Raw genomic sequence first — 57,671 nt, 5'->3', positions numbered from 1 at the left:
CGAGGAGACGGGCCGATCCGAGTTCTCGTGCGACACGGACAAGGCGTGGGATCCGATCCTGTGCGCCCTCTCCAGCACGGGGTACGAGCGCGTGTCCGAGAACTGGCCGGCCTACGGCGTGATCCTGGGGGACGAAGACCTCAACACCGACACCGACGACCAACTCGTCACCTACCTGGCACCCGATCGGGTCGCCGAAGTCTCCTCGTACCTGGCGGAAATCACCGAATCCGAGTTCGGCGTGCGCTACGACGCGATGCCGCTCGACGACCGCAACCCGGAGTACGGCTCCGACGAGCGCGGGTACGCCTGGGGCTGGCTTCAGGAAGTGGCGGACTTTTTCCAGCGCGCGGCCCGAGAGCGTCGCCACGTGGTATTCACCGTGCGGTTCTGACGCCCACTACCCAAGCAGTGTGACTCCGAAAACAGTAAAGGCTCTGACCTGGACCGAAGTCCGAGGTCAGAGCCTTTGCTTTGGCGGAAGCGGAGGGATTTGAACCCCCGGTGGGTTTAACGCCACGCTCGCTTTCAAGGCGAGTGCATTCGGCCGCTCTGCCACGCTTCCGTGGGCGATCCTATCGGGTGTTCCCACGGACCGCGAAAACGGCTCCGGAGTCAGCGCTCGCCGATGGCTTTGTCGACCTTCTCGAAGACGTCTGCCAGCACGTCCAGTTCCTGGGGAGTCAGCAGATCGACCAGATTGTTCCGCACTCCGGCCACGTGAGTAGGCGCTGCCTCGGCGAGGCGACGCCTACCCTCTTCCGTGATCCGAGCGAGCACGCCGCGACCATCTTCGACGCAAGTGTCTCGCACGACGATGCCCTGAGATTCCATCCGCCTGATCTGGTGCGTCAGGCGGCTCCGCGAAGACAGCACGCCGTCTGCCAGGTCACTCATCCGCAACGACCCGTCAGCTGACTCCGAGAGCATGACCAAAATGCGGTAATCGGCCAACGACAGGTCGTGTGAATCCTGCAGTTCGCGGTTGAGAACCTCCATGAGGCGCTGATTACCGTCCATGTAGCCGCGCCATGCACGCATCTCGCACGGCGTCAGCCACGGTGTCTCACCGTGCGCCGCCTGCGATGTCTCCTCGGTTGTCGCTTCAGCTGTCACAGGTTCCAAGTTTAGACCTGTGTCCGCCCGTCACAGTAAGACTCACCCTAAAGTCACGAATTGGACATCAGGATCGAACGATCGATTTCGGCGACCGATGCCAGCCCCGCCAGTCCCATGGTGAGATCCAGGTCGGCCAAGAGACTCCGGAGCGCATGACGCACTCCGTCCGCTCCGGCCAATCCCAACCCGTACACCCACGGCCGCCCGTACAGCACTGCATCGGCACCCAAGGCCAGAGCCTTGATTACGTCTGCACCACAACGAATTCCGGAGTCCATCAGGATGTCCACCTCATCCCCCACCGCATCAGCGACGGGACCGAGAGCATCGAGTGCCGAAATCGACCCGTCGACCTGACGCCCACCATGGTTGCTCACGACGATGCCGTTGGCGCCGGCCGCGACGGCCTCACGTGCGTCGTCGGGATGGACAATTCCCTTCACTGCGATCGGAAGTGTCGTCCACTGGCGAAGTTTCGCGATATCCGCGATCCGCACCGCATGGTTACCGAACAACGACACCCACGTGAGAACCGCGATCTGCAGCGCTTCTGCGCTCTCCTCGGGCGGCGTCGCCAGTTTGGCGCGGAACACCGGATCCGACAGATAGTTGGCAATACCCTTCGCCTGCAGGAACGGAAGGTGGCCGAGCTCGAGATCCCTTGGACGCCAACCCATACCGGGAGTGTCGGCAGTCAGGACGATAGCCTTCGCGCCCGCCGTCTCCGCTCGGCGGACAAACGACTCCGCAAGTTCGTCGTCGGCCGGCCAGTACAGCTGGTACCACCAGTTCTCGCCGGAGGCCGCCGCTACGTCTTCGATGGTCGAGGATGCCGCCGTCGAGAGAATCGATCCGATCCCCAACTCGGCAGTGACCGAACCGACCGCAACCTCGGCGTCGTCGTGGACCAAGCCGAGCACGCCCACCGGAGCCGTCAGGATCGGTGCAGCCAACCGCGTCCCCAACACCTCGACGCTCAGATCACGCGCGTCGGGCGCCGCAGTCCCCCGCAACATCCGCGGCACGATCGCATGCTTGTCGAACGCCCGCAGATTCGACACCGCGGTTCGTTCGGTCGACGCGCTACCGGCGATGTACCCGAAGGCCTCCGGTGAGAGTTGCTCGCGCGCGGCATCTTCCAAGCCTGCCGCAGTCATCGGCAAAGCCGGCTTCGCGCCGCTCAGTCCCGTCAGATAGATCTCGTTCTGCATGTTCCCGAAGTAAGTCACGTCCGCGACGGTAGCGGCAAAACACCCGTCAGCGGGGAGATTCGCTAGCGTCGTATCCATGTACGCCATAACGATCGATCAGCCCGGCGGTCCCGAGGTCATGAAATGGGCGCAGCAGCCCGATCCTGAACTACCTCGCGGGCACGTACTCGTCGAGGTCGCCGCGACCGCAGTCAACCGCGCCGACCTGCTCCAACGTCAAGGCTTCTACCCGCCGCCGCCCGGCGCGAGTGACATTCTCGGCCTCGAATGCTCGGGTGTGATCACCGAACTCGGCGAAGACGTCACCGGTTGGTCCGTCGGCGACGAAGTCTGCGCACTGCTGGCCGGCGGTGGCTATGCCGAGAAGGTTGCGGTCCCGGCAACACAACTTCTCCCCGTTCCCGCTGGCGTCGATCTCCGTGTCGCAGCGTCACTGCCGGAAGTTGCGTGCACAGTGTGGTCCAACGTCGTGATGCGCGGCGGACTACGACGCGGACAGGTACTCCTCGTCCATGGCGGTGGCGGCGGAATCGGCACCCACGCCATCCAGGTCGGCAAAGCCCTCGGCGCCCGCGTCGCAGTTACCGCGGGTTCGGAGGACAAATTGAACCGCTGCCGCGAATTGGGCGCGGATATTCTCATCAACTATCGCGACAGCGACTTCGTAGCATCACTCGCCGAAGCCACCGACAACCACGGCGCCGACGTGGTTCTGGACAACATGGGAGCGTCGTACCTCGGGCGCAACGTCGACGCACTCGCCATGGACGGCCACGTCGTGATCATCGGAATGCAGGGTGGCCGCAAGGGCGAGGTCGACATCGCCAAGCTGATGGGAAAGCGCGGAAACATCACGTCGACGGGCCTGCGTGGGCGTCCGCTCACCGGCCCCGGCGGTAAAGCGGACATCGTCGCCGACGTCCGCGCGAAATTGTGGCCGTTGATCGCAGACGGATCGGTTCAACCGATCGTGTCGACCGAACTTCCGATCACCGAGGCGCCATTAGCCCATCAGTTGCTGGATTCGCCGGAAACCGTAGGCAAGGTCATCCTCACCGTGAAGTGAGCCGAGCGGGATCGATCAGCCCAGGGCGCCGAGTTCGGCGACCAGCTGATTGATCTCGTACCGCGTCGTGTACGGCGCAAGGCCGACGGTGACCGCGCCGCCTTCGTCGTTGACACCGAGGGCGTCGAGCAGCCTGGAACCGCCGTGCGTACCGCTGACCGTCGCGATGCGCTTGTCGGCCAGATGCGCGGCGACCTTGTCTGCCGCCATGCCCTCGAGCGTGAAGCTGAGCGTCGGCACCCGCGTAGGTGCGCCGCCGATCACCATCACGTTGGGTAGGGCTGCGAGAGAACGCATGAGGTGATCGAACAGACCGTCCTGGTAGTCCTGCAGCGAGCTGATCGAGGTTTCGAGGCGCTCACGCCTGGTTCCCGTTGCCGATTCGTCCAAGCCCGCCAGGAAATCGATCGACGACGTGAGACCGGACAGCAGCGCGAACTGATGACCGCCCACCTCGAGTCGCTCGGCGCCACGCGCGTACGGGTTGAGCGACACGGCCGGAATTCGGTCGAGCAGTCCGGGATCGCGGAAGACGAGTGCGCCCACCTGCGGACCGCCCCACGACGGCGCGCTGACGGCAACGATGTCCGCCCCGAGATCAGCCATGTCCACATGCGCATATGGCGCTGCACCGACGGCGTCGACCACCATCAGTCCGCCGAATTCGTGCAGACGATCAGCTGCGGCGCGGACGTTCGGAGCCGAACCGACGACCGGTGATGCGGCCGTCAAGGCCACCAATCGAGTGGTCGAGGTGATGAGATCGTTGAACTGCCAACTCGGGAGCTCACACGTTTCGATTTCGACCTCTGCCCATCGCACCTGAGCGCCGTAGCGACTGGCCACACGAAGCCAGGGCGCGACGTTCGCCTCTTCGTCGAGGCGCGAGAGTACGAGACCGGTTCCGAGGCCCAACCGCGAACTGAGCGACTCGGCGAGCCAAGCCAACAACACCGCTCGGTCTGATCCGAGAACGACTCCCGCAGGATCTCCGCCGACCAGATCGGCGACCGCGGTGCGCGCACTCTCGAGAATGGCAGCACTACGACGGTTCGAGACGTGGCGACCGGAGGAAGAAGATGCAGAGGCACGGAACGCGGTGGAGACCGTCCGCGAGACGGCGTCCGGGATCTGCATTCCGGCCTGCGGATCGAGGTGGATCCAGCCGTCACCGAGTGAGGGAATCAACCCCCGTACGCGGGCAACGTCGTAAGCCATGCTCGACACTCTAGGTGCAGACGCCCGCTTAGTCGAAGGCAGTCACCCAATTACCCGTCAGTACAGTTATTCGATAGCTAACTTTTTGGGGGTTACGCGGCGTTTGTCGCCCACACACGACAAGATGGAAGCATGACGAACCCCGACAAAGAGCAGGTACTCGTTATCGGACCCGACGGTCGACCCGTCGCGATGCCGGCGGCCGAGGCAGAGGCCTCCACCTCCGGCACCACCGAAGGCGCGGAATCCGAAGCCGAGTCCGTCGCCGAGATGGTCGAGCAGCCGGCCAAGGTCATGCGAATCGGCACGATGATCAAACAACTCTTGGAAGAAGTGCGCGCCGCGCCGCTCGACGACGCCAGCCGCAAGCGCCTCAAGGACATCCACACCTCGTCCATCCGAGAACTGGAACAAGGCCTGGCACCCGAACTCCGTGAAGAACTCGAGCGACTGAGCCTCCCGTTCACCGACGACTCCATTCCCTCCGACGCCGAACTGCGAATCGCGCAGGCCCAACTCGTCGGCTGGCTCGAAGGACTGTTCCACGGAATTCAAACCGCACTGTTCGCGCAACAGATGGCAGCGCGCGCTCAGCTCGAACAAATGCGTCAGGGCGCACTGCCTCCCGGCATGAGCATCGGGGCTCCGCATTCGCCTGCACATCCGGACCAACAGAGCCCAGGAACCGGCCAGTATCTGTAACTCGGACCACCGCTAGGTCCGAGGGAAATCCGGCGCCGACGCCAGGCCGGTAGGCTCGACCTCCGTGTCAGCATCCGCAATCGAATCCGAGACGCCGGACGCACCTGCGCCCGTGTCCGACTCCCAGACGTTCCGTCGTGCGTTCAAAGACCTTCGCGACGGTCTGAATCAGCGTGAGTTGTGGCTCAGCCTCGGCTGGCAGGACATCAAACAGCGCTACCGCCGGTCGGTGATCGGACCGTTCTGGATCACGATCGCCACCGGCGTGCAGGCCGGCGCGATGGGTCTTCTGTACTCCGCGTTGCTGAACATTCCGCTCAAGGAGTTCCTGCCGTACGTCACGGTCGGCCTGATCGTGTGGAACCTGATCAGTGCAGGCATCCTCGAAGGCTCCGAGGTCTTCATCGCCAACGAGGGCCTGATCAAGCAGTTGCCGTCGGCGTTGAGCGTGCACGTATATCGCCTGGTTTGGCGTCAGGTGCTGTTCTTCGCGCACAACTTTGCGATCTACATAGTTCTGCTGTTCGCGTTCAGCATCTGGCAGAACATGAGCTGGACTGCGCTGGCGGCGATACCGGCATTCCTGCTGATCGTGGCGAACACGCTGTGGGTCTCGATCGTCTTCGGCATCTTCTCCACCCGATACCGCGACATCGCCCCCATCCTGGGCAGCATGACGCTCCTGCTGTTCGTGCTGACGCCGATCATGTGGACAACTCAGGCCCTCAAGGACCAGGGCGGGCAAGCCAGCGAGCGAGTCCGGCTTGCCGAGCTCAACCCCCTGTACCACTACCTCGAGATCATCCGAGCACCACTCATCGGGGCCGACCAGCAGGCATACCACTGGTACATCGTCATCGCCTTCACCGTCGTCGGCTGGGCCGTCGCGATTCTGGCACTCCGCAAGTACCGGGCACGCGTGCCCTACTGGGTCTAGAGGAAACACATGAGTCAGCCAGTCAGCATCCACACACAGAACGCGTGCGTCGACTTCCCGATCTTCGACGCGAAATCCCGCTCGCTCAAGAAGGCCTTCCTCGGCAAGGCCGGAGGATCCATCGGCCGCAACGACTCCGATGTCGTCGTCGTCGAAGCGCTCCGCGACATCACGATGACGCTCAAGGAAGGCGACCGCATCGGGCTCGTCGGCCACAACGGCGCCGGCAAATCCACCCTGCTGCGCCTGCTCTCCGGAATCTACGAACCGACCCGGGGATCCGCCAGCATTCGCGGACGCGTCGCACCCGTCTTCGACCTCGGTGTCGGCATGGACCCGGAAATCTCCGGGTACGAGAACATCATCATCCGCGGCCTGTTCCTTGGTCAGACCCGCAAGCAGATGCTCGCGAAGATGGACGAGATCGCCGAATTCACCGAACTCGGTGAATACCTCTCCATGCCACTGCGTACCTACTCCACCGGTATGCGCGTTCGCGTTGCCATGGGCGTCGTGACCAGTATCGATCCCGAGATCTTGCTTCTCGACGAGGGCATCGGTGCCGTCGACGCGGAATTCATGAAGAAGGCCCGCATCCGGCTGCAGAAGCTGGTGGAACGCTCCGGCATCCTGGTATTCGCCAGCCACTCCAACGAATTCCTCGCTCAGCTGTGCAACAGTGCGATGTGGATCGACCACGGCCAGATCCGCATGCAAGGCGACATCGAAGACGTCGTGCGCGCCTACGAAGGTGACGACGCCGCCGAACATGTGCGCCACGTGATCAAGGAGATGGAACGGGAGAACACCCCGTGAGCGCACCCGAGAAAATCATCGGGGTCGTCGTCACTCACAAGCGTCGTGAACTGCTGGCCGAATCCTTGAAGGTTCTCAGCACCCAGTCGCGTCCGCTCGATCATCTGGTTGTCGTCGACAATGCCGACGAAGCCGATGTGAAAGAGCTCGTCGACAACGCTCCACTGCCGACCAGTTACATCGGTTCTCAGCACAACCTCGGCGGTGCCGGAGGATTTGCTCTTGGCATTCTCTACGCGCTTTCACTCGGCGCCGACCGCGTCTGGCTCGCCGACGACGACGGCCGCCCGGACGGCCCCGAAGTCCTGGAAACACTGCTCGACTGTGCAATTCGGAACGACCTGGCCGAGGTCTCCCCCGTCGTCTGCGACATCGACAACCCCGACCGCCTCGCCTTCCCACTTCGCCGCGGTACGTCGTGGCGCCGGTTGCGTTCCGAACTCGGCGACGAGGATCTCCTGCCCGGTATCGCGTCCCTCTTCAACGGCGCACTGTTCACCGCCGACGCGATTGATGCCGTCGGAGTTCCGGATCTACGCCTGTTCGTCCGCGGCGACGAGGTCGAGGTACACCGTCGCCTCGTGCGCTCCGGCCTGAAGTTCGGTACCTGCCTGCAAACTGCTTATGTCCACCCCAACGGCGCGGACGAGTTCAAGCCGATCCTCGGCGGACGCATGCACACGCAGTACCCCGACAACGACACGAAGCGCTACTTCACGTACCGCAACCGTGGATACATCCTCTCCCAACCGGGAATGCGGAAACTGCTTCCGCAGGAATGGGTTCGGTTCGGCTGGTACTTCCTGATCACACGCCGCGATCCGGCCGGACTGCGCGAGTGGATGCGATTGCGCAAGCTCGGCCGGGAAGAGAAGTTCGAACGTCCGAGTTAAGTCGGCCGCCCCGAGTTAATTCAGTTGCACAGTCGCGTCTGCGGCTGAGACGATTCTGATCCGACGCATGGTGCGTCCTGAGATTTTCGAGGAGTGAGTATTGATGACTGTCGTGTTCCGCAGTTTCAGCACCGTCAACATTCACACTTCTTCGTACTCGAGGACACACTCACCATGCCGGAAAACAGCACGCCCCTGACCGAATACGGTTGGAACGCAACACTCTCGAACACATTCACTGCCCTGGCCCCACCGGACTCCGCACCCGGGCGCGTTCTTCGCGTCGACCGAGGGCGGTGTGACGTGGCCGTCGCCGAAGGCACAGTTCGCGCACTCAGCGGCAGCGATCCACTCTGTACGGGTGACTGGGTCGCCGTGGCCGAGTTACGGGACTCACGCGAACCCGAGATGCACACGGTCACTTCGATACTCCCTCGATCAAGCAGCATCGTTCGATCCTCGGCATCCGGAAAATCGGAAGGCCAGATTCTGGCTGCGAACGTAGACACAGTCGTCATCGCCACGGCTTCGGACGGCGACGTCGATCTCGGGCGCATCGAGCGGCTACTCGCACTCACCTGGGAGAGCGGCGCAACACCTGTCATCGCACTCACCAAATCCGATGCAGCTCACTATATCTCCGACACTCTCACCCAAGTCTGCGCCATCGCGCCCGGCGCAACCGTGCTTGCTGTGAGTGCCGAGACCAACGAAGGAATGGATGTACTCGATGCAGTTCTGGACGGCACCGTGGCGATACTCGGTCCATCAGGCGCCGGTAAGTCGACGCTCGCGAACGCCCTCCTCGCGGACACCACAGACGCCGATCGACTCGAGACCGGTCGCGTTCGGACCGGTGACGGAAAGGGACGCCACACCACCGTCACCAGAGAGTTGATCTCATTCTCCGGCGGCCGGACACTGATCGACACACCCGGCCTGCGAGGGGTCGGCATGTGGAACGCGGCGGAGGGGATCGACAAGACGTTCCCCGAGATCGAGGAGCTGATTGCAGAGTGCCGGTTCTCCGATTGCGCACACAACTCCGAGCCGGGATGCGCAGTCCTGAGCGCACTCGGGCGTGGCGATATCGATGAGCGGAGGCTCGCGAGCTACCGGAAACTACAGCGAGAGAATGCATGGAACGCCGCGCGAAGCGATGCTCGTCTGCAGGCAGAGAGGACGCGGGAGATCAAGGTGATCTCCCGACAACTCAAGAGTCACTACCGCGGTCGGGACCGGTAGCGAACAAAGCCTGGCAGCATGGGAGTGATCCCGACGAGAGGTTGCCATGTTCGAGCAGTTCCGTTCCAGCGCCAGAACCAAGCTTCAGCGTGCGGTATCCGAGGTGGTCGAGGCCGCCGACCGGCGCAACGCAGATCGCACGCAACAGATCCTCGATGCGCTGACGCTCTCACGTGACGAACTGGCCGGGGCCCGCGGTGACATCGCGGGCCTCCGGTCCAGGATCGACGAACTGGAATTTCGTCAGCGACGGGATCTGGCCTACGCCGTGGACCTGCAAGCGACGGCATCGACCGCAGAATTCATCCTCGAACACCTTCGCGTCGCCGAGACGTTCGGCCACCCACACGACACGCTTCGCCATGCACTGGGATTGATCGAAATACCCGGCATGGCACTCGAATTCGGCGTTGCCAGCGGAACCACACTCAGGATCATCGCGGAGGCATTCACCGAACGCGAGGGAACCGTCGCGGGTTTCGACGTGTTCTCCGGCCTTCCGGAAACCTGGCGGACCGGGTTCCCGGTTGGTGAGTTCGCTCAGGAATCAGTCCCCGAAGTACCTGGAGCGCAACTTGTTCCGGGCCTCTTCGAGGACACCCTGCCCTCGTTCCTGAACGACGAACCCGGCCCCGTTGCGTTCCTGCACCTCGACGCCGATCTCTACTCATCCACCAAGACGGTGCTCGATCTCCTCGGCGACCGCCTGGTACCCGGGTCGATCGTCGTCTTCGACGAATTCTTCAACTATCCCGGGTGGCAGCAGCACGAGTACCGGGCGTGGACGGAGTTCGTCACACGCACCGGCATCTCGTTCGAATACCTCGGGTACACCGTCGACAACGAGCAGGTCATCGCCAAGATAGTGCGCTGAGGCTCACTTTTCGTACAGACGGGCCCAGTTCTCGCGGCTGGTGAGCTGCGGGAACTCGCGAGCGAATGCTTCAGCCACACTTGGCGCTTCGGCGAGGAACCGCTTCATGACGCCGGCGAGGCGGCCGCTCATCTCGGCGGCCTTCTCGCTGTCGAAGCGGCGTTCACGCACGCCTCCCTGCGAAGCATCGGTGACGAAGACGTGATCGAAACGTCCGACGTGCCACCACTGCGCGTCCTCGTACGAAATCGCCACCGGACCTCGCTCGAGGTGATTGCGAGCCTGCATCACAGCGCGTTTCGCCAGAACGAGGTCCGTCCACAAACCGGGTTTCGGGCTGGGCGCAACGCGGCGGATCGGCAGCCTGCCCGGCAACTCCGACGCCGGGCGAGTTACCGTCTCGGGGAAGCGCTTACGCTCCTGGTTGATCGCGGCAAGCGCCTCCTGCCCACCGTCCGCCAAACCTTCCGGCCCCTCGAGGAATCCCTCGATTGCCCGGAGTTGCGTGTGTGCAAGGCCGTACTGCAAACCCACGATCGAATGCGAAATGTCGCGGGAGAGCTGCTTCGCGAGGGTTTTGGGTGCAAACCCTGGGTCAAGCGCAGCGGTGATCAGTCCGTTGCGCGTACTGAAGTAGTGCGCAAAACCGTCGACGTCCTTCCAATAGAAGTCCGCATGCCAGACAGCAGCCGACGGCAACGTGATGGTGGGAATCCCGGCCCGCCCAGCCCGCAAGCTGTACTCGACGTCGTCCCACTGGAAGAAGACCGGCAGTGGCAAGCCGATCCGCTCGATGGCTTCGGCAGGGATCAGGCAAGACCACCAGCCGTTGTATTCGGCATCCACGCGGCGTTCCGGCAGCTTCTCGAGCACACTCCGGTTGCGAACACCGTGCTCATCGGTCGGTACACCACGCTGCAGGGTGCCCAGATCGACGCGTTCACCCGAAGCCAACAGGAAGTCGGGGTTGAACAGAAAGAGCATCTGGGCGCCGATCAAAGCCGGCTCCGTCGTCATGTTCGCGAACGCACTCAGTCGAAGAACCGATTCGGGTTCGCACAGAATGTCGTCGTCCATCAAGATCACGTCGGCGTGCGGCCCGGCCGCCGAAGCCTCGTACAGGCCCCGGGTGAATCCGCCGGCACCACCCAGATTCGCCTGCCGCAGATATTGCAACCGCGAACCGAACTTCTTCGACACTTCCTGGAACAGCTCACGGCTCTCTACCGGATCCGTTCCCTGATCGACGACGTACAGAGCGTCGAGCAACGCGAGTACACGCTCGTCGGACGCGAGGGCCTCGACCGTGCGCGCACAGTCGTCCGCACGATTGAACGTGCAGATCGCCACGGCTACCGGGCGAATCGACTCCGGCGAGACGACGGTCCATTCCACATCGTCGACCACTGCGCCGCCACCCTGCGCTTCGAACTGCAGCCACAGTGCCCCGCCGTCGACGAAAGTATCGAGCGGGGCGGTCATGGACACTCGCTCGTCGCCGGTCACGACGACGTTCGTCACGATACGACGGTGGCCACCGATGTCCGAGGCCTGGATCTGGATGCGGCAAGCGGTATCGGCCACGACATGTGCAGTGACGGTGACCTCGGTGACATTGGTCCAGCGCTGCCAGTAGCTGGCCGGAAAACGACCGAAGAAGGTATTGGTGTGCGCGACCGCGCCCGGCTGAAGCCGCAACTCGAACCGCGATCGCGTCGACATACCGACCTTGGTCACCGCATACAGTTCGTCACTGGCGACGGGCGAAGTTCCGGTGAACAACGTCCGCTGCGCCAGCAGTCGATCCGACGTCGCGCTGCGTTCGATCAACTCGACTCCGGAATCGGACTGGTCATCGGTCGTGTTCACGGTATCCACGCCCCGCAGGGTATCGCGAATCCGCACCTCGGCGCCCCGGGCACCGAGTCACACCAGGTCTACCCGTGATTACTCACTGCAGCGGCGGAGCGCAGCTCGGTCTTTCGCCGACGAAGCGACAACAGACCCTTCGCCATCTGGACCACGTCCTTGGGCGAGATACGGCTCGCGTGCGCCAGATGATCGTCGCTGAGTCGGATCGGGACCTCGACCGGGCGCACCCCAGCCAATTCGAGCGCGTAGTCCAATTCGGTGGTGAAAAGGAATCCACGCTCGGTCAGCGAGGGTGCGATTCGACGCAGCAAAACGCCGTCGACGATGAATGTCCCCTGGGGGTCGCCCGTGCGGGTACCCAGTACCACCCGTCGCAGCGTCGCGAATCCACCCGTCATCACCGAACGCAGCAAGCCACGTTCCACCTCTGAGTCCGAATGAGCCTTTGAACCGATGACCACCGGCGGGACGGACCCTAGATCCGCCATCACGCGGTCGGCGCCTTCGATGTCACCGAAACCGAACGGAAGGTCGTCCGCGGTGAGCAACACGCGTCGTCCACGAGAAGCAAGCGTCCCGGCGCGAAGCGCTGCGCCCATCCCTTTGTCGCTGCTCATCGGCAGGAAGGTCACTCCAGGCCAAGACCAGGAAGCTGCCAGAGCAGCACACACGTCGGCAGTGTTGTCCGTCGAACCGTTCTCCACGACGATGATCTCGACCTGACCGGCGCTCTCGGCCGGGCGGCTGGTGAAGTACTCGGCGAATTGACGCACCGTCGACTCCAGCACCTCGCCTGAGTTGTATGCGGGGATGATCACCGAGAGTTCCGGCGTAGCTGGTTCCCCACGAACGGGTTCCGTTCGCGATGTCGCCACGTCCCGATCTCCTTACTTCCCCGACTGCAGTTCGAACTCGTCGGAATACTACGCTCCGAGAAACAAGGCGCAGCCCAGGCTCCGAGAAAAAGAGCACGACCCAGGCTCCGAACAACAGCCATCGACTCGAAGACGAAAGCACATCGTGAAATCTGACTTACCGCTCGCACAACGCGTGGTGCCGCCAATTCTTCTCGCCGCTCTGGTGTCGATCGTCGCCGCCATCCCACTGATCTCCAATCGGTGGTTCTACTACTGGGACGACAGCGCAGCAGCTTTCACGCCTGGTTGGCACACGATCGGCGAGCGAATCCTGTCCGGGTCATGGCCGACGCTCATCCCCGAATTGTGGGCCGGCGGCAATGTCACAGCCGAAGCCCTTTACGGGACATACAATCCCGTGATCCTTCTGGATTCGGTTGCCATTGCACTCATTCCGAACCTGGGAATCGGAATCACCCTGGTCAAGATGCAATTCATGGCGATTCTCGCGGTAGGCGTTTATCTGGTGGCCCGCCAGTACGGCGCCAATCGGTCGATGGCTTTCATCGCCGGATTTGCCATGCCGTTCGCCGGATACACGCTCTATTTCGACGCCTCCAGTTGGGCGTCCGGGCTGATCGCCTTCGCCTGGATCCCCCACGTCTGGTGGTCTACCCGCGCCAGCGCCCTCGGCCGAGTGAACCCCCTGGTACCGATCGTTTTCGGCTATCTTGCGATGACCACCGGAAACCCGTACGGCGCTGTCGGTGTCGCGGTCGTCTACCTCGCTGTCATAGCGGAATGCATCGCAATCAAACGCGCAGGCAGCATCAAATCACTGATGATCAGCGCGGCAGCGATCATCATGATGTCGCTGATCGTGTATCTACCATTGCTCTTCACCACCGGCGTGTCGGTGCGTACTCAGTCCGGAATCGCGAACGACGGTTCGCTTCGACCCGATCTCGGTGACCTGCTCAACCTCTCCGGCCCGTCGAACCAGCCGTACGTCACCGCTTTCGCTTCGCCTGCCATGACGATTCCACTGGTGTACCTGGCCTGGTTCCTCATACCGCTCGCACCGTGGATTCAATGGAAGTCACTGAAGAAGTTGGGCCGCCACAGCGTCTCGCTGTTCGTCTTCGGCGGAATTTACGTCTTACTACTTCTCGGACCGTCGAATCTGTGGCTTTTCCGTTGGCCCGCGCGACTGCTCGAGTACGGTCAACTGCCCGCCATCGTGGTCACGGCGGTCGCCCTCTCTGCCGGACTGCATCGTGATCGAATCCGGACAAGATCAATCATCACCGCGGGATTGTTGGCACTTCAGTTCTATCTTGCCTGGTCGAATGTCCCGGAAGACATCGGTATTCACTCGGCATCACTGATAATCACCGTGGTTCTCACCGTCTTCGCGTTGGTCGTGGCCTACCGAAAGCCCCGCTACCTCGCCGGTGCACTCGCTGTCGGCATCGTCGTCGTGCTCAGTGCTCAGACCAATTTCTGGTTCACCGGAAACTACAACGTGACACCGTGGAAGTTCCCCAGGCAGGTGGCATTCCTGGAGTCCAAGTTCGAGGACCGTTACCAGGGAACCACTTTCGCGATCGCCGACCCCGTCAACATCCCGCCGGACAACGAAACCGGGCAGTGGGGTGACCTCCTGTTCGGCAACGCCTGGCAGCCCGCCGGAGTCAATGCCGTCAACAGCTACGCCGGAATCAGCTACAACGATTTCGTTCAAGCACTGTGCTTGAACTACTACGGCGGCGTCCAGTGTCCGGACGGCGTCGACCGACTGCTCGCTGAATCGCCGGGAACGGGTGTGTCCTGGCTCGACGCGATGCGAGTCGACACGGTCGTCGTTCAGAATTCCGGACCGTACGGCGGAAAACGCGCCCTCGACGCCCTACCGGAGGGCGAGTGGACCGTATCGCCGGATCGGGTGGTCACGGTCGGCCATCGCACCACCGAGCATCAGTGGCCCGACGGTCGCGTATCGGCAACGACGCCTGGTCTCGACGTGCGTGGCGATGCCGCCGCTACGGACACCAGGGAAACTGTCGAGTACACCGGGTCCGGCACGGTTACATTCGCCCTACTGGCCTGGCCGGGCTGGACGGCGACTGTCGATGGTCAGACGGTCGAGACGAAGGCCAGCCCCGGCGGGGTGTTGCAGGTCGATCTACCGCCGAGTGCCACGTCCGGATCTGCCCTCACCATCGAATTCAGTCCACCCGGAAGCACTTTCGGCTGGACTGTCGCCGGCGTCGGATTGCTCCTGGCACTGTCTCAAGGAGCGTGGGCCTTCCGACGCCGACGCAGCGGTCAGGACGACAACGCTGCAGCCAACGCAGATTCCGTCACCTCGTGAACCGCGCGGTGAGCGGGCAGAATCGACGCTCGCTCACCGTCTGCGTCACCGGTGCCCTGCACCAATCCGAGGAAATGCGTCAGCTGCGCGGCAAGCGGTTCCTCGCTGTAGCGGATCGTCGGAATTTCGATGACCGTCTGCTGCTGGTAGCCGTCCCGATCGGTGGGCATGTTGTCGTCGATGTGCCGGTAGATCGTGATGTCGCGACGCAGGAGATCGATCTCGATGAGTCGATCGGCCTCGAGCAACGACAGCTGGCGAATCTTGCGCTGACTGATCCGGCTCGCGGAAATCGTTGCAACAGCACCTGATCCGAAGCGCAATACGGCGTCGGCGCAATCTTCCGACCGGTTCTGCACGGACGTCGGGTGGAAGTAGCCGAACTCCCCTTTTGCCAAACTGGGTTCCGAGCCGGCAAATCCGATGGCAAGGTCGATATCGTGAATCAGCAGGTCCGTCGCGACACCCGTCGGAATGCGGGAAACGAACGGCGAGTGGCGGATACCGTTCACCTGCCACACATCGCCGGAGAACTCACGGGCGGTGCGGACAGCGGGATTGAACCGTTCGAGCAGTCCACACATCAGGGGAACACCGGACGCGCGTGAACGATCGACCAGGTCGACGCTCTGCTCGTACGTCGCTGCCAACGGCTTCTCCACCAGGACGGGCTTCCCCAGATCGAGAACCCGCCCGGCCAACTCGTAGTGCGCCGGCGTAGCAGCAGCGATCACGACAGCATCGATCTCGTCGAGGGAGTCGAAATCGGCGGCCCAACGCGTATCGAACCGCGCAGCAACAGCTTTGCCCTGCTCCTCGCGCGGCTCGATCAGCAGATCCAACTCGCACAGCGCCGACTGCGCGATGACCCGCGCATGCAGCGAGCCCATCTGACCGGATCCGACAAGAGCGATACGTGGCTTGCTAGCAGTCATTTTTCAGGCCTCCATGGCGCCGCGTACCGCGGCAACGATCTGATCGACGTCGCCGGCGGACAACGCAGCGTGGACGGGGATGCTCAGGCACCGCGACGCAACCGAAGTGGCCACCGGCGTCTCGTCGATGACGACGCGCGGATGTTCGCGGTAGCACTCGTAGTCGTAGACGGCCTTCGGGTAGTAGATGCCGCTACCGATGTCCTTCGCGGCCAGACGCTCACTCAACTGGTCGCGAGTGATCGGTGCGTCTTCGGCCAGCAGCAAGGTGAACTGATGCCAGACATGTCCACGACCGGACAGTTCGCTCGGCAGGATCAGTCCTTCGACGTCCTTCAGGCCGACACGCAAGGCCTCCGCATTCCGGCGGCGCGCCTCGACCTGCTGCATGTACGTCGCCATCTGGGGCAGAGCCAAGCTCGCCTGGAGGTCAGTCATCCGGTAGTTCTGGCCGACCATCTCGTACTGGTAGCGCGCCCGCATGCCCTGGTTGCGCAGGACCCGAAGTCGATCGGCGATCGCGTCGTTGTCGGTCGTGATCATTCCGCCCTCGGCGGTCGTGAGGTTCTTTGTTGCATAGAACGAGAAGCAACCCACACCGAAACTGCCGGCGCCTCGCCCGTCGAACGTCGCTCCGTGGGCCTGAGCGGCGTCCTCGACGACAGTCAGACCGTTCTTCGATGCCAGCGGCATCAAGGCACCCATGTCAGCCGACTGTCCGTACAGATGAACCGGCATCAGAACCTTCGTGCGGTCCCCGATTCGATCGGCAGCGACTGCCGGGTCGATGTTGAAATCGGACTCGGAGATATCGGCGAACCGCGCCGTCGCGCCTGCCTCGAGAATCGCATTGAGCGTGGCCACGAACGTGAACGGCGTGGTCAAAACCTCGTCACCTGGCTGAAGATCCTGGACCTGGAGAGCCGCGATCAACGCCGTAGTGCCGTTGTTCACCGCCACCGCGTGTCGCGTGCCCACCAGCGCCGCGAACTCGTCCTCGAGCCGCTTCACCTTGGGTCCCTGCGCGACGATTCCCGATCGCAGAGTGTCCAGCACCTCGCGCTCGACTTCTTCCCCGAACGAGATACTGGATATCGCGATCACTGAGTTACCTCCGATAGATTCATCCGACCGTCGTCGGAACGAAATACCCCGACAACCCAGGAAGCGTATCGAAACACGATTCGATACTTCGAGAGGATTCCGGAACCTGCATGTCTGAACGAGCCGACTGCCACATCCATCCGACCGCCGTGATCGGCGCCGACGTACTGATCGGGGCGGGAGTCACGATCGGACCGAACGCGGTACTCACGGGCCCACTCGAGATCGGCGACGACTGCTGGATCGGCTCGGGAGCGGTCTTGGGAGCTCCCCCCGAGATCCTCGGCGCGTTACATCCGACGTCCTGGTCCGTCAGCGCCGGTCTGGGAATTCGAATCGGTGCTCGAACGACGATTCGCGAATTGAGCACAGTCCATCAGGGAAGCGAACGCCGCACCGAAATCGGCGAAGACTGCTTCGTGATGAACAGAGTGGGAATCGAGCACGACGTGCAGATCGGTGACCGCTGCGTCGTGTCCTCCGGTACGACGCTTGCCGGGCACGTCAGCGTCGGAGACGGCGTCAACCTGGGCATGCACACTGTCGCGCACCAACGACGCGTCGTCGGCTCCGGATCCATGATCGGCATGGGAACCGTCGTGGTCAAGGACGTCCCGCCCTTCTCCAAGGCCTTCGGCAACCCGGTGTCGTTGCACGGTGTCAACCGGGTCGGAATGAGCCGATCGGGTATCTCGGACGCGGACATTTCCGCAATCGAAGACCTCTACGCCGCCGGCAGCTTCGGCACGTCACCGGCCATTCCGGACTCGCTGTCGGAGGCCTTCACCTGGTGGCGGGAACGCGCCGACAAACCGCTCGTGGTTTAGCGAGACAAATCCTGGTTGGTATCGTCTGCGAAATGACGAACGGGCGGGATGCAGGCGCGTGAGTACCTCTCCCGAATCTGAACAACCGGTCGAAGACGTCGAACCGGCCGCAGAGCCGAACGCTCTACGCGGCCTTCTCGTCAACGGATTCAAGGTCCTCGTCACCCTCGCGATCGTCGTCGCGATCATCTTCGCGGTGAAGTCCCAATGGTCCGAGGTCAAGAACACGATCACCGAGCTGAACTGGTGGACGCTTGCCGCCTCGTCGGTGTTCATCTTCCTCGGTATGGGTGCCGCAGTGCGGGCCTGGCAACACGCACTCGGCGCCCTCGAACAACCGATTCCGGCCTTCGACGCCGCTCGCGCTTATCTGGTCGGCCAACTCGGCAAGTACCTTCCCGGCAGTGTCTGGGCCTTCGTTCTGCAAACGGAACTCGTGAGGCGCGCCGGTGTGTCCCGTGCCGCAGGCTTTGTCGCAGTGCTGGTCACGGTGGGGTTGAGCACAACTTCGGCGCTGGTCGTCGGCCTCTTCGGTCTACCTGCCCTGTTCGAGGTCAGCACGGCGGCAGCGGTCGGCGTGATCATCCTCGTACCGATCGCATTGGTCTGCGCCTACCCGCCGGTGCTCACACGCCTGGTGAACCTCGCACTGAAACTGCTCCGCCGCACGCCGCTGCACAAGCCGCTCACGATGCACAAGATTGCGCTCGCATTGGGCTGGTGCGCAGCAAGCTGGGTGCTCTACGGCATCCAGTTGTGGCTACTCGCGTCCAGTTCGGCCGGCTTCGAAATCCGTGGGCTCGTCCAGTGCATCGGCGCTCTCGCCCTCGGTATGTGCGCGGGCGTCCTCGTGTTCGTCGTCCCGTCCGGAATCGGTGTCCGCGAAGCCGTCATCGTCGCAGCGCTTTCACCGTTCATGGATGCCGGCGTCGCGCTCGGCCTCGCACTGGCGTCGAGGCTGCTGTTCACCCTCTGTGAGGTCTTTGCCGGCGTCGTGGCTGCACTGTCGGGATCACGAGGCCTGCGCAATGCACTCGTGCACGAGCGCTCGCGGGTGCCGGACCCCACCAAAGCCTGACGTTCGGTCAGACCACTTTCTCGGACGCGGAATACTGCGTCTCGACGCCGGCCTTCTGCGGACGCCACCACTGCTCGTTGTCGCGATACCACTCGACGGTGGCTTCCAGTCCGCTTCGAAAATCGCGGTACTGCGGCTTCCACCCAAGTTCCTGCTGCAGTCGCGTCGAATCGATCGCATACCGCAGATCGTGACCAGGGCGGTCGGTGACGAAGTCGAAATCGTCCGGCTTGCGTCCGAAAATTTCGAGCAGGGTCGCAATCACCGTCCGGTTGTCGGTTTCACCGTCGGCGCCGATCAGATACGTCTCGCCGGACTTTCCGCGGTCCAGGATGTCCCAGACGGCGCGGTTGTGGTCCTCGACGTGAATCCAGTCGCGGACGTTGCGGCCTTCCCCGTACAACCGTGGACGCACTCCGTCGAGCAGATTGGTGATCTGGCGTGGGATGAACTTCTCCACATGCTGGTACGGGCCGTAATTGTTGGAGCAGTTCGAGATGGTCGCCGCGATCCCGAACGAGCGCACCCAGGCGCGCACGAACAGATCACTCGACGCCTTGGACGCGGAGTACGGGCTCGACGGGTTGTACGGTGTCGTCTCCGTGAACTTCGCCGGATCATCCAGTTCGAGGTCGCCGTACACCTCGTCGGTCGAAATGTGGTGATAACGGACCCCGTGCGAACGCACTGCCTGCAGGAGCGAGAAGGTTCCCATGACGTTGGTGCGCAAGAACGGTTCGGGGTCGGCGAGGGAATTGTCGTTGTGGCTTTCGGCCGCGAAGTGCACGACTGCGTCGGAGCGCGAGACAAGATCGTCGACCAGCGGCTCGTCGGCCACGTCGCCGTGGACAAACGTGATCCGGTCCTCGACGGACGCCAGGGACTGGCGATTTCCGGCGTAGGTCAGAGCGTCGAGAACCGTGACTTCCACGTCGGGACGCGTCGCCACCGTCTGATGAACGAAATTGGCACCGATGAAGCCGGCACCCCCGGTGACCAGTAGTCGCACGTCATCTCCTCAGGCTCATCGGACGAACCCCACTTTAGCGGCCGGGAGTGTCATGTCCGTTTGCGTCGGCAGGCAGGAGTGCAGGACACTGCACGCATGCGCGGAATCATTCTGGCCGGTGGCACCGGGTCGCGGTTGCACCCGATCACCCTCGGAGTGAGCAAGCAACTCTTGCCCGTCTACGACAAGCCGATGATCTACTACCCGCTCTCCACTCTCATGCTCGCCGACATTCGCGACATCTTGATCATCACGACCCCACACGACGCCGAACAATTCCGCCGGGTTCTCGGCGACGGCTCACAATTCGGCGTCAACCTCACCTATGCAGTGCAACACGAACCGAACGGCCTCGCAACGGCATTCACCCTCGGCGCAGAGCACATCGGATCCGACTCCGTGGCGCTCGTCCTCGGCGACAACATCTTCTACGGCCCCGGCCTCGGAACCCAACTCAGGCGTTTCTCCGACATCGACGGCGGAGCCGTATTCGCTTACTGGGTCTCGAATCCGACCGCCTACGGCGTCGTCGAATTCGACGACTCGGGTCGCGCCGTGTCCATCGAGGAAAAGCCGACGTCACCGAAATCCAATTACGCAGTCCCCGGCCTCTATTTCTACGACAGCGACGTCGTGGACATCGCACGCACTCTGAAGCCCTCTGCGCGTGGCGAATACGAAATCAGCGACATCAATCAGCACTATCTCGAAGCTGGCAAACTTTCTGTCGATGTCCTCCCCCGCGGAACCGCGTGGCTCGACACCGGCACACCCGATTCCCTGCTCGAGGCAGCGAACTACGTGCGGACCATCGAACACCGCCAAGGCCTCAAGATCGGTTCCCCTGAAGAGGTTGCGTGGCGTCAAGGATTCATCAGCTCCAACCAATTACGCACTCAGGCAGAAGCATTGGGCAAATCCGGGTACGGCAACTACCTACTCGAGCTGCTCGAGCACGGCAAGGAATGGTGACGTGGAAATCCGTCCACTGAAGATCGCCGGAGCTTGGGAAATTACACCGAAGCAGTTCGGCGACAACCGCGGTGTCTTTCTCGAATGGTTCAAAAGCTCCGCCTTCACCGCCGCGACGGGCCGCACTCTCGACCTCGCGCAGGCCAACTGCTCGGTCTCCGAAGCCGGTAGCCTCCGCGGGATCCACTTCACCGACAATCCGCCCGGACAGGCGAAGTACATCACCTGCGTGAAAGGTGCCTTCCTCGACGTTGTCGTAGACCTGCGCGTCGGATCACCGACCTTCGGCGAGTGGGATGCAGTGGTGATCGACGACGTCGATCGACGAGCGGTGTTCCTGGCGGAAGGCCTCGGCCACGCGATCCTTTCACTCGAAGACGGATCGACAGTGATGTACCTGTGCAGCATCGAATACTCCCCCCACCTGGACCGCGACCTCGATCCCTTCGATCCGGAACTCGCGATCGAATGGCCGAGAACAGACCGTAAGGGCAACCCTCTGACCTACGAGCTCTCCGCAAAGGACGCTGCCGCGCCGTCCCTGGCGACGCTCCGCGCGGACGGCATGTTGCCCGGTTCTGTGGCCGAAGATTCGCCGAATCGGTAATCTTCAACTTTCACGACTCGATGGCATGACACCGGCGGGACGGACGGCTGGATGACCAAACGTGCGAGCAGACGCGGCCTGTGGACGGCCGTCGTTCTCGCAGCCGGCCTCGGTGGTCTCGCGCTGGTCGCACCGCCCCTGACTCCGGGAACGATCGAGTCCGCACCGGTCACCGTCATCACGACCACCCCACCATCGCCGGTTGTTCCGCTCACCCCGGAGGAGCTCTCGGCCCGAGTGGTCCCCACCATCGTCACCATCACGGCGCCGGCCGGATTCACCACCACTGCTGGGACCGGGATCGTGCTCTCCCCTGACGGAGTGGTGCTCACGAATCACCACGTCATCAGCGGAGCCTCGGACGTCACCGCCGTCAGCATGTCCAACGGGCTGATCTACGACGCCGAGATCCTCGGGTACGACAGCGTCAGCGATCTTGCCGTCCTTCGACTCGCGGGCGCTGACGATCTGCCGGTGGCTGTGGTCGGCAAATCAGCAGAAGCCGCTCGCGGGGACTCCGTCACCGCAATCGGAAATGCGGAAGGCGGCGGAGTACCCGTCCCGGCTCCCGGCGTCATCACCAACCTCGGTGTCACCGTCAACACCCGCAACGTGTCCGACGGATCGCGAAACCAGTTGAAGGGCCTCATCGAGGTCGACGCGGACATCCGGCCTGGCGATTCCGGTGGCCCCCTGGTCAACGCCATTGGCGAGCTGATCGGCGTCAGCAGCGCGGGCAACGCCGTCACCGACCGCACCGAAACCTCACCGGCGCCTCAGTCCTACGCGATACCGATCGACACCGCACTACCGATCGTCGAGCAGGTACTCGGTGGCCGCTCCTCCGAGAACGTGCGTGTGGGACCGACACCCGTACTCGGTGTCGCGGTGAAGGATCACGCGGACATGCCGGCCGGCGCCGAAGTTGTTGCCGTGAGCTTCGATTCGCCGGCCGAGCGGGTGGGGCTGACCAAAGGTGCGGTCATCACCGAGTTCGGTGGCAGCCGGATCGCGTCGTCCGCTGATCTCAACGCGGCGATGAGCTCGCGCCGCCCCGGCGACACCGTCGCGGTGACGTGGGTGGACGCAACCGGGCAACCCGGGACCGGGTCGCTGGTCCTCGACGAGGGGCCACCTCGCTAGTCGTACAGGGCGCCAGCCGTGAAAGCATCGTGGCATGACCACGGTTCTCCTGCTCACCTGTGACGGCGCCGCCCGCGAGGCGGATGTCGAAAGCAAACTCGTCATGGAAGCTCTCACCTCCTACGGCATCGCGTCGACGATGGCGCCGTGGTCGAGCCCGTCCCTCCTCGATATCGACGCCGACCTGGTTCTGATCCGGTCGACCTGGGACTACACCCAGCGCCTCGACGAATTTCTTGCCGTTCTCGATCAGCTGACCGCTCCGATCGCCAATCCACTCTCGATCGTGAAGTGGAACGCACACAAGGGATACCTCACCGAACTTGCCGCGGCCGGCGTACCTATCGTCCCCACCGCTGTGATCGCTGCCGGACAGAGCGAAACACTCACCCTCCCTTCGTTCGAGGGTGCCGACGTCATCGTCAAGCCTGCAGTGTCCGCCGGCGCTGTCGGAGTGGGAAAGTTTGCCTCGGGGTCCGCGCAGGCCCACGCTCACCTCAGCTCGATCCTCGAGAGTGGCAACGACGCGTTGGTCCAGCCATTCGTCTCGGACGTCGTCGACGGTGAGCGCTCGATCATCCACATCGGCGGACGCTACTCGCACGCTGTCCGGAAGATCCCGGCCGCCAACGACTTCCGCGTGCAGGAATTTCACGGTGGAACCAACCACCTCCACGAACCGTCCGCCGCCGAACTCGCGGTGGCCGACGCAGCACTGGCCGCGACCCCATGCGGCCCCGGCGAATTGCTTTATGCGCGTGTGGACGTCGTGGGCCCGGTGGATCAACCACTGCTCATGGAAGTGGAATTGATCGAGCCAGAACTCTTTCTGCCATTCGCCCCTGGATCTGCCGACGCCCTCGCACGGGCAGTTGTCGCGTCACTGCGCACGTGACGCCTGGGGCGGGACCGCATCTAGCCTGGCGCGAATGAACCTGGCAACGTCACGTAGCGCAGCCCGGCTCTCCGGCAAGCCAGGCCAGACGGCGGGAAACGCGTGAACCTGGCCGTTCCAGATCTGCAGCGAGCACGGCACCCCCGCGGCGGCGAGCCGTTGCGCCATCACCTCCGAATCGACTCTGAGCACCTCGGATTCGGCGGCGATCAGCAACGACGGCGGCAGAGCGGCCAGATCGCCGTCGACGGGTGAGTTCGTCTGTCCGCCAAGCTTTCCGATCGCCATCAATGCCGACACCGGGGCGATCACGTCGCGTCGAGCGTTGGCGTGGACTGATTTGGTGGTGCAATCGAGATCGAGGAGAGGTGAGAGCCCGACAAGACCGGCCGGAACCTCGAGCCCCGCGGAAACAGCTGCAAGTGCCGTCGCGAAAACCAGGAAGCCTCCGGCCGAATCGCCAACGAAGACAACCTTTTCCGGCAAGGCTCCCTGTTCGAGGAGCCACCGGTATGCATCGAGACAGTCGTCGACGGACCCGCTGATGCTCGTGCTCGGCAACTGTCGATATGCGATGTGCAGGACCGGAAGGCCGGTTCGCTTGGCGATGCTTGCAACGACCGGCCGATGCGTGTTGAGCCCGCAGCACATGAACCCGCCGCCGTGCAGGTAGAGAACAACCCCGTCGCGCAGATCAGCCGTCGAGCCTGCCGTCCGCACGAGTTCACCGTCGAAACCTGGAAAGCGAATCGCTTCCCGATCGATCCCGGACGGAATGCGTACACCCGCGGCCGAGTCCAGCACTGCGGCGCGGCGCATGGCGCCAGGCGTCAGCGGCGCGATCCCGACCACGGGCCGAAGCATCCATCGACACGCGTTGTAGAGGACCTGCGATTCGATACTCGGCCTGCCGTATCGAGTTCCGGTCCTTCGACTGACTGTCGGCAACAGAGACATCTGTCCAGATTAGAAGCGATCAGGCACCGAAGAGGTCGACTTCGTCGAGATCGTCGACGATCGTGACCTTTCGTTTCCGCCCGCCGATGACCTTGCCCAGACCGCGCAGTCCACCGGACTGAGCTTTCGGGGCGGGTTCGATGCGCTGCGGCGCAACTCTCGTCCGCGCTGCGCGCTGAACAGGCTTGGGGGCGGGGGCTGCTGCAGGTGCCGCGGGTTCGGGAACCTCGGCTGGAACCACCGCTTCCGGCTCCACGAAGCCCTGAGCAACCGGGGCCTCGGGCGCGACCTCAGCGGCTTCCTCGACCTCCGCCACCTGCTCCACCTGCACCGGTCCGTCGATCACCGGGATGTCCGACGCCCAGCGGACCCGATACTCGAGGCCGCGCGACGCCAGTTCACGTGCGAGATCGCCATGCCAGACCCCGTCTTCGCCGTCGCCGTATACCCGTGTGTCGGAACTGACCCAGATCACGTCGACGCCCGGGTTCCGGTCGGCGAGATCGAGCACGGTCAGCCAGTTCAGCGTCGCCGGATATCCGTCTCGCTTCTTCTTGTCGGTATAGGGCCGACGCAGCGAGATCGCCCTCTCGGCCACCTCGAGATGCGACACGTCGACTGGATCGACCACTTCGACGCCGATCGCCACGAGGTCTTCGATCACGTCGTCGACGTAGCCGTCGGCCTTGTCGTGAGCCGCGTCGACAAATCTCGTGAGGTCACGCCGCAACCCCAGTCGGTCGTACATGCGCGCCTGGACGCTCAGAGCCGCGATCATCTCCGCCGATTCCTCGCGGTAGCGGCTTGCAACCTCGAGGACGACCAATCGCGGCACGACGACGCGGTGTCCGAGCGCGCGAGCGTCGGCGACGGCAGTGTCGAACCGTGCACCCCTGGTCAGGGCCGAAGAATCGAGAACGATGATCATGGGCTCGATTCTCTCTCGAGAAACCGGACGAATGCGCTAATCCACCCCGAACCGTTACTTGATCTTGAAGATCACTGCCCGCTGAACGATGAAGTTGATGACCGTCGCGGTGCCCTGCGCGATGACGAAGGCCAGCGGCATGCGCCACCACTCGTCGGCGAGCACATGCACCATCAGCGCGTTGAGCCCGACCTGAACCGCAAAAGTGACCGCGTACAGCACGACAACAGCGATGAAGCGGGCGCGAGAAGGCTCGGCCTTGAACGTCCACCGCCGGTTGATCAGATACGCCGTCGTAGTGCCGGCGATAAAGCTGATCGACTTGGCCACGCTCAGATCGAGGCCGACGACCTTGAACAGGAATGCATACAGCCCGTAGTCCACGACCGCCGACAGCCCACCCGTCGCGACGAACCGGACGATCTGCGTTTTCAGGTCCAACGCGTCGTCGGCGATGTCCGTCGTGACAGGAATCTCGACGGGCAGCGGGACGTGGGGTTCGTGCTGGTGACTTGCAGGTGTTTCGGGCACGACGACGAGAGTAACCACTCGAGTCGGAGCCGTCGGCACTACTCCCAGGTAACCTCTACCTTGATGTCCACGACAGCAGAAGAGACGCCGCAGCCGGCTCTCCACACCCAAGCCCGCACCCTCACCGGTTGGGGACGCACCGCCGCCACCACTGCACAGGTGCTGTCCACCCCCGACGTGGAAGTGATCGCCAACGCGGTCGCCCAGGTTGCGGAACAGAACGATTCCAAGCCCTCGCATCTGCGACGCGGCGTCATCGCGCGCGGCCTCGGCCGCTCGTACGGTGACCCAGCGCAGAACGCCGGCGGCCTGGTCATCGACATGAATGCACTCAGCCGCATTCACCGCATCGATCGCGACACCGCTCTGGTGGACGTCGACGCCGGCGTGAATCTGGATCAGCTGATGAAGGCTGCTCTGCCGTTCGGCCTGTGGGTTCCGGTCCTGCCGGGTACTCGTCAGGTCACGATCGGCGGCGCCATCGGCTCGGATATCCACGGCAAGAACCACCACAGCGCGGGCAGCTTCGGCAACCACGTCGTGTCGTTGGATCTGCTGACGGCCGACGGCAAGGTTCGCACGCTCACCCCCAAGGGCGGGCGCAACGACCCGAAGGCCGCACTGTTCTGGGCCACGATCGGCGGCATGGGCCTGACGGGCATCATCTTGCGGGCAACCATCAAGATGACACCGACGGAGACGGCGTACTTCATCGCCGACGGCGACGTCACCAACAGCCTCGACGAGACCATCGCGCTGCACAGCGACGGCAGTGAGGCCAACTACGAGTATTCGAGCGCGTGGTTCGACGCGATTTCCGCGCCCCCGAAGCTCGGCCGGGCGGCAGTCTCGCGCGGATCTCTGGCGAAGCTCGACCAGCTTCCGGCCAAGCTGCAGAAGAACCCGCTTGCCTTCGATGCGCCGCAGTTGTTGACGTTCCCCGACGTCTTCCCCAACGGTCTGGCCAACAAGTTCAACTTCACCGCGATCGGTGAGGTCTGGTTCCGCAAGTCCGGCAAGTATCGCGGCAAGGTCCAGAATCTGACGCAGTTCTACCACCCGCTCGACATGTTCGGTGAGTGGAACCGCGCGTACGGATCCAACGGATTCCTGCAGTACCAGTTCGTGGTTCCGCCGGAGGCCGTCGACGAGTTCAAGAAGATCATCGTCGACATCCAGCGCAGCGGGCACTACTCGTTCCTCAACGTGTTCAAGCTCTTCGGCGAAGGCAATCAGGCGCCGCTGAGCTTCCCGATCCCGGGCTGGAACATCTGCGTCGACTTCCGCATCAAGCCGGGCCTGAACGAGTTCGTCACCGAACTCGACAAGCGTGTCCTCGAATTCGGCGGACGCCTGTACACGGCCAAGGACTCGCGGACGTCCGCGGAAACCTTCCACGCCATGTACCCGCGCATCGACGAGTGGATCGCGACGCGCCGCAAGTACGACCCCACAGGCGTTTTCGCCTCCGATATGTCCAGAAGGCTGGAACTGTGATCAACGCTGTAGGTAACCCGCAAACCGTTTTGCTTCTCGGTGGAACCTCCGAGATCGGCCTCGCCATCTGTGAGGAATACCTGAAGAAGGCGCCGCTCCGCGTCGTTCTGGCGGCACTCCCTGGCGATCCGGGACGCGAAGCTGCGGTCAAGCAGCTCGAAGCGAAGGGTGCCACCTCGGTGGAGCTCATCGACTTCGACGCCGTTGATTTCGAATCGCACCCGAAGGTGATCGACCAGGCGTTCTCGAACGGTGACGTCGACGTCGCCATCGTCGCCTTCGCACTGGACGGTGACTCCGAAGAGCTGTGGCAGAACCAGCGCAAGGCCGTTCTGGTGGCAAACGTCAACTACACCGCTTCCGTCTCGGTCGGTGTTCTTCTCGGCGAGAAGATGAAGGCTCAGGGCTTCGGCAAGATCATCGCGATGTCGTCGGTTGCCGGCGAGCGCGTCAAGCGTGCCAACTTCGTCTACGGATCCACCAAGGCGGGCCTCGACGGTTTCTACCTCGGACTCGGCGAGGCTCTCGCGGAATTCGGACCGCAGGTCACCGTCGTTCGCCCCGGCATGGTGCGCACGCAGTTCAGTGCCCACGTCAAGGAAGCTCCTCTGACGGTCAACAAGGACATCGTCGCGAAGCTCGCTGTTGCCGCCTCGGACAAGGGCAAGGAAATCGTCTGGACTCCCGGCCCGTGGCGCTTCGTCATGATGGGTCTTCGCCACGTGCCGCGCCCGATCTTCCGGAAGTTGCCGGTTTAAGCTCCTCCCGTGCCAGAAACAACAACTGCTCCGAGTACAGACCTTTCGACCCCGTCGCCGTGGCGTAATGCCGCGGCGACGGTGGTGGAAATGGCCCTCGGAGCGCTGGTCGCCGCTGTTGTAGCCGCTGTCGGGCTCTTTGCTTTCGGCCGAGTGCAGTGGCCGGCGTTCACCTCTTCCAATGTCACGCAGGCAGTCACGACAGTGCTGCAGGTGCTCTGCATCGCAGTGGTCGGTGTTGCGGTTCTGATGTTCCGCGCCCGCAAGGCCGAGCGGGTCGCAAAACTCCTCTCGTGGGCCGGGCTCTCCGGCTTCGTCACCACGACGCTCGGACTTCCCCTGGCCGCGACGAGTCTGTATCTGCACGGCGTCTCGGTCGATCAGCAGTTCCGGACCGAGTACCTGACCCGGCTGACGGATTCTGCTGCGCTGCAGGACATGACGTACGTGGATCTGCCGCCGTTCTACCCGGCCGGCTGGTTCTGGATCGGTGGACGCGTCGCGAACCTGCTGGGAATGGACGGCTGGGAAGCCTTCAAGCCCTACGCGATCGGCTCGTTGGCTGTCGTCGCCGTCGTTGCACTCGTGTTGTGGACCAAGCTGATTCGACGCGATTGGGCCGTCGTCGCGGCATTGGCCGTCACTGCCGTCGTGTTGGCGTACAACTCCCCCGAGGCGTACGGCGCCGTCATCAACCTCCTGATCCCGCCGGTGCTGATCCTCGCGTGGGGTGCATTGGACCGGCCGGGGGCATCTCGATTTGCCGGAGCCGGCGCAATACTCGGGACGGGCCTGTTCCTCGGTTTCGCCGCAACGGTCTACACGCTCTATCTCGGATTCGCCGCGTTCGCAGTGACTCTGATGGCAGTGGTGGCCGCAGTACTTGCCGCACGCGCCCAGAACACGTGGAAAGCCGCACTGGGACCCCTCGTCAGGCTCGCCGTGATCGCGGTGATCTCCGGCCTGGTGGCTCTGACCGTCTGGACGCCGTACCTGCTGAAGGCACTCTCCGGTGCCACCGCAGAGTCCGGCACCGCAATGCACTACCTCCCCGATTCCGGTGCGGTACTGCCCTTCCCGATGCTGAGCTTCACCCTTGTCGGTGGACTGTGCCTACTCGGCACGATCTGGCTGATTTCGCGGTTCCTGTTCTCCCGCCGCGCCCGAGCACTCGGTATCGGTGTCATTGCCGTGTACCTGTGGGCACTGCTGTCCATGACGTTCACCGTCGCCGGCAGTACGCTCCTCGGCTTCCGACTGGAGCCGGTCCTGATCGGACTCCTTGCCGCCGCCGGTGTGTTCGGTTTCTTCGAGTTCGCCGGTTGGATCGTGCTGGCCACCAGCGAAAATCCCCGCGTCAAAGCGGTACTGGTTGCACTCGGTGTCATCGGAGCCATCGCTTTCGCGCAGAACATCCCGCAGGTGCTGGCGCCGGATATCGCTGTGGCATACAGCGATACCGACGGTAACGGCGAGCGCGGCGACAAGCGGCCCCCGGGTGCCGAAGCCAATTACGCCGACATCGACCGGATCATTCGCGAGCAGTTGGGACGCGAACCCCATGACACGGTGGTCCTCACTGCCGACATCGGCTTCCTGAGCTTCTACCCGTACTTCGGCTTTCAAGGACTGACGTCGCACTACGCGAACCCGCTCGCCGATTTCCGTGCGCGCGCTGCGCTGATCGAGCAGTGGTCGGAACTGAAGACGCCTGACGAACTGATAGCTGCGCTGGACTCGGCGCCGTGGCGCAGCCCCGACGCCTTCGTCTTCCGCCAGGGCGCCGACGGGTACACGCTGCGGTTGGCAGAGGACGTCTACCCCAACGACCCGAACGTCCGCCGCTACACGGTCACGTTCCCCAAGGAACTGTTCGACGATCCTCGTTTCACCGTGACCGAGCAGGGGCCGTTTGTGGTCGTTACCCGCTCTGACGCAATCTAACCAGGAGATACGTCACAAAAGGCTTACCGTCGGGGTCGTTGACGCGACCCCGACGCACCCCTAACTTCATACCGTGCCCCGAACCGATGCCCGAGCGGCGATGATCGATGCAGCCGAGCGTCTGGTTGCCGAGCGAGGTCTGGCCGCTCTGACTCTTCGTGATGTTCAGACCGAAGCCGGGCAGGCCAACAAATCGGCTGCGCAGTATCACTTCGGGTCACGTGAAGGTTTGCTGGCGGCCGTCGTCGAGTCCAGAATGCGACCTGCCGGTGAGCGTCGTCGCGAGTTGCTCGACACGATCGATCTCGACGCGAATTCACCGACGATGCGTGCCCTCGTCGAGGCTCTCGTCCTGCCGTTGGCGGAACAGACCATCTACCGCGAGGGCACGTTGTACGCGCGGTTCCTGGTGCAGTCGATCTTCGACCCGGCGATGTCGTCGACTATCCGTGACCACATGCAGGCCGAGAGTTTCCGCGAAGTTCAGCGGCGGATAGTCGCTGCGTCCTCGTTACCGGCAGAGATCGCCGAACTTCGGGCGGGAACTCTGACCGTGCTCACCGTCGTCACTTTTGCCACGTGGGAAGGCCGCGTCGACAGCCGCGAACGTGCTCACGTGATCGTTGCCGACCTGATCGAAAGTTGCCTCGGAGCACTCTCGGCCCCGGCTGCGCAAATCTGACACGCTGTCCGGCGAGTTTGTTTCCGAAACTGCCGGGGTACTCAGCCCCTCCAAGCGCAGTCGAGCAAACGGCCGCATCAACCACCGGCGGGGTAGGTGATGACAGTGAGCGAACTCGTTGCGCAAAGCCGCGAGCTTGTACCGCATCGTGCAGTTCTCGATTCCGCAGAGCATGTTCTGGTCATTGCGCGCGGCAAACCGTTCGGGCGCGAACAGGCTTTCCATGAAGTGTTGAGCGTCGCGATTCGCAATCGCATCGAAGTACTCACTCTGGCAAGGGCTCTCATCGACGTGTCCGAGTCCCGCGACTACCGCGCGATCCCGACCGACACCGCGCACACTGTTGCGGTGCTCGAATGGGGCGAGCTACTCGAGATCCCCACCGAACACCACGAGAAGTCCAGGGCCGAGTCATCCGAGGACGTCGATGAATCGAGTGAACCCGACGATCCGATCGAACCCGAGTATCTGGTCGAGACCGACGTGGGCGGACGGGTCGTCTTCGTCGCCCTCGCGTTCACGATCGGCGGGATAGTCGGATTCTTCGCGCACGACTGGGCACTTCTGCTTCTGATCACCGCCGTGTACCTCGTGTGGATCGCGGCACGGTTGGTCGCGAAACTCGTCAGTGTTTCCCGTAGTGCCCACTGGGCAGACGCTTCGCCGATTCGTGGCGCCGATTCGACCACAAGGAACGCGGAAAACTCCCACCATCACGCTGTTGCAGCGTGACGGCGGGAGCATCCGCTTTCGCTAAAGCCTCTGCGGTACACCGTAAGTGACGACGGTATCGCCATTCGACGTGACAGCCTTCGCGTACGGCCTGATGGTCACCGGACCGATTGCTCCCTGTACATAACCGTGAACTCCGGACAGACGGACAGCGGCTTCGGGACCGTCGAACTCCTGATCTTCGAGCAGTGCGACGTCGGTGATACCGCCCGGCGCCAGGTCGACGTCCAGTTCCTGCGAAGGAATGATGTCACCACCGATGACGAACCCGTTCGATATGTCCAGTCCCAGTTCGAAGTCCGGAACCAGGCCGATCCCGAGGTTGGTTCCACTCTCGACAGCCCAGTCGAGACCAGGACTGTTGAGAACGACCGTCGCGCCGGTTAACGCGATCGGGTAACCGATCTGATAACCGATCGTCAGCTTCGTTCCGGTGAAGCTTGCCGCGTCCGGCCCGTCGATCTTCACGCCGGCAACCCCGTCGTGGAAGAACTCGACACTCAGCGGTGAGCTGTCGAGAGGCGGAAAGACATGGATAGCGGTATCAGCCTGGAAGACTTCTATCCGATTCCCTTTGACGTCGGTGATCGAACTGGTGTTGTCAACGCCTGCCGACGCCGTCCCACCCCCCAGGACAACGGCCAACAAGGCCACTGCTCCTACTGCGCTACTACGAACTGCTGTCTTCGACATGCACAAGCACCATCCCATCCGGTATAGGCCCCGGACGTAGGTTCCAACTCTTCGTCGAGGATGGGATTCGTCGGGGCTGCCTGAACAAACGCGAGCAAGATCCTTGTTGCGATACCCCGGTCACGAACCCGTCAAACGGTGCACGAAAACATTACTTTCCGGACAAGTCGGGCGGACCGGTTTGTCCCGCTGACTGCGCCCGCTCGCGGACGCGAACCGTTTTGTTCGTTACTCTGACAGTGGAAGTTATCGAATCGAGACCTAAGTAGGCCACCCCGAACTTCTGAGATCGCCACTTCAGGGATGGGCGCCAGAACCGAAAGGCACCGACTGCATGACCGAGACCTTGCCCGACGTCCAACTGCTCGAAGAAGCACGTCCAGGGCGAGTCCGTTCAGCAGTGCGGCGCTCGGTCGTCCAGCGCGGTCGTCTGGTCGATTTCGCGATCATGGCGACGTTCACCGTCGCGGCGATCTACGTGATGTCCAACCTGTGGAGCGATCTGCAGTCCGGCTATCTGTTCAACGCGGGCCGCGACCAGGCCATGTGGGAATGGTTCTTCGCCGATACCGCTCACGCCCTCGCCCAGTTCCGCAGCCCACTGTTCAGTGACCTGCAGAATTATCCACTCGGCGTGAACCTGATGGCCAATACCGCGATGTTCGGCATCAGTATCCCGATGGCCCCGATCACGCTGATCTTCGGACCGACCGCCACGTATGCGATCGGGCTGACCGCCGGCCTCGGCGGCACCGCCATCGCTTGGTACTGGGCATTCTCGCGGCACGTACTGACCGGAGTCTCCGTCCGCTCCAAGGTCGCCGCCGCCGTCGGAGCGGGGTTCTGCGGATTTGCGCCCGCCATGATCTCGCATGCCAACGGCCACCCGAACTTCGTCGCGTTCTTCGTACTTCCGTTCATATTCTTGCAGGTAGTGCGCATTTCGAACGGCAAGCGTCCGGTTCGCGACGGTGTCGTGCTCGGCCTACTCGTCGCCTGGCAGATCTTCCTCGGCGAAGAACCGCTCCTCATCTTCACGATGTCAGCCATGGTGTTCGGCGCCGCCTATGCACTGCCCGACCTGGCCAAGTCGCGCCAGGCGATCAAGCGCGCGATGCCCGGCCTCGTGATCGGCGGCGCGGTCACACTCCTGATCACCGCGGTGCCGCTGTGGTCGCAGTTCTTCGGCCCAGCGAGCTACGACGGCGTCTCACACGGTCAGGCAGGCAACGACACCGCTGCCCTCACCACGTTCCCGACCGAGTCGGTTGCGGGAGATCCTGAGGGCGCCGAGTTCCGAATGAACCCGACCGAGGAGAACGCGTACTTCGGATGGCCGTTGGTGCTCCTGCTTCTCGGTGCAACGGTGTGGCTGTGGCGCATCCGTCTGACCCGCGCTGCCGCCGCCGTGATCGTGGTGATGGGTGTGCTCTCGCTCGGTTCCGAACTGACCATCGACGGTGACAAGACCGGCATCACCCTGCCGTGGAAACTCCTCGCAGACTTGCCGTTGTTCGAATCGGTGCTCGAATCCCGATTCGCGATGGGCGCGATTCCGGCGATCGGACTGTTGCTCACCCTCGGCACCTACCGCGCTTTTGTCGAACTTCGTGGACCGCGCCGCACGGCCGCCGGTGTCTGGCTGGTGGCACTCGCCGTCGCGATGATTCCCCTGATCCCGACCCCCATCGACGCCGATCAGCGATCTGCGACGCCCGAATTCATCACCAGCGGCTCGTGGGAGAACTACGTCAGCGACGGCACCCTGGTGACGGTTCCCGTCGCGAGCGCCGAAGACGCCCGCGCACTGAGCTGGCAGGTCGACGCCGACTTCGGCTTCCCCATCGCCGGCGGGTACTTCGTCGGCCCGGATTCGAAGACCCGCGCCGGAATCTACGGCGCCGAGTCCCGGCCCACCTCGACCCTGCTGGTCAATGCCAAACAAACCGGCAAGGTCCCGTTGATCGACGTGGGCACCAGAGCGAACGCACTGACCGACCTGCGGTACTGGCACGCCGACGTACTGGTGCTTCCCCGATTCTCCGGCGACGACGCCCTGCGCCACACGGTCGACGAGCTGGTCGGCTTCGACGCCAAGCGCGTCGACGACGTGTGGGTGTGGGACGTACGAGACCTCGTGAGCGGCAAGACCTCCAACCAGAGCTGAGCGGGTTGATCAGCGGGTCATGATCACCGGACCGTCTTCGGTGATCGCGACCGTGTGCTCACTGTGCGCAGCCCGGGCGCCCGAAACGGTGCGAAGGGTCCACCCGTCGGCGTCGTGCCGGTAGTCGTCGGTTCCGTCGGCGATGAGCATCGGTTCGATGGCGATGACCAGGCCGGGCCGTAGCCGGAAGCCTTTGCCTGCTCGGCCTTCGTTGGGCACGTCCGGGCCTTCGTGCATCTCGCGGCCGATGCCGTGCCCACCGTGATCGGCGAGCATTCCGTATCCGAGGCCGCGCGCGTACTGTCCGATCGCGGCACCGATGTCGCCCAATCGGTTTCCGGGCTGGGCAGCGGCAATGCCACGGGCAAGTGCCTCATCGGTCGCGTCGATCAGTGCCTGATCCTCACTGCTCCCCCGCCCGACAGTGAAGCTGATGGCGGAGTCACCACACCAACCGTCGAGTCTCGCGCCGCAGTCGATGCTGACCAGGTCACCGTCGCGAAGCCGGTACTCATTCGGGATACCGTGCACCACAGCATCGTTCACACTCGCACAGATGGCGCCTGGGAACGGCGTCGGTGCCGTTGCCGGCCGGTAGTTCAAGAACAGCGCCGAGGCGCCGGCCGCCGAAATAACCTCCGCGGCAACGGCGTCCAATTCGAGCAACGTCACCCCGACGCTTGCCGCCTCACGCGCCGCAGCCAGAGCCTGCGCCGTGATTCTCCCAGCCGCCGCCATCGCGTCGATTTCCCCTGCGGTCTTGATTTCGACCATTTCGAACACCTTCCTTGTCGAATAACTATACCGGTATTACTATAAGCACATGGTGCGCGTACCGCTGACGGCGGAAGAACTCGAACGAGGACTACGACTGGGTGAACTCCTGCGATCTGCACGGGGAGACCGAAGCATGGTTCAGGTAGCGCTCGATGCCGGCATCTCGGTCGAAACGCTGCGCAAGATCGAAACCGGCCGAATCGCGACACCCGCCTTCTTCACCATCAGCGCGGTCGCGGAAGTGTTGGGTATTTCACTCGACACCATTGCCCGAACACTTGAAACACCACAATCCGAACAGGAAGTTGCATCCTGAGTAGTTCTCTCAGGATGTGCGGGCCCACACTCGCCTAACATCGTTCCTTGTGCCGTCTGAAGTAGTAGTGCCCCCGAAACCCGTGCCCACTGGCCCCGAAGCTCCCCGAGAATCGGATTCCCAGAGAGTCCGGACGGCACGACTCATTGCGATCGTCACCGGCCTTCTGGGCCTGCTTCTCGCACTTGCGACGCCGTTCCTGCCCGTCAAGCAGGAAGCCGCGAGCATCGACTGGCCGCAGGGTGGGACCGTCAACAGCGTTTCGTCACCGCTGATCTCCTACTCGCCCACATCGCTCGACATCACCATCCCGTGTTCCACCCTCGGCCAGTTGGGCGGCAGCGGCGGCACACTGCTCTCGACCATGCCGAACGGGGCGCCGGACCGAAACGCCCGCGGCCTCACCGTCCGCACCACTGCCGACCGCCTCGAAGCACTCACCCGCGATTCGGTATTGATCTCGACCCCGCTCGATCAACTGAGCGGGTGCACGGCGATCACCATCACGACCAACTCCGAGCAGACCGTCGCGGCGGTCACCGGTATCGACGGCGTCGGCACCACCCTGACCGGCGACTACCGCCCACAGGTGGTCGGCATCTTCACCGACCTGCAGGGCGCAGCGCCCGCCGGACTGTCCGCCCACATGGACGTCGACTCGCGGTTCTCGTCCAGCCCCACACTTCTCAAACTGTTCGCGATGATCGTGGCGGCACTCTCGACCATCGTCTCGCTGTACGCACTGCACCGGATCGACGGCGTCGACGGCCGTCGTGCGCGGCGGTTCCTGCCGGCGCGATGGTGGAAGTTCACCGGCATCGACGCCCTGGTGATCGGCACGCTGGCGCTGTGGCATGTGTTCGGCGCCAACACTTCCGACGACGGTTACCTGCTCGGCATGGCCCGAGTCTCGGAGCACTCCGGGTACATGGCCAATTACTTCCGTTGGTTCGGCGTCCCCGAAGCGCCGTTCGGTTGGTACTACGACGTGCTGGCGCTGTTCGCGAAGGTCAGCACCGCGAGCATGTGGATGCGCCTGCCCGCGTTGATCGCCGGCATTCTGTGCTGGATGGTCATCAGCCGCGAGGTGATACCGCGACTCGGTGTTGCGGTGCGCCGCAACAAGGTTGCCATCTGGACGGGCGGGCTCGTGTTCCTGGCCTTCTGGTTGCCGTACAACAACGGCCTGCGTCCCGAGCCCATCATCGCCCTCGGCGCCCTGCTCACGTGGTGCTCCATCGAACGCGCCATCGCCACCGGACGTCTGTTGCCCGCCGCGATGGCCGTGCTGATCGCCGCATTCTCGCTGGCCGCCGGGCCTTCCGGGCTGATCGCCATCGGCGCGCTGATCGCCGGCGCCCGGCCGATCCTGCAGATCCTGATCGCCCGCGGCAAACGCGTCGGCTTCCTGTCCCAGATCATGCCGATTCTCGCCGCCGGAACCGTGGTGCTCGTCGCGGTCTTCGCAGATCAAACCCTCGCGACAGTTCTCGAATCGACCAGAGTGCGAACGGCCGTCGGGCCGAACGTTCCGTGGTTCGAGGAACGGTTGCGTTGGGACGCACTGATGACCATCTCCCCCGACGGCTCACTGGCCCGCCGCTTCGGCATGTTCGTCATGATCGTCGGACTCGTCTTCTGCGTCATGATGATCCTGCGCAAGGGCCGGATCCCCGGCACCGCTATCGGGCCCTCGCGCCGAATCCTCGGCATCGTGTTCGCGTCGCTGCTCCTGATGCAGTTCACCCCCACCAAGTGGACTCACCACTTCGGTGTGTACGCCGGTCTGGCCGCCACGGTGGCCGTCCTCGCCGCCGTCGGTGTGAGTGCGTCGAGCATGCGTTCCAAACGAAACCGCGCACTGTTCGCCGCGGGCATCCTGTTCATCCTCGCTGTGGCGTTCACGAGCTCCAACGGCTGGTGGTACGTCTCGAGTTACGGCGTCCCGTGGTGGGACAAGCCGCCGTCAATCGCCGGCAAGGGATTCTCGACGGGTTTCCTCGGCCTCACGATTCTCGCGCTGCTGCTGGCCGCGTGGTACCACGTCATGGAGCCGCGCCGGCGAAACGGCACAGAGGACAGCGTCAAGAAGACCAGGCGACTTCGCCTTCTCGCCCCGTCACCGTTGACCATCGCGGCCGGAGCGGTCGTGCTGTTCGAGGTGCTGTCCCTGCTCAAGGGCGCGGTCGCGCAGTACCCCGCGTATTCGATCGGCAAGTCCAACATCGAATCCGTCTTCGGCGGAAGCTGCGGTCTCGCGGGTGAGGTACTCGTCGAGTCCGATCCGAACGCCGGCGTTCTGCAATTGACGGATCGGCCCACCGATCTCGCCGGCGCGGGTGCATTCGGTGCGAGCGAATCAACCGGGTTCTCGCCGGACGGGGTTGCAGGCGACCTCACGGCCGACGCCGAGGACTCGACAGCAGGCAGTGCAAACAGCCTCGACACCTCGACCTCGCAGTCCGGCACCACCACGCCGGGAACCGGATCCGGCACCGCCGGCGGCTCGCAGTCGACGGCCGGCGTCAACGGCAGCAACGTCGCGCTCCCGTTCGGGCTCGACCCCGCAAAAACCCCGGTGCTCGGTAGTTACGGCGCACCTCAGAACGCGTCACTGACCACCGGTTGGTATTCACTCCCCGAGCGCAACGACGCCGCACCGCTCCTGACCGTCGCGGCCGCCGGACGCATCCGCTACGTCAACTCCGACGGCATCGTCACCCCCGGCGCAGTGCTGCAGGTCGAGTACGGCAAGAAGCAAGCCGACGGGAGCGTCGACGCACTGGGACGTGTCGATCCGATCGACATCGGCCCGTCGCCGTCGTGGCGCAACCTGCGCGTTCCGATGGATCAGCTGCCCGCCGACGCCGACACCGTGCGTCTGGTGGCCAGTGACACCGACATCAGCGCCGACCAGTGGCTGGCGGTCACACCGCCACGAGTGCCGACCATGCGCACGCTGCAGGACGTCGTCGGATCCACCGACCCGGTGCTGATGGACTGGGCTGTCGGTCTGGCCTTCCCGTGCCAACGTCCGGTGGATCACCTGTACGGCGTCGCCGAGATCCCCGACTGGCGCATCCTGCCCGACCGCATCGGCGCGGAGTCCACCAACGCCTGGCAGGACCACTACGGCGGCGGACCGCTCGGCTGGACTACCGAACTGCTCTCGGCCAGGGCATTGCCGACCTATCTGGACAACGACTGGGATCGTGACTGGGGATCGCTCGAGCAGTACACACCGCTCGATTCGGACGCGGTTCCCGCGCAAATGAACGTCACCACAGAGACCCGATCGGGCACCTGGACACCGGGCCCGATTCGTTACCAGTCGTAACTGTTACGCGTGGACCTACCAACCACCCAGGCACGGTAGGTCCACGCTCAGCCCTGACATACCATCGGTAGCCGTGCCCGACGCCGTGACAGCTTCACCTCAGACTTCGAGTTCGCCGCCTCCTGCTGGTCAGGATGCCCGCGAGCGTTTCCATCGCACGCGATGGGTCGCGATCATCGCCGGCTTGCTCGGCTTCGTGCTCGCACTGGCAACTCCGCTGCTTCCCGTCGTGCAGACGACGGCTTCGGTCAACTGGCCGCAGAACGGCGTGATCGGAGACGTCGAGGCACCGCTGATGGCGCAGGTTCCCATCGACGTCAACGCATCGATCCCCTGTACCGCGGTCAGCTCGCTGCCGGAGGGCGGCGGCATCTTGCTGTCGACGGCACCTGCACAGGGCGACGGCGCGGCACTGTCGTCGATGTTCGTCCGGGTGTCCGCGACGAGCGTCGACGTGCTCGATCGCAACGTCGTCGTCGCTTCGGCGGCACGCGAGGACGTCGAGTCCAGTCGCTGTGGCGCCATCGCGTTCAGCTCTGACGTCAACCGAACCACGGCAGAGTTCGTCGGACTGACCTATCCCGACGGCAACCCGATTCGTGGCCAGCTCGACGGTGACTTCCGCCCGCAGGTGGTCGGCGTCTTCAGCGACCTGCCCGACGGCGCTGCCCCCGAGGGCCTCGGCTTCTCGATGACGATCGACTCACGTTTCTCCTCGAGCCCCAGCGTCTTGAAGCTGGTCGCGATGATCGTGGCCGTCCTCTCGACCATCGTCGCGCTGGTCGCCCTGGCTCGCCTCGACGGCACCGACGGCCGCAAGCACCGACGCTTCCTGCCCGCACGCTGGTGGAAGTTCTCCGGTATCGACGGAGTGGTGGTCGGCACACTCGTCGTGTGGCACTTCATCGGCGCGAACACCGCCGACGACGGTTACCTCCTCACCATGGCTCGAGTCTCACCGGACGCGGGATACATGGCCAACTACTTCCGTTGGTTCGGCGTTCCGGAGGCCCCGTTCGGCTGGTATTACGAAGTCCTGGCCGTGATGGCGAAGATCTCGACGGCGAGCCCGTTCATGCGTCTGCCCGCTCTGCTCGCCGGAATCCTCTGCTGGATGGTCATCAGCCGCGAGGTCGTCCCGCGTCTCGGGCGGGCGGTTCGCCGGAGCAACGTCGCCCTCTGGACCGGCGGGCTGGTGTTCCTGTCCTTCTGGCTGGCGTACAACAACGGTCTTCGCCCCGAACCCATCGTGGCTCTCGGCGCACTGCTCACCTGGTGCTCCATCGAGCGCGCCATCGCCACCGGACGTCTGCTGCCCGCGGCCACGGCAATCTTGATCGGCGCCTTCACTCTTGCCGCCGCACCCACCGGATTGATGTGTATCGCAGCCCTTCTCGCCGGTGTGCGCCCGTTGGTGCGCATCGTCGTCAAGCGTCACCGACTGGTCGGCACCCTGCCGCTTCTCGCTCCGATCGCCGCTGCCGGAACCATCGTGCTGGTCGTCATCTTCGCCGACCAGACCTTTGCCGGTGTCATGGAGGCCACGCGCGTCCGAACGATCATCGGCCCCAATCTCGAGTGGTACCAGGACTTCCTGCGCTACTACTACCTCTTCGTCCAGACGGTCGACGGCTCGGTTGCCCGACGCTTCGCGTTCTTGACGATGATCCTGTGCCTCTTCACGACGCTCTTCGTGTTGTTGCGCCGCGGCCGCGTCCCCGGCGCGGCTACCGGTCCGTCGTGGCGCCTGGTCGGCGTCGTCTTCGGCACGATGTTCCTGATGATGTTCAACCCCACCAAGTGGACTCACCACTTCGGTGCGTACGCGGGCATCGCCGGTTCTCTCGCCGCGCTGACCGCCGTGGCCGTGTCCGCGTCCGCCCTGCGCTCGCGTCGTAACCGATCGGTGTTCGTGGCCGGACTGCTCCTGATGCTCGCGTTGACGTTCGCCGGCATCAACGGCTACTGGTACGTCTCGAGTTACGGCGTGCCGTGGTTCGACAAGACCATCTCCTACGACGGCCGTGAATCCAACACCCTGTTCCTCGCGCTCTTTGCTCTCGCCTTGGCCTTTGCCGCCTGGCAGTACCTGCGTGAGGGATTCGCCGCCCCGCCCGAGAAGCCGAACACGGCCAAGGGCAGACGAATTCGCAAGTTCGCGGCCGCTCCCCTCACCGTGATTGCCGGTCTGATGGTCCTGTTCGAGGTGCTCTCGCTGCTCAAGGGCGCGGTGTCGCAGTACCCGGCGTACTCGCTGGGCCGAAGCAACATCGAGGCACTCGCGGGCAAGACCTGCGGCATGGCCGAGGACGTTCTGGTCGAGACCGACGTCAATTCCGGGAATCTGCGGCCTCTGACCGCTCCCGGATTCAACGCCGAGGATCCGTTGTCGGGAGTTGATTCGAAGGGCTTCTCCCCCAATGGGGTTCCCAGCGATCTGACTGCGGATTACATCGAAGTCAAGCAGGGCATGGGCAATACCGACAGCCAGAGTGTCGGTCCCACCTTCGCCACCGGTTCCGGTGCCGGAACCAGCGGCGGCACCGGCAACGTCGGCGTCAACGGCAGCACGGCCAAGCTCCCCTTCGGCCTCGATCCGTCGAAGACACCGGTCATGGGCAGCTACCAGCCCGGCGTGCAGGAACCTGCTTCCCTCATCTCGAGTTGGTACGGATTGCCCACTCGCAGTGAAGAATCACCGCTGGTGGTCATGTCCGTCGCCGGGCGTGTGTGGTCTGTCGACAACACGGGTGCGATCACGTACGGCCAGTCACTGCTGGTCGAGTACGGCAAGACTCAGCCCGACGGAACCGTGCAGGTTCAGGGTTCGTACATGCCGCGAGACATCGGACCCGCGCCGTCGTGGCGCAACGTCCGTATCCCGATCGACGAACTCGCGCCGGACGCCGACGCCGTTCGGGTGGTCGCGTTCGATCCCAATCTCACGGGCGATCAGTGGATGGCATTCACGCCGCCGCGCGTGCCCAAGCTCGAGTCCCTGAACTCGTACATCGGCAACGAGCAGCCGGTGCTTCTGGACTGGGCTGTCGGCCTTCAGTTCCCGTGCCAACGTCCGTTCACACATCAGAACGGCGTGGCCGAGATGCCGAACTTCCGCATCCTCCCGGACCGTCCTCTTGCGGTCAGTTCCACCGACACCTGGCAGTCCGCGGACAACGGTGGCCCGCTCGGATTCACCGAGGTTCTTGCCGGTGCGACGACGGTTCCGACGTACCTGAAGGACGACTGGGCGCGCGACTGGGGATCACTCGAGCGGTACGACCGGTACTTCCCGAATGCTGTTCCGGCAGAGGTGGAGACGGGCACCGCAACCCGCTCGGGCATGTGGATGCCCGGCGAGATGCGGGTGCACTAGCCTGCGCTACCTACTCGGGTGACTGCTCGGGTGCGACGTACGGAGACGGCAGAGACCGCTCCGACAACGACGACGCACCCGAGTAGTTGCCCAACGCCTGGCCGTTCGCCGAGCAGCACGACCGCCAGCAGTACGGCGAGGACCGGTTGCATGAGCAGGAGCGTCGCGCCCACCTCGGCGGGAAGCCGAGGGAGCGAGTGCCCCATCAGCATCCAGCCGAACACCTGGCCGACCAGTGCCAGTGCCGCGAGCCAGCCGAAGGCTTCCCAGCCCGGGACGAAATCGATCCGGCCCCACAGTGATCCGATGACGGACCCGGCGATGCCCGCGGACGTCGTCGAGATCAACACCTGGCTCGCTGCCCGATCCGCCTCGCCCGTCCGGCCGACCACGAAGATGTAGCCGCCGTAGGCGATTCCGGAGACGAGCGAGAGCGCCGTTCCCCACAGCAAGTCGTCGCCGGTTCCCCCACCCCCGAACACGCCGCCCGCCAAGGCGATTCCCGTGAACATGAACGGCAGGGCGAAGACGAACCGCATCGGCACCCGATTGCCGAACACCAACCAGGACAGTGCGGGCACCACGACCACCTGCACGTTCACGACGACGCTCGCCATCCCCGCGCCGATCATCAGAATCGACTGTGACCACAACGCGAAATCCAGCCCGAGCAGCAGACCGCCGAGCACCTGCAGAACGACTGCCCGCCGGCTCGGCTTGCCCACCCGGCGGTACTCCCGCCACGCCAACCACAACAGCGGCGGCAAGGCCAGGAAGCAACGGAAGAAGACGGCGGTCGAGGGCCCCACATCGGCCAGCTTGATGAGGAGCGAACTGATCGAGATCGCAGCTGCGCCTCCGACGACCAGCAGTCGAGGGTCGATGCGCCCCCGAGGAGTTCGGGTGGGTGTCGATGTCTGCGCGGTCGCGGAGGTCAGTGTGGTCACTCGACAATGTTCCTGCCGCTAACTATTCAGCACAAGCAAATGTTCAGACCGTATATTCGGTAGCATTACTACTGTGTTGAATCTCGAAAGACTTCGCGCCCTGCACGCCGTCGCCGAGAACGGATCAGTGGCGGCTGCCGCCCGCACCTTGCATGTCACACCCTCCGGGATTTCGCAGCAGTTGAACAAGCTCGAGCGAGAGGTCGGTGTTCCGCTCCTCGAACCGCAGGGCCGCGGTGTGCGACTCACAGAAGCGGGCCGAATCCTCGCGCGCCGAACCGCAGAGGTTCTCTCGACGCTCGCCCAGGCCGAGGCGGAAATCGCGTCGCTGCAGAGCGAGGTGACGGGCCGCGTACGTATCGGCGCCCTGGTCTCCCCCAGCAGGACGGTGCTGCCGCGAGCCATCGCCGAAATCAGGCATGCGCACCCGCAGCTCGAAATCACCTTCAACGAAGGCGAATCCGAAGAACTGCTCCCCGCACTGATTCGCCGCGACCTCGACGTCGTGGTGGTCGACAGTTGGAGCACTCTGCCCGTCGAACTTCCCGACGGACTCTCCTTCACGCCCGTGTACGACGACGTGGCGCTGCTCGCTCTCCCGGCGTCACATCCGCTGGCGGAGAACAAGGTCGTCGCGCTCAGCGAGCTGTCCGAGCATGCCTGGGCGACGTGGACCCGGGGAACGGACTTTCACACCTTCACCGTCCGGACCCTGCGCGCGCAGGGGTTCGACCCACGAATCGAGTACGAGGTCGCCGAGTTTCCCACCCAGGTCGAATTCGTCGCTCAGGGCCTCGCCGTCGCATTGATTCCACGTCTGGCGAGAGTTGTACCGCCGGAAGGTGTTCGAATGCTCGACACCCTTCCGCCGCTCGGCCGAGACATTTACCTCGCCTGGCGGACCGACAGCGAAAGGCCGGCCGTCCTGGCGGCGATAGAAGCGCTACGCCGCCAGTTCGACGCCCTCGGTGACAAAAAGAACTAGAGCGGCATCAAGTTGTGCTTGCGCGGGTTCTTGAAGATCGTCTTGTCCGCGAGCAACTTCAGAGCCTTACGGATCTCGAGACGCGTCTGCGAAGGCTCGATCACCGCGTCGATGTATCCGCGCTCGGCCGCGATGTACGGCGTCGCGACGAACTCGTTGTAGAAGTTGATCAGCTGAGCACGCACCGCGGGTGCATTCTCGCCGGCCTCGGCGAGCTGACGCCGCCCCATGATGTTGACGGCACCCTCGGCGCCCATCACGGCGATACGAGCGGTCGGCCACGCGAGGTTGATGTCGGCACCGAGCTGCTTGCAGCCCATGACGGCATAACCGCCGCCGTACGCCTTACGAACCACCACGGTCACCTTCGGCACAGTGGCTTCGATGTACGAGAACAGGAAACGCCCGCCGCGCTTGATGACGCCGACCTTTTCCTGATCGACGCCGGGAAGGAAGCCCGGTGTGTCGACGACGAAGACGAGCGGGATGTTGAAGGCGTCGCACAGGCGCACGAAGTGGGCTGCCTTGTCGGAGCTGTCCGCGTCGAGGGCGCCACTGAGGTACGTGGGCTGGTTGGCCACGACACCGACGGGCAGGCCGTCGACGCGGGAGAATCCGGTGATCACGTTGTGCGCGACCTGGGCTCCGATTTCGTGGAAAGTGCCGTCGTCGAAGATCCGCAGAATGATGTCGTGCATGTCGTAGCCGGCATTGTCGGCATCCGGCATGAACGCATTGAGTTCGAGATCCGACTCGGTGATCTCGGGTTCGAGGCCCGGGTTGATCAGCGGCGCCTTCTCCTGGCACGACGACGGCATGAAGCTCAGGTACTCACGCACCCAGTCGAAGGCAGCCTTCTCGTCGGGAGCGACGTGATGGATGTTTCCGTACTCCGCCTGCTTGCGGGCTCCACCCAAGTCCTCGAGGCTGACCTCTTCGCCGGTGACCGACTTGATGACGTCGGGTCCGGTGACGAACATGTACGACTCTTCGGTCGCGACCACGACGTCCGTGTTGATCGGGGCGTACACGGCACCGCCGGCGCATTTACCGAGGATGACCGAGATCTGCGGGCACAGGCCGGACAACGGCTCCTGACGTGAACCCATGTTGGCGTACCAGGCCAACGAGGAAACGGCGTCCTGGATGCGAGCTCCACCGGAATCGTTGATACCGACGACCGGGCAGCCCACCTTCAGCGCAAAATCGTTGACAGCTGCGACCTTACGGCCGAACATCTCTCCGGCGGCACCGCCGAACACCGTCTGATCGTGCGCGAACACGGCTACCGGACGCCCGTCGACGGTTCCGTGACCGGTCATGACGCCGTCGCTGTACGGGTTGCCCTCGCCCGCCATCTTCACCAGGGCACCGATCTCGATGAAGCTACCGGGGTCGAGCAACATGTCGATGCGCTGGCGCGGCGTGCTGTGCCCTGCTGCATCGCGCTTGGCAATGGCCCGAGCCGAGCCGGGTTCCTTTGCCTTCTCCAACTTTTCGCGGAGTTCAGCGAGCTTCTCCGCGGTGGTTGTCGTCACTTCTGAACTCCGGTTTCCGCTGCTTTGGTCTGAGCTGTCTCGATCTGGGCCAGCTTGGTGGTGAGGTCTGCCGCAACCTTCGCGATGTACGGCTCGTCGACGATCTGCAGGTGGTCCCCGCCGATGTAGACGACCTCGAGGTTCTTCACGTAGTCACCCCAGCCACCATCCGCCTTGCGGGTCTTGAATGCAGGCTCGAGCGTCATCAGCTCGTCGTGGTACTTGTCGGCCATGTAGAGCACGACGTCGCCGTCGTAACTGCTGAACTCGGCCGTCTGGATGGCGCGATTGTCCAACCACGACGTCCGCTGATGCTCGATGATGCCGCCGGGAATCTTGGCGCCGCTCATCTTGATCATGTCCATCAAGATCTGGATCTGATCCTCGTCGGCTTCGGTGGAAGCCAGAACGTCAAGCGGCAGCGGCACATCCAGGTTGTAGGTGCGCTTGGCGAACTTGCCGTAGCGCTCCCAACGCTTGCGTCGTTCCGCCTCGGTGTCCGGCACGACCTCGCCGGCCATGACGGTGTCGAGCAGCCCGACCACACGCACGTCGGCGCCCTGCTCGCGCAGCAACTTCGCGACCGCATACGACATCACGCCACCGAACGACCAGCCACACAGCACGTACGGCCCGTCGCCCTGGATCTCACGCAGCAGCGGAACGTAAGCAGCAGCGCGGGTTTCGATCGAGCCCTCGACCCGCTCGAATCCGTACATCGGCGTGCCGGCGGGCAGGCGCTTGAGCAGAGGCTCGTACGTCACCGTCGAACCACCGGCAGCATGGAAGACGAATACCGGTACGGCAGTGGAACCTTCGGGGCGGGCACGCAGAGTACGTACGAGTCCGTCGATCTTGCCGTCGTCCTCGAGGTACTGGCGAACGACGTCCGCAAGCTCTTCGATGGTGGTGGAGTCGAGAACGTCGTCGAGAGTGATCTCGCCACCGGCACGCTCGGAAAGCCGAGCAGCAAGCTTCTCGGCGACCTCGTCACCGACGATCGGCAGATCGTTGAAGATGCCCTTGGCCGACTTCCCGGTGACAACCGCCCACGTCGCAAACGTCAAGCGCTCGGCCGCATCTCGCGGCGGAACGTCCGAGCCTGCGTCGTCGGCAGTTCCGGCTCGAGAAGGATCGGAAGGCGCAGCAGCAACCGGAGCAGTGGTAGGTAGTTCCACTGCCACCTCGGCGGGAGCAACGTCCTCGTCAGCAGCGTCGGCCGCCAACTTCTCCGCGGCCTGCTTGTCGGCCATCGCCTGAACCTCTTCGCGATTGTCGATCGCGTAGCGCAGGTACTTGTTGACCTCGTTGAGGCTCGCATCCTTGACTGCCTGGAGCTGGAGCTGCGGAATGTCGAACTCGTACTCGACGCGATTCTTGATACGCATCGCCATGAGCGAGTCGAGACCCAGTTCGATGAGCGGAACCTCGGCCGGCAGATCCTCCGGCGAGTACCCCATCGACTCGGCTACCACGATCTTGAGGCGGTCGTCGAGGCTCTGCGAACCGTTCGGATCCCACTTGTCTCCGGCGTCTTCGACGACCTCGGCCAGGGATTCCATCGGCGCACTGGTCTTGACCGGCGCGCTGACGACCAACTCGGGCAGCGGCTCACCCGACGTGACGACGGCGTCGAAGAGCAGACGGAACGTAGCGCCCTCACGAGCGTGCACCTGCACCGACGCTCCACCCGGATGCGGGTTGAGTGTCGTGGTCAGGGTCGAAGCACCGGCCAGTTCACCGTGCGGAACAGCAGCGGTCAGAGAGACATCCGAAAGCACCTGTCCGGCCGCGGCGCTCACCAGCACCGCCAGGTCGGTGACGGCGGATGCGTCGACCTCCCACACGTGGCGGCCGTCGGGCAGAGCGACGTGCGAACCGGGTACGCGAGCCGAACCGCCGGCACTGACGCGAATGTCGAGCCAATACGGCTTACGCAGGAATGCGGTACGCGGAACCGAAGCGAAATCGCCTGCGGGAAGCAGAGACTCGAGGTTCACGGCATGGCCGTGCACGTACAGCTGCGCGAGAGCGGCAAGAACACCCGCGGACTCGTCTTCCTTACGCTTGAGCGTCTGGATGAGCTCCATGTCGTGCAGGCCCGAATCGAAAGCGGTAGCCGCCACCGACATCAACGTCACAGGGTTGGGTGCAAGCTCGACAAAAGTGGTGTGGCCGTGGGCAACTGCACCGCGTACGGCGTTGGTGAAGTACACGCTGTGGCGAAGACCCTTGACCCAGTACGCCTCTTGATGGATCGGCTCGTGACCGGGACGGTAGAAGGTGTCCTTGTCGACGGACGAGTAGACGCCGAGCTTCAACGTGGTCGGCTCGATACCGGCCAACTCGGCGGCAAGCTCACCGAGCAGCGGATCTACCTGCGAAGTATGGCTGGCGCCCTTGGTCTGCAGGACACGCGCCATCTTGCCGTCGGCCTCGGCGGCCGCGACGATCGCCTCGATGTCCGGCTGTGGTCCACCGATCACCGTGTGCGTCGGAGCTGCGTAAACACAGACCTCGAGCTTGGGGTACGTGGGCAGTAGCGCCTCGATCTCGGATGCGCTGTACTCGAGCAGAGCCATCAGACGGATGTCGTCACCGACGAGTGCGCCCTCGGCCTCACCCATCAGCCGTGAACGTGAACAGATCACGCGCACAGCGTCTTCCAGGTTCAGACCACCGGACACGTATGCGGCAGCGGCCTCACCCATCGAGTGCGGAACCACGGCTTCGGCCTCGGCGCCGTGGTGACGCAGCAACGCGGCCAGACCGACCTGGATGGTGAAGATTCCCACCTGGGCGGTCTCGACGTTGTACTCGATCGAATCGTCGAGGAACATCTCGACCATCGAGTAACCGGCCTCGTCCTGGATCAGCGCGTCGACCTCGTCGACGGCCGCCTTGAAGGCCGAGTTCTCCGTGTAGAGCTGCTTGGCCATCTTGCGGTGCTGCGAGCCGAAGCCCGAGAACACCCACACCGCGCCCTTGGGCGACGGCGAGTCGGCGGAGAAGACTCCTTGAGCAGGCTTGCCCGCGGCGACGGCACGCAGCGAGCTGATGGCCTCGGAGCGCGTCTTCGCCAGAACAGCGGCGCGCGAGCGTCCGTGGTTGCGACGCGCGAGTGTGCGGGCGACGTCGGCGAGGGGCGTCTTGCTTCCCTCTTCGGTTTCGAGCCAGTCGGCCAGGTCAGCGGCTGCGCGGCGACGACGCGACGGCAGCGCACCGGAAACGGCCAGCACAACGGTGCTCTCGTTCTCTGCTGCCGGTTCGTCGACCACCGGGGCATCCACAACCGGTTCATCGACTACTGCGTCGGCGGGCACGTATTCCTTGACCACGACGTGCGCGTTGGTTCCACCGAAACCGAAACCGGAGACACCGGCGACAGCCTTGCCGGTGTAGCGCGGCCAGTCGGTGGCCTCGGGCGTCACCTGCAGGTGCGACTTCTCGAAGTCGATGTGCGGGTTCGGGCCCAGGTAGTTGATCGTCGCGGGAATCTTGTTTTCCTGCATCGCCAGAACGACCTTGATCAGGCCGGCGGCGCCTGCAGCTGCTTCCAGGTGCCCGAAGTTGGTCTTCGCGCTACCGAGCAGTGCCGGCTTGTCGTCGTCACGACCACGACCGACGACACGACTGAGCGCGTCGGCCTCGATGGGATCACCGAGATCGGTACCCGTTCCGTGCGCCTCGATGTAGTCGACGGTGGTCGGCAAGATGCCGGCGTCGCGGTACGCGAAACGCAACACGTCGGCCTGGGCATCGGGATTGGGTGCGAGCAGACCGTTGGAACGGCCGTCCTGGTTGACCGCGGATCCGGCGATCACCGCGAGGATGGAATCTCCGTCACGCTCGGCGTCTTCGAGGCGCTTGAGCACGACGAGTCCGCCGCCCTCACTGCGAACGATTCCCTGAGCCTGAGCGGAGAAGGCACGCAGTTTTCCGTCGGGAGCGAGCATCCCGGTCTGATCGAAACCGAGGGTTCCGGGAGGGGCCAGCAGCATGTTGACGCCACCGGCCAGCGCGATGTTGGAGTCACCGCTGCGCAGCGAGCGCACAGCCTCGTGAACGGCAACCAGCGAAGACGAACACGCGGTGTCCAGAGCGATGGACGGTCCACGGAAGTCGAAGAAGTACGAGACCCGGTTCGCGACGATGGCAGTCGACGTTCCGGTCAACGCGTACGGATGCGCCGTCGTCGGATCACTGACCGCGAGCAGCTGGTAGTCGTTGGCGGAACTGCCGATGAAAACACCGACCTGCTTGCCCTTGAGCCCACTGGCCGGAATGCGAGCGTGCTCGAGTGCTTCCCACGCGAGTTCGAGTGCGAGGCGCTGCTGCGGATCGACGTTGACGACCTCGAGCGGAGACATCGCGAAGAACTCGGCGTCGAAACCCTTGACGTCGTCGAGGTACCCGCCCTTGGTGTTCGCGTTCTCGACCGCGGCCTTGATGGCGGGATCCGACATGAACTCGGCCCAGCGGTCCTCGGGGAGGTCGCTGATGCCGTCGCGTCCGTCCGCCAGCATTTCCCACATGTCCGAAGGCGTGTGCCCGGCACCGGGGAATCGTGTGGACAGTCCGACGATGGCGATGTCGTGAGCGTCCGTCGCGCCGCCTGAGACGTAGTACGAGGCGTCGACGGTCTCCTCCGGCGCCTCGGGCTCACCTTCGATGATCCGAGTAGCCAGCGAAGCGATGGTGGGGTGTTGATAGGCAACCGTGGCGGTCAGCGTGACGCCGAGCAGATCCTCGATGTCTCCGCTCAGAGCGACTGCGTCCCGCGAGGCGAGCCCGAACTCTTCCATCGGGCGATCGTCCGTGATCGAACCCGCCGGCTGACCGGTCGCGTTGGCGATCCAATTGCGAAGCCACTCACGCAGCTGCGCGACACTCATCTCGCTCACAACGTCTTTGCTCTGCGCACCATCTTGTTCAACCATCAACTCACCAAGCCACCGATCATGAAGGGACTGCTCCTCAAACGCTATCGGGGAATGCGGTCTGCTGATAGCCGCCTCGCAACGTTCCCTCGATATAGCTCGCCTTACACGCGCGGCGAGCGATCTTGCCGCTGGACGTACGCGGAATCGAACCCGCGGGGACGAGCAGGATGTCTCGGGCCGTAACACCGTGACGGGAAGAAATCGCCGCACGCACGGTGTCCGCGATCGGCTGCGGATCGGCCTTGCCTGCGCCGGGAGCACGCTCGGCCACGATGACCAACTGCTCCGAGGAATCGTCGTCGTCGAACTTCAGACCCGAGTGCGTGTTGGAGAACACGACGGACGGCAGCTGGTTGGCCGGTACGGCAAACGCAGCGATGAAGCCGGGGCGCAGAGCCGGGCTGGCTTCCTGAGCCGAAGCCTCGAGGTCCTGCGGGTAATGATTGCGACCGTCGACGATCACGAGGTCCTTGACGCGCCCGGTGATGTACAGCTCGCCGTCGACGTAGACGCCGAAGTCGCCGGTACGCATCCAGTTGGCATCCGCCGGCGTGCCCTCGGTGTGGCTGTCTTCGCTCAACCGATTGTCCAGCTTGTTGTGGAAGGTCTCCGCCGTCTCGTCGGGGCGACCCCAGTAGCCGATACCGATGTTCTCGCCGTGCAACCAGATCTCGCCGACGTGATTGTCGGGGACCTCGGTCAGCGTCTCGGGATCGACGATCGCCGCCCACTGACTGCGCGAGACGTACCCACAGGAGACCTGCGCGATTGCGTTCTCGGAGTACTGGTCGACGATGACCATGCGTCCCTTGTTGAGTTCCGTGCGGTCGACGTAGATGACCTTGGCCTCGTCGGAATGCTTGGTCGAGGAGACGAAGAGCGTCGCCTCGGCCATGCCGTACGACGGCTTGATCGCAGTCTTGGGCAGACCGTACTGAGCAAAAGCGTCGTTGAACTTGCGCATCGACGACGTCGTGACCGGCTCACTGCCGTTGATCAGACCGATGACGTTGCTCAGGTCCAGGGTCTCGCCGTCCTTCGGCAGGCCACGCGCGGCAGCGTGCTCGAAAGCGAAGTTGGGAGCGGCAGCAAAGGTGCCGGCGCCGTCGGAAACCGCAGCAAGTTCCTTGATCCACCGGTACGGCCGCTGCACGAAAGCGCGCGGGCTCATGATGGTGATGTACTTGCCGCCCAGAGCAGGCAGGATGACCGTCAGCAGGCCCATGTCGTGGAACAGCGGCAGCCACGTGACGCCGCGTGAGTCCTCGTTGAGTTCGATGGAGTCGACCATCTGGAGCGCGTTCGTTCCGACAGCACGATGGGTGATCTCCACACCGGCGGGAACTCGGGTCGAACCCGAGGTGTACTGCAGGTACGCGATGTCGTCGAGTTCGATGTCGGGGCGAACCCACGTTTCACCGACGGTGTCGGGAATCGCGTCGACGGCGATGATGCGCGGACGCTCGGCAGCGGGAAGCGAGCGGAACAACTGGCGAACACCGGCCGCCGACGATGCGGCAGTCAGAATCGCAGTCGGCTTGCAGTCACCGAGAACAGCGTGAAGACGGTCGGTGTGACCGGGCTCGTCCGGATCGAAGAGCGGCACCGCGATGGAACCGGCCTGAATGGCCGCGAAGAACGAAATGACGTAGTCGAGTCCCTGCGGAGCAAGAATCGCGACACGGTCGCCACGCTTGGTGACCTGCTGCAGACGGGCTGCAACAGCGCGCAGACGCACACCGAACTGCTCCCAGGTCAGCTCCAGGGCTTCACCGTCACGCTCGCGTGAGTAGTCGATGTACCGATACGCGAGCTCGTCCGCGTTGACACGCGAGTGTTGCTCGACGTAGTCGACCAGCGTGAAGCCTGGTTGCAGGCGGATCTGGCCCTTCTCGTCGAGAAAGCCATCGAACAGCGCGTTCATTCCATCTCCTCCGAAGCGATCACACAAGCACTGTCTTTCATGCCTGCGCCCCAGACTTCCTTCGCTCTCTCGGGTCCATCTTCGATCAATCGAATCGCACTTTGTGCGCAACTCACCTGAATCACTTCATCGATCCCAAACCATCGATATGTTACAGATTCGCATCGTCCGTATTCTCCGGCCTACTCGCCCGCCAGTAACGGGATGATCGGGGCGAACGCTTCCATCTGCGTCGGGAAGACCCCGACGTACGACATCGACGTCTTCTCGCGGACCAGTCGGATCTGGTCTGCGATTTCCTCGAAAGTGCCCACAGCCAGGTATGGAGAGTTCAACAGCTCCTCCACGCTCAGCTTACGATCCACTTCGATGTTCGGCGGAAAACCTTGGTCCAGAGCGGCGATTGCCATTTCGGCAGCCTGCTCTCGATCGTCGGTGATCATGATCATGGTGATGGTCCAGTTGAGTTCGATCTCATCGAAACGCTCGCCGGCAGCTTCGCGGATCCGCTCGACACGTTCGATGGTCTTTTCCATCGTGATTCCGGAGAGCAGAAGCCGCCCGTCACGGTTGGTCGGTGTGGCGACCGAGATGATGTCCGCGTACTTCGCCGCGAGAGCAAGCATCTTCGGGCCTCCGCCGCCCACGATGATCGGTGGCCGCGGGCCCTGCCGCGGTCGCGGGCTGCCCTTGAGGCCGCGCACCTGATAGTGCTTGCCTTCGAAAGTGCATTCCTGCCCGCGCAGAAGAACGTCGAGAATCTGCAGAGACTCCTCGAGCTTCTCGATGCGAACGCCCGGGCTCTCGTAGGCGATGCCGCCCTTGTCGAACTCTTCCTTCATCCAGCCCGCACCGATACCGAGTTCGAGTCGACCACCGGACAGCACGTCGATTGTCGCCGCGTCCTTCGCGAGCACAGCGGGATGACGGAAGCCGTTGGCCAACACGGCGGTGCCGAGACGAATCTTGTCGGTGGCCACCGCGAGCGCTCCGAGAGCGGCGATCGGGCCGACCTGATTACCCAGGTGATCCGGAATCATGAACGAGTCGTAGCCGAGTTCCTCGGCCTTCTGCGCGAGCTTGACGAAGCGTCGCGCACCACCCTCTTCGGCGTTGCCCTCGCCACCGGCCGCAAACCGAAATTTGCGTAGGGCATCGCTGCCGTGGGTGGAACTCATATATCGATCTCCTGTGATGGACACGTACGTCGTACTCGAACTACAAACTCGGACAAATCGAACCTACTCGCCAGTCACTTACGTGACAGCACTGTAGAGGAAGCCCCCGGACCGTGCAGCACTCTACCGGGACCAAACGAGCAGATTACCCGCGAGCGAACTCCCGAGACGCCCGATTGTGACGAATCAACAGTGCGGCGGTGACTCAACTGTGGGGCGGCGTCGGTGCAGCGTCGATCTTCTCCGCAGCCCACTGTGCCATCCATTGGGTGGCCGTCGTGCCGTTCGGATCGACTTGGAAGGAGTTGTACATCGCGTGCACAGGGTTGTTGTAGTACTCGAGCAGTCGCGGCGCCGAACTCAGCCAGTTGGTCGGGTTGAGAGCGGCTGCCGGCGCGTCGCAGATACCGTCGCTCGGCGCGCAAATCTGATAGGTCCGATCGTTGAGGTCACCGAACCCGCCGGGCCTCGGGCCGGTCATCGTGAGACCGGGCAGCTTCAGCCCGTTCAGCGACAGCTCGGCGCCGACACCGGCAACGCTCGGGCCAACGGTGTTCCCGAACGCCGGATCGCGCCGACCGTCGGCGATCAAGCCGACGCCCAGAACCAGATCGGCAGGCACCGCGCCGGTACCGTCGCCGATACTCGCGGCGACGTCACCCGCGATCACCGCGCCCTGGGAAAATCCAGTCAGGACGTAACTCGTGAGCGGGCACTCGGCGTGCCGCTTCATCAGAAAGTCGTTAGTGGCAGCAGTTCCCGCGGCCCGACTGTTGTTGTAGGACTGCTGTCCGTCCGGCGGGATCGCCACCGGATTCGAAAACTGTGCGACATACGGAACGGTGTAGACGTCGGCCCGTGAAGTATCGAACTTCTCCTGCAGAGGACGGGTCACGTTCAGCATCAACGACGCCGGATTGGCCGTCGGGTTGTACGGGTCGTCGGTAGCGCTCGACTCCCACGTACCCGGTATGGCTACTACCTGGACATCGGGGCAACTGGCCGGCTGAGACACCGGAGGCTCCGGGCTCGGCGGGATCGGAGTCGGCGAAGGCACCCGCCCGGCCAGGATGTACCAACCGCCGATCACGACCGCTGCGACCACAAGAATGATCAGCAGCGGGATCAGGCACCCACGACGCTTTCCAGACCTCGCCATGACCCGCGCCTACTTGCAGTAGGTGGCGTTGGCGACGTCGATGTAGATCTGAGCGTTCGCACCTGCCTGCTCGGGAGTGATCTGCTTGCCTTCCGCCGACGCTTCCTGGCCGACGAAGGCGGTCACGAAGGTCAGGACCTCGTCGTCGGTCTGAGGACCGGCAGCGCAGATGTAATTGGCCGTGTTGACGGCGATGCTTCCGTCACCGGCTGGGGTGATGCCCTTCGCCTTCAGTCCGTCGAGGAACTTCTGTGCCTCGGGACTGACCTCGACGACTGTGGGACCCGGGAAGCCCTCGATGCTCTGCGGCTGCTCCGGCGGCGCGGTGGCCGCGGCTCCCGGACTGGTGGGCGCAGCCGACGCCGTCGTGGTCGCAGAGGCGGACGCAGATGCCGAACCGCTCGAGGACGAAGCCGCCGCGGACGTCGTGGTGACCGGATTGGAGGTTGCAGTGGAGTCGTCACTACCGCACGCGACAAGCGCGCCACCGGTGGCGAGCGCCAGGGCGCCGACAGCGATCGCGCGTGCACAAGTGTTTCGGTTACCCGAGAAAAGCGACATCAATGTCCGTCCTTGCCTTCAGTCGAAAGTCCATCAACAGGTTACGCAACGCACGCGGGCGGGCACCGATCCGTGATCGGGCCCGCCCGTCGTGCACCACTGTGAGTTAGTGAACTTCTGTCTTGTCACCGATCACCGTGATGTAGCCGAACTGGAAGTTCTGCTGGACACCACCGGGAATGTCGAACTTGTCACTGATCGGGAATCCGAGTCGTCCACCTTCGTATCCGACGCTCTTCCAACCGTCGAACAGCGGACCGTTCTCGACGGACCATGCACCGGTGCCGGGGCTCCAGTAGATGTTGCCGCCCTCGAACTCGGTGAAGCGTCCGTTGTCCTTGATCGGAACCTCGTTCGACTTCGGGAATCCGAGCCAGCCGTTTTCCCAGCCGAGTTCGCCGTACTTGCCCATGATCATTCCGAGAACCGCGTGAGTTCCGTTGGCGCTGCTGTACATTGCGCCGATCTCGAATCCCTGGACCTTGCCCGGCTTGCCGGGGGTCGCGATCTCGTCGGCAGTCGGGTAGCCGAGCGGGCCACCTTCCCAACCCTGTGCGGACCACTCGGCGAGGATGTCGCCGCTGACGGGGTGAGCGCCGGTCTGCGGGGTCCAGTATATGGAGCCGTTCTGGAAGTGGTTGAAGCGTCCGCGTCCGTCGGGGGTACCGAGTTCGGGGGTACGCGGGAAGCCGAGCGGGCCGGCCGCTGCTCCGGTGTTCATGTACGCGCCGGCGATACGACCGGCGACGGGCTGGGCGCCCGTTCCACTGGTGAAGTAGATGCGACCGTTGCGGAAGTCCTGTGCCAGGCCACCCGCGACGCTGTACTCGGGGGTGATGCAGTCACCGATCCAGCCGTTGGCTGCGGCCGTCGCACCGATCTCACCCGAAGTGCCGCAAGCCGGCTTCTCGACCTCGACGCCGATGGCGTTGGCCAACTGCGGCCACAGCTGATGAAGCTCGAACTGCCAGTACGGCCACGAGTGGGTTCCGGACGGGCGGTAGTTGACCTGCGCGGGGATTCCGAGCTGGTTGAGCTTGGTCGCGAAGGTCTGCGAGGTCAGGCGAGCGAGGATCTCGAGGCCCATGCCTGCGTAGTTGGTGCTCACGCCGGGAATTCCCGACGGCTGGTCGTACGGGCCGGTCGTACCGCTACCACTCGAGACGTACAGGCTGACGCCCTTGAGCTTCTCGGCGAGCACGTACGGATCGTGTGCAGCCCACTGCGGGTTGGACGGCGGTCCCCACATCGCGGCGGAGTTGTATCCACCGGCGTCGGTCATCGCGAACTGGATTGCCTGAGGCATGCCGAGCGAGGTGGTGGTGAGGATGCCGGAGAGCGAAGCGGCGAACTTGAAGAAGCCGGGGTTGCGCGCCGTGAGGAACATGGCGGACGTACCGCCCATCGACAGACCGACGACACCGCGTGTCTGCGTGGTCCGCCAGTCCTTTTCGAGGATGGGGGGCAGTTCCTTGGTCAGGAACGTCTCCCACTGGTAGTTCTTGCCGTTGTCGGGCTGCAGCCAGTCGGAGTAGAAGCTGGACTGACCGCCGACCGGGAGGATGACGTTGACGTTCTTGTCCGCGTAGAAGGACTCGGCGTCGGTCTCGTAGGTCCAGGCGTTCTCGTTGTCGGTCGCGCGAAGACCGTCGAGCATCCAGACCGAGGGGAAGCTGGCCGACGGATTAACGTTCCAATCGCGGGCCAAGAGGATCTGCACCTGAATCGGGGTGCCCATCGCGGGAGAGTTCACCCACAGCGCGACGCGACGCTCGCTGAGCCAGTCGACCTTCGTGACCGCTGCTCCGGTGGGGTTCTGGGTGGCGGCCGGCGCGGCCTGAGCAGGTGCCGGCGCGGCTGCCGCGGTTCCGGCCGTCGTCAAGCCCGCGGCGATCGGCAGAACCAGCATCGCTGCCAGTGCGCCGACGACCTTTGTCCGGAAGGTTGCCCGGGACCGGCGACGGTCCTCCGTGGCAAGGCCTACTCG

General features: G+C 63.8%; 46 protein-coding genes and 1 tRNA gene (2 of these 47 only partly in view). 25 read left to right on the top strand and 22 right to left on the bottom strand.

Annotated features, from left to right (window positions below; all coding sequences use genetic code 11):
* Positions 1-394, top strand: partial view of a DUF1877 family protein gene (locus G9U53_RS12015; protein WP_019746449.1) — the 3' portion only. 101 nt of this gene lie to the left of the window's left edge; the window shows 394 of its 495 coding nt (coding positions 102-495); the start codon falls outside the window, past its left edge; its stop codon occupies positions 392-394.
* An 81-nt stretch (positions 395-475) separates the two neighbouring features.
* Here G9U53_RS12015 and G9U53_RS12010 read toward each other — a convergent pair.
* The 3 genes from G9U53_RS12010 to G9U53_RS12000 form a co-directional block, all read right to left on the bottom strand.
* A tRNA-Ser gene (locus G9U53_RS12010) sits at positions 476-565 on the bottom strand.
* Between the two features lie 50 nt (positions 566-615).
* Entirely contained in the window at positions 616-1,041 is a 426-nt protein-coding gene (locus G9U53_RS12005) for a MarR family transcriptional regulator (RefSeq protein ID WP_020968140.1), read from the bottom strand.
* A 128-nt stretch (positions 1,042-1,169) separates the two neighbouring features.
* On the bottom strand, positions 1,170-2,408 hold the full coding sequence (locus G9U53_RS12000) for a lactate 2-monooxygenase (protein WP_162114009.1): 1,239 nt from the start codon (positions 2,406-2,408) through the stop codon (positions 1,170-1,172).
* Between G9U53_RS12000 and G9U53_RS11995 the strand changes: the two genes are divergently transcribed.
* Positions 2,407-3,396: an NAD(P)H-quinone oxidoreductase gene (locus tag G9U53_RS11995; RefSeq protein ID WP_007731765.1), complete on the top strand. Its 990-nt coding sequence runs from the start codon at positions 2,407-2,409 to the stop codon at positions 3,394-3,396. The genes G9U53_RS12000 and G9U53_RS11995 overlap by 2 nt on opposite strands.
* Positions 3,397-3,411: 15 nt before the next feature.
* Here the strand turns inward: G9U53_RS11995 and G9U53_RS11990 are convergent, their stop codons facing one another.
* Complete coding sequence (locus tag G9U53_RS11990) at positions 3,412-4,614, bottom strand: cysteine desulfurase-like protein (protein ID WP_007731767.1); 1,203 nt, start codon at positions 4,612-4,614, stop codon at positions 3,412-3,414.
* A 132-nt stretch (positions 4,615-4,746) separates the two neighbouring features.
* Here G9U53_RS11990 and G9U53_RS11985 point away from each other — a divergent pair, with 132 nt between their 5' ends.
* The 6 genes from G9U53_RS11985 (at position 4,747) to G9U53_RS11960 (ending at position 10,081) form a co-directional block, all read left to right on the top strand.
* Positions 4,747-5,316, top strand: coding sequence for a bacterial proteasome activator family protein (locus tag G9U53_RS11985; RefSeq protein ID WP_003943894.1), 570 nt, complete (start codon positions 4,747-4,749; stop codon positions 5,314-5,316).
* A 64-nt stretch (positions 5,317-5,380) separates the two neighbouring features.
* Positions 5,381-6,253, top strand: a complete 873-nt coding sequence (locus G9U53_RS11980) for an ABC transporter permease (RefSeq protein ID WP_029254233.1) — start codon at positions 5,381-5,383, stop codon at positions 6,251-6,253.
* Between the two features lie 9 nt (positions 6,254-6,262).
* Entirely contained in the window at positions 6,263-7,069 is an 807-nt protein-coding gene (locus tag G9U53_RS11975) for an ABC transporter ATP-binding protein (RefSeq protein WP_007731776.1), read from the top strand.
* Positions 7,066-7,962, top strand: a complete 897-nt coding sequence (locus G9U53_RS11970; protein WP_054825477.1) for a glycosyltransferase family 2 protein — start codon at positions 7,066-7,068, stop codon at positions 7,960-7,962. The genes G9U53_RS11975 and G9U53_RS11970 overlap by 4 nt, the downstream gene beginning before the upstream one ends.
* A gap of 174 nt (positions 7,963-8,136) precedes the next feature.
* The gene (gene rsgA, locus G9U53_RS11965) at positions 8,137-9,207 is read left to right on the top strand and encodes a ribosome small subunit-dependent GTPase A (protein WP_063315962.1); all 1,071 of its coding nucleotides are present in this window, start codon (positions 8,137-8,139) and stop codon (positions 9,205-9,207) included.
* A 46-nt stretch (positions 9,208-9,253) separates the two neighbouring features.
* Positions 9,254-10,081: a class I SAM-dependent methyltransferase gene (locus G9U53_RS11960; RefSeq protein ID WP_007731781.1), complete on the top strand. Its 828-nt coding sequence runs from the start codon at positions 9,254-9,256 to the stop codon at positions 10,079-10,081.
* A 3-nt stretch (positions 10,082-10,084) separates the two neighbouring features.
* Here the strand turns inward: G9U53_RS11960 and G9U53_RS11955 are convergent, their stop codons facing one another.
* On the bottom strand, positions 10,085-11,959 hold the full coding sequence (locus G9U53_RS11955; protein ID WP_233272354.1) for a glycosyltransferase: 1,875 nt from the start codon (positions 11,957-11,959) through the stop codon (positions 10,085-10,087).
* A gap of 59 nt (positions 11,960-12,018) precedes the next feature.
* On the bottom strand, positions 12,019-12,828 hold the full coding sequence (locus G9U53_RS11950) for a glycosyltransferase (RefSeq protein WP_054827093.1): 810 nt from the start codon (positions 12,826-12,828) through the stop codon (positions 12,019-12,021).
* Positions 12,829-12,973: 145 nt separating this feature from the next.
* Between G9U53_RS11950 and G9U53_RS11945 the strand changes: the two genes are divergently transcribed.
* Positions 12,974-15,184 (top strand): hypothetical protein, encoded by a 2,211-nt coding sequence (locus G9U53_RS11945; RefSeq protein ID WP_165638721.1) that lies wholly within the window; start codon positions 12,974-12,976, stop codon positions 15,182-15,184.
* Here G9U53_RS11945 and G9U53_RS11940 read toward each other — a convergent pair.
* Both G9U53_RS11940 and G9U53_RS11935 read right to left on the bottom strand, forming a co-directional pair.
* Positions 15,139-16,119: a Gfo/Idh/MocA family oxidoreductase gene (locus tag G9U53_RS11940; RefSeq protein ID WP_063315249.1), complete on the bottom strand. Its 981-nt coding sequence runs from the start codon at positions 16,117-16,119 to the stop codon at positions 15,139-15,141. The genes G9U53_RS11945 and G9U53_RS11940 overlap by 46 nt on opposite strands.
* Before the next feature lie 3 nt (positions 16,120-16,122).
* The gene (locus G9U53_RS11935) at positions 16,123-17,223 is read right to left on the bottom strand and encodes a DegT/DnrJ/EryC1/StrS family aminotransferase (RefSeq protein ID WP_165638720.1); all 1,101 of its coding nucleotides are present in this window, start codon (positions 17,221-17,223) and stop codon (positions 16,123-16,125) included.
* Positions 17,224-17,333: 110 nt separating this feature from the next.
* Here G9U53_RS11935 and G9U53_RS11930 point away from each other — a divergent pair, with 110 nt between their 5' ends.
* Both G9U53_RS11930 and G9U53_RS11925 read left to right on the top strand, forming a co-directional pair.
* Positions 17,334-18,050, top strand: a complete 717-nt coding sequence (locus G9U53_RS11930; RefSeq protein ID WP_099696810.1) for a DapH/DapD/GlmU-related protein — start codon at positions 17,334-17,336, stop codon at positions 18,048-18,050.
* A gap of 58 nt (positions 18,051-18,108) precedes the next feature.
* On the top strand, positions 18,109-19,128 hold the full coding sequence (locus G9U53_RS11925; RefSeq protein WP_058038039.1) for a lysylphosphatidylglycerol synthase transmembrane domain-containing protein: 1,020 nt from the start codon (positions 18,109-18,111) through the stop codon (positions 19,126-19,128).
* A 7-nt stretch (positions 19,129-19,135) separates the two neighbouring features.
* Here the strand turns inward: G9U53_RS11925 and rfbB are convergent, their stop codons facing one another.
* Complete coding sequence (rfbB, locus tag G9U53_RS11920; RefSeq protein ID WP_165638719.1) at positions 19,136-20,137, bottom strand: dTDP-glucose 4,6-dehydratase; 1,002 nt, start codon at positions 20,135-20,137, stop codon at positions 19,136-19,138.
* Positions 20,138-20,233: 96 nt separating this feature from the next.
* Between rfbB and rfbA the strand changes: the two genes are divergently transcribed.
* Genes rfbA through G9U53_RS11900 form a run of 4 tightly spaced genes read left to right on the top strand, consistent with a single transcriptional unit; the run spans position 20,234 to position 23,754 of the window.
* Positions 20,234-21,109 (top strand): glucose-1-phosphate thymidylyltransferase RfbA, encoded by an 876-nt coding sequence (gene rfbA / locus G9U53_RS11915; protein ID WP_042447804.1) that lies wholly within the window; start codon positions 20,234-20,236, stop codon positions 21,107-21,109.
* Position 21,110: 1 nt separating this feature from the next.
* Positions 21,111-21,716 carry a dTDP-4-dehydrorhamnose 3,5-epimerase gene (rfbC, locus tag G9U53_RS11910; RefSeq protein ID WP_165638718.1) on the top strand — a complete coding sequence of 202 codons (606 nt, stop codon included), beginning with the start codon at positions 21,111-21,113 and terminating at the stop codon, positions 21,714-21,716.
* 51 nt (positions 21,717-21,767) lie between these two features.
* Positions 21,768-22,859, top strand: coding sequence for a trypsin-like peptidase domain-containing protein (locus G9U53_RS11905; RefSeq protein WP_030535804.1), 1,092 nt, complete (start codon positions 21,768-21,770; stop codon positions 22,857-22,859).
* A 34-nt stretch (positions 22,860-22,893) separates the two neighbouring features.
* A complete protein-coding gene (locus G9U53_RS11900; RefSeq protein WP_042447632.1) occupies positions 22,894-23,754 on the top strand; it encodes a hypothetical protein in 861 nt (286 codons plus the stop codon).
* Here G9U53_RS11900 and G9U53_RS11895 read toward each other — a convergent pair.
* Genes G9U53_RS11895 through G9U53_RS11885 form a run of 3 tightly spaced genes read right to left on the bottom strand, consistent with a single transcriptional unit; the run spans position 23,740 to position 26,170 of the window.
* On the bottom strand, positions 23,740-24,711 hold the full coding sequence (locus tag G9U53_RS11895; RefSeq protein ID WP_003943846.1) for an alpha/beta hydrolase: 972 nt from the start codon (positions 24,709-24,711) through the stop codon (positions 23,740-23,742). The genes G9U53_RS11900 and G9U53_RS11895 overlap by 15 nt on opposite strands.
* Before the next feature lie 19 nt (positions 24,712-24,730).
* On the bottom strand, positions 24,731-25,639 hold the full coding sequence (locus tag G9U53_RS11890) for a PIN domain-containing protein (protein ID WP_165638717.1): 909 nt from the start codon (positions 25,637-25,639) through the stop codon (positions 24,731-24,733).
* 54 nt (positions 25,640-25,693) lie between these two features.
* Positions 25,694-26,170, bottom strand: coding sequence for a GtrA family protein (locus G9U53_RS11885; RefSeq protein ID WP_073513418.1), 477 nt, complete (start codon positions 26,168-26,170; stop codon positions 25,694-25,696).
* Positions 26,171-26,233: 63 nt separating this feature from the next.
* On the opposite strand from G9U53_RS11885, the gene G9U53_RS11880 reads away from it, so the two are divergent.
* The 5 genes from G9U53_RS11880 to G9U53_RS11860 all read left to right on the top strand — a co-directional run bounded on the left by G9U53_RS11880 (position 26,234) and on the right by G9U53_RS11860 (position 31,783).
* Positions 26,234-27,667: an FAD-binding oxidoreductase gene (locus G9U53_RS11880; protein ID WP_003943934.1), complete on the top strand. Its 1,434-nt coding sequence runs from the start codon at positions 26,234-26,236 to the stop codon at positions 27,665-27,667.
* Positions 27,664-28,425, top strand: a complete 762-nt coding sequence (locus G9U53_RS11875; RefSeq protein WP_007731800.1) for a decaprenylphospho-beta-D-erythro-pentofuranosid-2-ulose 2-reductase — start codon at positions 27,664-27,666, stop codon at positions 28,423-28,425. Before G9U53_RS11880 ends, G9U53_RS11875 begins: the two co-directional genes overlap by 4 nt.
* 90 nt (positions 28,426-28,515) lie before the next feature.
* Positions 28,516-30,369 (top strand): galactan 5-O-arabinofuranosyltransferase, encoded by a 1,854-nt coding sequence (locus G9U53_RS11870; protein ID WP_075835100.1) that lies wholly within the window; start codon positions 28,516-28,518, stop codon positions 30,367-30,369.
* A gap of 73 nt (positions 30,370-30,442) precedes the next feature.
* Complete coding sequence (locus tag G9U53_RS11865) at positions 30,443-31,051, top strand: TetR/AcrR family transcriptional regulator (RefSeq protein WP_234551130.1); 609 nt, start codon at positions 30,443-30,445, stop codon at positions 31,049-31,051.
* A gap of 99 nt (positions 31,052-31,150) precedes the next feature.
* Positions 31,151-31,783, top strand: a complete 633-nt coding sequence (locus G9U53_RS11860) for a hypothetical protein (RefSeq protein WP_202022615.1) — start codon at positions 31,151-31,153, stop codon at positions 31,781-31,783.
* A 21-nt stretch (positions 31,784-31,804) separates the two neighbouring features.
* Here G9U53_RS11860 and G9U53_RS11855 read toward each other — a convergent pair whose 3' ends face one another.
* Entirely contained in the window at positions 31,805-32,494 is a 690-nt protein-coding gene (locus tag G9U53_RS11855; RefSeq protein WP_037126068.1) for an MspA family porin, read from the bottom strand.
* Between the two features lie 316 nt (positions 32,495-32,810).
* Between G9U53_RS11855 and G9U53_RS11850 the strand changes: the two genes are divergently transcribed.
* Positions 32,811-34,643, top strand: coding sequence for a glycosyl transferase (locus G9U53_RS11850; protein ID WP_165638716.1), 1,833 nt, complete (start codon positions 32,811-32,813; stop codon positions 34,641-34,643).
* 9 nt (positions 34,644-34,652) lie between these two features.
* Here the strand turns inward: G9U53_RS11850 and map are convergent, their stop codons facing one another.
* Positions 34,653-35,417, bottom strand: a complete 765-nt coding sequence (gene map / locus G9U53_RS11845) for a type I methionyl aminopeptidase (protein ID WP_063315966.1) — start codon at positions 35,415-35,417, stop codon at positions 34,653-34,655.
* Between the two features lie 49 nt (positions 35,418-35,466).
* On the opposite strand from map, the gene G9U53_RS11840 reads away from it, so the two are divergent.
* The 3 genes from G9U53_RS11840 (at position 35,467) to G9U53_RS11830 (ending at position 42,449) form a co-directional block, all read left to right on the top strand.
* Complete coding sequence (locus G9U53_RS11840) at positions 35,467-35,736, top strand: helix-turn-helix transcriptional regulator (protein ID WP_003943854.1); 270 nt, start codon at positions 35,467-35,469, stop codon at positions 35,734-35,736.
* Between the two features lie 67 nt (positions 35,737-35,803).
* Positions 35,804-39,073, top strand: a complete 3,270-nt coding sequence (locus G9U53_RS11835) for an arabinosyltransferase domain-containing protein (RefSeq protein ID WP_347570811.1) — start codon at positions 35,804-35,806, stop codon at positions 39,071-39,073.
* A 73-nt stretch (positions 39,074-39,146) separates the two neighbouring features.
* Positions 39,147-42,449, top strand: coding sequence for an arabinosyltransferase domain-containing protein (locus G9U53_RS11830; RefSeq protein ID WP_030535817.1), 3,303 nt, complete (start codon positions 39,147-39,149; stop codon positions 42,447-42,449).
* Here the strand turns inward: G9U53_RS11830 and G9U53_RS11825 are convergent.
* A complete protein-coding gene (locus G9U53_RS11825) occupies positions 42,446-43,396 on the bottom strand; it encodes a DMT family transporter (protein ID WP_081557207.1) in 951 nt (316 codons plus the stop codon). The two genes, G9U53_RS11830 and G9U53_RS11825, sit on opposite strands and share 4 nt — an antisense overlap.
* A 73-nt stretch (positions 43,397-43,469) precedes the next feature.
* Between G9U53_RS11825 and G9U53_RS11820 the strand changes: the two genes are divergently transcribed.
* Positions 43,470-44,381: a LysR family transcriptional regulator gene (locus tag G9U53_RS11820; protein WP_030535818.1), complete on the top strand. Its 912-nt coding sequence runs from the start codon at positions 43,470-43,472 to the stop codon at positions 44,379-44,381.
* On the opposite strand, the gene G9U53_RS11815 is transcribed toward G9U53_RS11820, so the two are convergent.
* The 7 genes from G9U53_RS11815 to G9U53_RS11785 form a co-directional block, all read right to left on the bottom strand.
* Positions 44,378-45,919, bottom strand: coding sequence for an acyl-CoA carboxylase subunit beta (locus G9U53_RS11815; RefSeq protein WP_003943957.1), 1,542 nt, complete (start codon positions 45,917-45,919; stop codon positions 44,378-44,380). The two genes, G9U53_RS11820 and G9U53_RS11815, sit on opposite strands and share 4 nt — an antisense overlap.
* The gene (pks13, locus tag G9U53_RS11810; protein ID WP_165638715.1) at positions 45,916-50,859 is read right to left on the bottom strand and encodes a polyketide synthase Pks13; all 4,944 of its coding nucleotides are present in this window, start codon (positions 50,857-50,859) and stop codon (positions 45,916-45,918) included. The genes G9U53_RS11815 and pks13 overlap by 4 nt, the downstream gene beginning before the upstream one ends.
* A 37-nt stretch (positions 50,860-50,896) precedes the next feature.
* Positions 50,897-52,786, bottom strand: a complete 1,890-nt coding sequence (gene fadD32, locus G9U53_RS11805; RefSeq protein WP_003943899.1) for a long-chain-fatty-acid--AMP ligase FadD32 — start codon at positions 52,784-52,786, stop codon at positions 50,897-50,899.
* Between the two features lie 182 nt (positions 52,787-52,968).
* Complete coding sequence (locus tag G9U53_RS11800) at positions 52,969-53,964, bottom strand: LLM class F420-dependent oxidoreductase (protein WP_007731815.1); 996 nt, start codon at positions 53,962-53,964, stop codon at positions 52,969-52,971.
* 205 nt (positions 53,965-54,169) lie between these two features.
* A complete protein-coding gene (locus tag G9U53_RS11795) occupies positions 54,170-55,123 on the bottom strand; it encodes a cutinase family protein (RefSeq protein WP_003943848.1) in 954 nt (317 codons plus the stop codon).
* A gap of 9 nt (positions 55,124-55,132) precedes the next feature.
* Positions 55,133-55,684 (bottom strand): DUF732 domain-containing protein, encoded by a 552-nt coding sequence (locus G9U53_RS11790; RefSeq protein WP_003943980.1) that lies wholly within the window; start codon positions 55,682-55,684, stop codon positions 55,133-55,135.
* Positions 55,685-55,790: 106 nt separating this feature from the next.
* Positions 55,791-57,671, bottom strand: the 3' portion of a protein-coding gene (locus G9U53_RS11785; protein ID WP_064687986.1) for an alpha/beta hydrolase-fold protein. It continues 3 nt past the right edge of the window; only the last 1,881 of its 1,884 coding nucleotides appear in the window; its start codon lies off the right edge, out of view; its stop codon occupies positions 55,791-55,793.

This window comes from Rhodococcus sp. D-46, assembly GCF_011290655.1.
GTDB classification, from domain to species: domain Bacteria; phylum Actinomycetota; class Actinomycetes; order Mycobacteriales; family Mycobacteriaceae; genus Rhodococcus_F; species Rhodococcus_F qingshengii.
The sequence above is the reverse complement of the archived record's forward strand: the minus strand, read 5'-3'. Positions and strand labels throughout refer to the sequence as shown.

Coding starts and splice junctions, on each gene's coding strand:
- G9U53_RS12005 (WP_020968140.1), bottom strand. CDS start 1,041: ATGCGTGCATGGCGCGGCTACATGGACGGTAATCAGCGCCTCATGGAG.
- G9U53_RS11990 (WP_007731767.1), bottom strand. CDS start 4,614: ATGGCTTACGACGTTGCCCGCGTACGGGGGTTGATTCCCTCACTCGGT.
- G9U53_RS11890 (WP_165638717.1), bottom strand. CDS start 25,639: ATGATCATCGTTCTCGATTCTTCGGCCCTGACCAGGGGTGCACGGTTC.
- G9U53_RS11870 (WP_075835100.1), top strand. CDS start 28,516: ATGGCCCTCGGAGCGCTGGTCGCCGCTGTTGTAGCCGCTGTCGGGCTC.
- G9U53_RS12000 (WP_162114009.1), bottom strand. CDS start 2,408: ATGGATACGACGCTAGCGAATCTCCCCGCTGACGGGTGTTTTGCCGCT.
- G9U53_RS11940 (WP_063315249.1), bottom strand. CDS start 16,119: ATGACTGCTAGCAAGCCACGTATCGCTCTTGTCGGATCCGGTCAGATG.
- map (WP_063315966.1), bottom strand. CDS start 35,417: ATGGTCGAAATCAAGACCGCAGGGGAAATCGACGCGATGGCGGCGGCT.
- G9U53_RS11860 (WP_202022615.1), top strand. CDS start 31,151: ATGACAGTGAGCGAACTCGTTGCGCAAAGCCGCGAGCTTGTACCGCAT.
- G9U53_RS11905 (WP_030535804.1), top strand. CDS start 21,768: ATGACCAAACGTGCGAGCAGACGCGGCCTGTGGACGGCCGTCGTTCTC.
- G9U53_RS11800 (WP_007731815.1), bottom strand. CDS start 53,964: ATGAGTTCCACCCACGGCAGCGATGCCCTACGCAAATTTCGGTTTGCG.
- G9U53_RS11985 (WP_003943894.1), top strand. CDS start 4,747: ATGACGAACCCCGACAAAGAGCAGGTACTCGTTATCGGACCCGACGGT.
- G9U53_RS11855 (WP_037126068.1), bottom strand. CDS start 32,494: ATGGGATGGTGCTTGTGCATGTCGAAGACAGCAGTTCGTAGTAGCGCA.
- rfbA (WP_042447804.1), top strand. CDS start 20,234: ATGCGCGGAATCATTCTGGCCGGTGGCACCGGGTCGCGGTTGCACCCG.
- G9U53_RS11850 (WP_165638716.1), top strand. CDS start 32,811: ATGACCGAGACCTTGCCCGACGTCCAACTGCTCGAAGAAGCACGTCCA.
- G9U53_RS11930 (WP_099696810.1), top strand. CDS start 17,334: ATGTCTGAACGAGCCGACTGCCACATCCATCCGACCGCCGTGATCGGC.
- G9U53_RS11795 (WP_003943848.1), bottom strand. CDS start 55,123: ATGGCGAGGTCTGGAAAGCGTCGTGGGTGCCTGATCCCGCTGCTGATC.
- G9U53_RS11975 (WP_007731776.1), top strand. CDS start 6,263: ATGAGTCAGCCAGTCAGCATCCACACACAGAACGCGTGCGTCGACTTC.
- G9U53_RS11880 (WP_003943934.1), top strand. CDS start 26,234: ATGTCCACGACAGCAGAAGAGACGCCGCAGCCGGCTCTCCACACCCAA.
- G9U53_RS11960 (WP_007731781.1), top strand. CDS start 9,254: ATGTTCGAGCAGTTCCGTTCCAGCGCCAGAACCAAGCTTCAGCGTGCG.
- pks13 (WP_165638715.1), bottom strand. CDS start 50,859: ATGGTTGAACAAGATGGTGCGCAGAGCAAAGACGTTGTGAGCGAGATG.
- rsgA (WP_063315962.1), top strand. CDS start 8,137: ATGCCGGAAAACAGCACGCCCCTGACCGAATACGGTTGGAACGCAACA.
- G9U53_RS11995 (WP_007731765.1), top strand. CDS start 2,407: ATGTACGCCATAACGATCGATCAGCCCGGCGGTCCCGAGGTCATGAAA.
- G9U53_RS11900 (WP_042447632.1), top strand. CDS start 22,894: ATGACCACGGTTCTCCTGCTCACCTGTGACGGCGCCGCCCGCGAGGCG.
- G9U53_RS11840 (WP_003943854.1), top strand. CDS start 35,467: ATGGTGCGCGTACCGCTGACGGCGGAAGAACTCGAACGAGGACTACGA.
- fadD32 (WP_003943899.1), bottom strand. CDS start 52,786: ATGAACGCGCTGTTCGATGGCTTTCTCGACGAGAAGGGCCAGATCCGC.
- G9U53_RS11790 (WP_003943980.1), bottom strand. CDS start 55,684: ATGTCGCTTTTCTCGGGTAACCGAAACACTTGTGCACGCGCGATCGCT.
- G9U53_RS11895 (WP_003943846.1), bottom strand. CDS start 24,711: ATGTCTCTGTTGCCGACAGTCAGTCGAAGGACCGGAACTCGATACGGC.